We start from the raw sequence: 57,671 nt of genomic DNA, 5'->3' as shown, positions 1-57,671 counted from the left end.
TTATAAAAATCAAGATCAGTAAAGGAAAAAAATCTACTATCATAATCTTTTAAAAAAAGGTAAATTGCAAAACTTGCTAATATCCTAAAAAATATAAAAACATAGAAGGTATTTAAAAAGATTCTTAAACTACTTAATTTTTTATTTTTTTGCAAATACATAGTATTTCTGAGTATAGAAAGATAATAAAGTTAATAATGGAATTACTAATAAAGCAGAAATATTTTTACTTATTAAAAAGTTAATAGTCAATAAATTTATAAAGTAATTATTAATAAACCAACTAAAAATAGCTAAATGAAAATATCTTAAAAAAAATTTATTTTTATTTTTCTCAATAGAAAATACATATTTACTATAAAGATAATAACCAAGAACCAAATTTATAACTTGACTTACAAGAGTTGCAAACAATACTGATGATAAAAACAGTAAGATCTGAAGTACAAAATTTGTTATTAAAAAGTTTAAAAATCCTAGAATTAAAAATTTTTTCTTTAGGTTATTAATCATTAAAATATTACTGCTTATAGTAGTCTGATTCAAAATATTCTTTATACCAACTTGCAAAATTATGTATCCCTTTTTCAAAAGAAGTATTTGGCTTATAATCTACCCAATTTCGAAGCTTGTTGACATTAGCAAATGTAGACTTAACGTCACCCATCTGCATAGGTTTCATTCTTTTAAAAGCTTTAATACCAAATTCAAACTCAAGTCTCTCAATAAAATTTAACAGGTTTATTGGATTATTACTTCCTACATTAAAAATTCTATGAGGAGCAAAAGATGTTGAGGGGTCAGGCCTCTTGTCGTAGAAAGATTTATTCGAAAAAGTTTGTTTAAAGCAACATCTATAAATCGCATCAACTACATCATCTATATAAGTAAAATCTCTTGACATATCTCCATTATTAAATACATTAATTTTTTTGTTTCTTAAGATAGAATCAGCAAATATCATTGGAGCCATATCTGGTCTTCCAAAAGGGCCATAAACAGTAAAAAATCGTAGTCCTGTGCAGGGGATTTGAAAAAGATGACTATATGAATGAGCCAACATTTCATTGGACTTTTTAGTCGCTGCATACACACTTAGAGGATGATCTACATTATCGCTTTCACTAAATGGCAATAGCTTATTTCCACCATATACAGAACTACTTGATGCATATATCAAATGATTAACTTTATAATTACGACAAGCCTCAAGGATATTCACAAAGCCTAAAAGATTGCTTTCAATACAAGATATTGGATTATCTATAGAATATCTAACCCCTGCCTGTGCCGCTAGATTTACAACAACTTGAGGATTATATTTTTCAAAAATTTCATTTATCTTTTTCTTATCCTTTAAATCAACTTTTGCAAATTTCCATAAATTCCGTGTATCTTTATTTTCGATTTTTTCAATTCTTTTTTGTTTAAGTAATATATTATAGTAGTTATTTAAATTATCAATACCAATAACTCTTATTCCTTCAGACAAAAGTCTCTCAACAAAAGCTGCTCCTATAAATCCTGCTGCACCCGTAACAACTATATTTATATCTTTTATAGTCATATTCTTATGAAAATATTATGAATATTTCTTTTTAACTTTAACTTAAGTTAACTCAAAAAAGATTCATAGTAAATTTAAAAAATAATTTCGAGTAGTTTATCTACCATATTTATCATCAAATCTATGTATGTCATCTTCTCCAAGGTATGAACCACTCTGAACTTCAATAAGAGTCAAGCTCAACTTCCCAGGATTAGTAAGGCGGTGCTTACTGCCTAAAGGTATATAGACACTTTGATTCTCTGAATATAGTTCTTGCTTTTCATCAATTTCAACTAATGCTGTCCCAGATACAATGACCCAGTGTTCTGAACGATGATGATGCATTTGCAAGGATAAAGAGGCTTGAGGTTTAACCTCAATTTTTTTTACTTGCCATCTCTTATCATTTGATATTGATGTATAGTTGCCCCATGGTCTATATACCTTTTGATGAAATTTCCCTTCTTTAAATCCTTTTTTGTTCAAATCCTGAACTAAGTATTTTATTTTTTGAGCAGAAGATTTTTTTGATATTAAAACGGAATCATTATTTTCAACAATAATCAAATCTTCAACATCCAAGCACGCCACAATTCTACTTTCACTTCTTAAATAACAATCTTTTACATTATCAATCAGTACATTTCCTTTTATAAAGTTACCTTTGGCATCTTTTTTTTCATTGTCCCATAATGCTTGCCAATTTCCTATATCACTCCAGCCAATATCTAAAGGTATAACTTTTCCTAATTTTGTCTTTTCCATAATTGCAACATCTAAAGAAATGTCTTGACATTTAGAAAAATAATTATTGTCCAATCTAAGAAAATCTAGATCTATTTCTGAATTACTAAGTGATTTCTTGCAAAGTTCCAATATCTTTGGTTCATAATTTGAAAATTCTTTAATTATTTGACTTGCTTTGAACATGAACATTCCACTATTCCAACTAAATTTTTTATCCAAAATCAATTTCTCTGCCAATTGAATATTTGGCTTCTCAATAAACCTGACTATTTTATGAGGTTTTATTTCACTAGAAAATGGCTCAACTGATTCAATATATCCAAATCCAGTTTCTGGACTTTTAGGTACGACCCCAAATGTTACAAGATTATCTGAATAAGCTGTAGTATAACCAACTTCTAAAACTTCAATAAATTTTTCTTCATTCTTAATATTATGATCGGCGGCTAATACTAGTAAAATTGAATCATTATGATCAGATAATGCTCTTACAGCTCCAACTGCAACAGCAGGAGCTGTATTCCTTCCGCAAGTTTCAAGTATTATAGTTTTTGGCTTTATTCCTATTTCCCTCATTTGTTCCGCAACAATAAATCTATGATTTTCATTGCAAATTAAGATTGGACTTTCAATATTTTTTAAAGCTTTTAATCGCTGGAATGTATTCTGTAATAAAGAATTTTTACTTTCACCGATTAAATTTAAATATTGTTTTGGGAAACTTTCCCTTGATAATGGCCAAAGCCTTGAACCACTGCCTCCACACAAAACAATAGGTTGTATCGGTAAATTATTCATAAACAACTAATTAATTATTAATTTACACTTTTGAAGAAAATTAATTTTGGTCAAAAACCTTTATTTAATAATAGTTTATTTTTTATATATCTAAAACTATCAACACAAATATCTTCTAATGTTTTAACAGGTCTCCAATCCAGCAAATTCAAAGCATAATTATTATCAGCGACTAAAAAAGGTGTATCTCCTAATCTTCTGGAAACAAATTGGATTGGTATCCTGATCTTATTATATTTTGAGTAAGCTTCTACAATTTCTAGAACGCTCACACCTTTGCCGGTACCAATATTAACTGATACATTTTGTGGAGAATTACTTTTTAAAAAATTTAAAGCGGCAAAGTGAGCTTCAGCTAGATCCATAATGTGAATGTAGTCTCTTACGCACGTTCCATCTTTCGTGGGCCAGTCTTTACCATATATTGATAATTTATCTAATTTACCAGAGACAACTTTTTCTAAAATAGGAAATAGGTTTGAAACTGGACCTTGAGAATCCTCCCCAATTTTGCCTGAATTGTGCGCACCAACTGGATTAAAATATCTCAAGTTAATTATTTTCCATTTTTTTGAGTCACTCATGTACAAATCCTTCAAGATTTTCTCAATTGCAAGTTTTGTATTTCCATAAGGATTTATGGGATCTTTATAAGAGTTTTCAAAAAGTTTATCGCTCTCAACAGGTCTATAAATAGTAGCACTACTACTAAAGACTAATGTGTTGCATTGATATTTCTGCATTGAAGAAATCAAAGATAATGTGGTATTTATATTAAAATCCCAATATTTTAGTGGTTCTAGAACTGATTCCTTAACAGATTTCAATCCTGCAAAGTGTATTACTGAAGTTATAGGTTTTTTTAGAGAAATTTGTTTAGCAAAAAGACTATCAAGCCACTGGTGGTCCCTTAAATCACCCTCAGAAAAATAAATTTTTCCTAAATTTGAATTATTACTTAACTTTAAAACACTTTTAATATTCTCTAAATTTTTTATTGAACTATTTATCAAGGAATCAACTATAAGAACATCTAATCCTTTATCAATTAAATTTAAACAGGTATGACTCCCTATAAATCCAAGACCACCTGTAGTAAGAATTAATGACAATTAATTATTAATAATTTTTTGCATTATAAATGCTTAAATAAAAAATATAAATATGAAAATAAATTATTAATTTAGAATTCAACATTTATTTTTGGAAAATACTTTGAAATATTTATAGATAAAAAGATAGCCAATTTATTTTTAAGTAAAAAACATCTTATTATATAATTTAATAATTATTTAGGGAGAAATTTATGAATAGAGAGGAAGAAATATTATCAAAAAAGGTTGCATTAATAACAGGAATAACAGGACAAGATGGCAGTTATCTAGCAGAATTTCTATTGAAAAAAGGTTATGTTGTTCATGGAATTAAAAGAAGATCAAGTAGTCTTAATACAGAAAGAATAGATCACCTTTATCAAGATCCCCAAGTTTTTAATAGGAATTTTATTCTTCATTATGGTGACTTAACCGACAGTACAAATTTAATACGTATAATTCAAGAAGCTAAACCAGACGAAATTTATAATTTAGGTGCCCAAAGCCATGTAGCAGTTAGCTTTGAAACACCAGAATATACTGCTAATAGCGATGCACTAGGAACTCTAAGAATCCTTGAAGCAGTTAGATTATTAGGCCTTAAAGAAAAAACAAAGATTTATCAAGCTAGCACAAGTGAACTTTATGGGAAGATCTTAGAGTCTCCTCAAAACGAAAATACTCCCTTTTATCCAAGAAGTCCTTATGGGGTGGCGAAACTATATGCCTATTGGATTGCAGTGAACTATAGAGAGGCGTATGGATTATTTACTTGTAATGGAATTTTATTTAATCATGAAAGTCCAAGAAGAGGAGAAACTTTTGTGACTCGAAAAATAACAAGAGGTCTTGCAAGGATTAATGCGGGCCTAGAAAAATGTTTATATTTAGGTAACCTTGACGCCAAAAGAGATTGGGGTCATGCCAGAGATTATGTTGAAATGCAATGGCTTATGTTACAACAAAGTGAGCCTCAAGATTATGTCATCGCCTCTGGCAGAATGGAAACTGTACGTAGATTTATAGAAATTGCTTCTAAAAAAATTGGCTGGGGAAAAGGTAAAAATGAATCTGGAATATATTGGGAGGGTGAAGGTATTAATCAAATTGGCAGAAGATATGATAATAACGAAATAGTTATTAAAGTTGATCCAAAATATTTTAGGCCTACAGAAGTTGATGAATTATTAGGAGATCCATCAAAGGCTAGAGAAAAACTTGGTTGGTTTCCTAAAATATCGCTTGAAGAATTAATTGAGGAAATGATCTCTAATGATAAAAATGAGGCGAATAAGGAGTTGCTCCTTATGAAAAAAAATATTCATTAAATTCTGATTAAGCTTTAATTAATAAAAAAAATTAATAGTAATAAATTACTCAAATGTCAAAAAAAATCTCACTAAGTGAAAAAATCTTTTTAGCCGGTTCAACTGGAATGGCTGGCAGTGCTATTAAAAGAATTTTGAAAAAATATAATTATGGCGAGTCTATAAACGGTGGAGAAATTCTTAGCCCTTCAAGAAATGAACTTGATCTTTTAGATACATATGCAGTAAATAAATGGTTCAAAAGAAATAAACCAACAGTTGTAATAATTGCCGCAGCAAAGGTTGGGGGTATTGTTGCGAATATGAGTGAACCATCTTCATTTCTTCTTGAAAACCTAAAAATACAAACAAATTTAATAGAAGCGTCTTGGATTAATAATGTAAAAAGATTACTATTCCTTGGTAGCAGTTGTATTTATCCAAAATTTGCCTCTCAACCAATAAAAGAAGAATATTTATTGTCCGGAGATCTTGAAAAAACAAATGAATGGTATGCAATAGCTAAGATTTCGGGTATCAAACTATGTCAAGCATTGCGCAAACAGCATAATTTTGATGCCATAAGTCTATTACCTACAAACCTTTATGGCGAAAATGATAATTATCATCCCTTAAATAGTCATGTTATGGCAGCACTATTATCAAAATTTTATAATGCCAAAAAAAATTCTCTTGATGCAGTTACTTGCTGGGGTACAGGTCAACCCATGAGAGAATTTATGCATGTTGACGACTTAGGCGAAGCGGTAGTATTTGCTTTAGAAAATTGGGATCCCTCTGATAAAAATGCACCTTTAGATGAGAATGGAGAATCTTTGACCTATCTAAATGTTGGAACCGGCAAAGACCTGAGTATATTTGAATTATCAAAAAAAATTGCCTCAATTACAGGTTTTGAAGGGGAAATTATTTGGGACAAGTCTAAGCCTGATGGAACATTTAGAAAAGTTCTTAATGTTGATAGAATTCATGAATTAGGCTGGAAGCATAAAATCAGCCTAAATGATGGCATTAAAAAAACTCTCGATAACGAATTTCATAATAAATAAACATTTTTAAAGAAAAAAATACTTTAATTAATGATTATGAAATGATTTGAGAATTATTTTTTTTGGCAATATTAAGATATATAGTAATCTATAGCTCAAACAAATTTTGATTAACTAAAAATTTTTATTTAATATAAATGCAATATAAAGAGAATCTGATAAACAAATTCAAATCTAAAGATGCAGTAATTGGTATATTTGGTCTGGGTTATGTAGGCTTGCCTCTCTCTCTAAATTACGTAAGGGCGGGTTACAAAGTCATAGGATTTGATATTGATTTACATAAAATAAATACCTTATCAAAAGGTAAATCAACATTTAAATTAGTAGATAGTTCTTTTTATGATTACATAAAATCAAAAAAGTTTATCCCAACAATTAACTTTAAAGAAGCCTCCCTAGTAGATGCTCTAATAATTTGTGTCCCAACGCCATTAAATAAACATAATCAACCAAATTTAGACTACATATACAACGCCATAACTTTAGTCTCGCCTCACTTAAAAAAAGGTCAGGTAATGAGTTTAGAAAGTACCACTTATCCTGGGACAACTGAAGAAGAATTGAAACCAAGAATAGAATCAAAGGGATTTGAAGTTGGTGAAGACTTTTTCATAGTTTATTCTCCAGAAAGAGAGGATCCTGGAAATAAAGCTTTTAAAACCAAAGAGATTCCTAAAATAGTATCTGGAATAACTAAATCTTGTTTGGAGGTTGGTATTGAACTTTATAAAGAAACTATTTCTTCATTAGTTCCAGTAAGTGATACTAAAACTGCTGAAATGACAAAATTATTAGAGAATATACATCGATCAGTCAATATTGGATTAATGAATGAATTAAAACCTTTAACACAAAAAATGGGGATTGATATTTATGAAGTAATTAAGGCTGCGGCTACTAAACCTTTCGGATTTGTACCCTATTATCCTGGACCAGGCTTAGGCGGTCATTGTATCCCTATTGATCCATTTTACTTATCATGGAAGGCTAAAGAATATAATTGCAATATTAAATTTATTGAGCTTGCCGCTGAAATAAATACATCCATGCCTTCTTATGTTGTTGATCAAGTTGTAAACATTTTAAATACAAAAAAAATGCCCATTAACGGATCCAGAATCCTAATCCTGGGATTAGCTTATAAAAAAAATATAGATGATATACGAGAATCCCCCGCTTTGGAGATAATAAGTTTATTACAGAATAAAGGGGCCTCAATTACTTTTAATGATCCTTATATTGAGAAACTAGAAAATCAAAATTTAAAAAAATTAATAAAAATAGAACTTACTGAATCTGCAATTTCTTCCCAAGATGCAATAATTTTGGTAACTGACCATGACTTGTTTAACTATGACTTGATAAGTAAGATGGGCAAATTAATTATTGATACTAGAGGTAGATTTAAAAAGGCCAAAAACATTTTCAGTGCATAAAACTTAAAATTACTTAAGCTTAATTATTAGATTCCTTTTAAAGAAATAAACGTTCTTAAAAGAATTTTTAAATCTAAATATATTGACCATGATTCAACGTATTTCAAATCAGCTTTGATTCTATTTTCCATATCATCTAAATGTTTTATATCCCCTCTATATCCTTTTATCTGGGCCAAGCCAGTCATCCCTGGCTTTGTAGAATGTCTTTGCATATATCCTGGTAAAATTTTTCTATAGTATTCATTATGCTCTACTGCATGAGGTCTAGGCCCAACTAAACTCATTTCACCCTTGAGTACATTTAATAATTGTGGTAATTCATCAATACTCCATCTTCTTATAATTTTCCCAAAATCTGTGACTCTATCGTCATTTTCCGAAACATGCCTTAAACCCTTTAAATCGCCAGGATCTAAAACTTTTAGGGATCTGAATTTATACATCTTAAATTTTTCTCCATTTAAGCCATACCTATCTTGTAAGTAAAAAATGGGTCCTGATTTATCAAAAAGCAAAACTAAAGATACAAAAATGAAAACTGGACTAAGAAATATTAACAATAAAATTGAGAATACAATATCAAAAAGACGTTTAAATTTTAAATCTAAAAAAGATTTATTATCACCCCAAATCTCTAAAAGAGTCTTTGATCCTAAATTATATTTTTTATAATTTATGTAGAAATTGTCCCAAGGCGGTAAAAAACTTACCGGTGAAGATGTATTTCCAAAGATGTTTAAAAGCTCTTTTATAACTTGTGGATCTTCTTCTGAGAAAATAATATAGTCAATCTGATTTTGAGAAAGCCATTCTTTCAGTTCTCTAATACCTCCAAAAGGTCTTATCCCCAAAAATGTTTCATTAGGATCTAATTCATCTTTAGAAAACCAAACTTCAATTTTTAGTCCAATCCACTTATTTTGAGATAATTCATTAGTTAAATTTTCAAAATGAGAAGATGAACCCCAAAATAGAATATTTCTACTATTTCTTCCTTTTCTCCTAAAAAATCGCAGTAAAAATATAACACCCACATGATTTATCAAAAGGATCAATAAACAAATTAAAGACCAATTAAAAAGATTAACGACTAGATTAATTAAAAAGAATTTACTGAAAATAAATAATATTAAGGTAAAAAATATCCAAATTTTGAAAATAGTGAAAAATATTTGAAAAAGATTTTTGTTTCTATAGCTTTTATAGAGTTCACCAACACTCAACAAAGTATAAGTGAGAAAAAATATAAAAAAACTAAATAATATACTTTGATTTAGTGCATCAAATTGATTTCTATAGAAGTAATTAAAAGAAAAAGTAAATAATAGAGGATCAAGTAAAACTTGAATTTTGGAAATATCTTCACTATTTTCTTTAAAGAAACCATTAAACATCAAACAAACCTTACTAGAAAAAATAATGCTTTAAATTAGTATAAAAATATCATAGAGTAGTTGAAAAGTTTTGTTGTTTTGATCAAATTTCTTATTTATGGAATTAATTTTTACCCAGAATTGGTTGGGATAGGAAAATATAGCGGTGAGTTGGCATTTTGGTTAAGTTCTAAAGGATATGAAATAAGGGTCATAACAGCAACAAAGTATTTTCCTGACTGGAGAGTTAAAGAAAATAGTTATAAAAAAGAATTCATCAATAATGTTTTAATCAAAAGATGTCCATTATGGGTTCCTATGAATCCCTCAGGCTTAAAAAGGATAATGCATTTATTTAGCTTTTCCATAACAAGTTTTATTCCTTTTATAAAAGAATGCTTTTCAAAACCTAATGTAATTTTTGTTGTAGCGCCTTCTATTGCCTGCGCACCAATAGCTTTAATAAGTAAATTAATATCTCCTAAAAGTTTATTAATGCTTCACATACAAGATTTTGAAATTGATGCAGCATTTAGTTTAAAAATCCTTAAAGGAAATCAAATAAAAAAATTGCTGACTTACTTAGAGAAAATAATTTACCAAAATTTTGATTTAATAAGCACACTAAATTTAAAAATGCTTGAAAAGTGCATTTCTAAGGGAGTCCCAAAAGATAAATTATTTATTTTCCCCAACTGGATTGATACAAGAGTAGCCTTAACAAAAAAAGAAAAATTATTATCCAATAATAAAATCAGGAAAGATTTAAATATCAAACAAGATGACATAATTTTGATGTATTCAGGATCTATGAGTAAAAAACAAGGCCTTGAAGAACTTATTGAGGTTATAAAGAACTTTGAAGAGAAAAATAATATTAAATGGATATTATCAGGTCAAGGACCATTAAAAAATAAATTAATTAAAAAAACAAAAAACATGAGAAATGTTTTAGTTTTTAATCTGCGAAAAGCATCTGAAATAAAAAAATGGCTAAATATTGCCGATATTCATTTAATTCCACAAAAATCTGAGGTTAAAGACTTAGTAATGCCATCCAAACTACTTGGAATAATGGCTAGCGGTAAGCCCTTCATAACAAATGCAGATAGTAATAGTGAACTAGGAGAAATAGCTAATGCAGTTGGCATGAGAACAGAACCAAACAATAAAGAAAGTTTCAAAGAAGGTTTACTTGATCTAATATCTGATGAAGTTTTAAGAAAAAAACTTGGTCTTAAAGGTATAAAATTTGTTCAAAAGAACTATGAGAAAGATTATATATTGAAAAATTTTGAAAAAAAAATAAAATCTAATCTAAAAAATAACTAGTCAATTTTTTCGTTTTTGAACAAATAATCTGCTTGGATAAGCCTATCGGAATTATCAAAAACTTTGTTATATATTTTTTTTAAATAAAAGTTATTTGATACTAAAAAATCTATTATACTTTCAGCCTTGGGTTGATTATCATAAAGAATCTGAGAAGATAGTTCAACGATCAAATATCCAAATTTATTTAGAACAATATTTGCTCCACTCAAGACCTCTAACTCAAATCCTTGAACATCAATTTTTAAAAGCGAGTTTTTTTTATTAATATAAATTTTATAATCACTAACCCAGTCATTTAGTGTGATAGTTGGAACTTTATATTTTTGTTTAGATCGAATTGAAAAATATTTTTTATTTAATTGATTTGGAGACAAGAAGGAAGAGCTATCGTTTTTATTTGTTTCATAAATCGTTTTTTCTGCTTTGTAAGAAGATATTCCAAACTGAATGAGTTCAATTTTTTTATTATTTAAAAAAATATTTTTAAAAGTTAAAGCCGGTTGTTTTAAAGGTTCAAATGCAAAAATTTTAGCTTCAGGGAAAAAGTAATTTGCCATTAAAGAAAATTGACCTTTGTTAGCTCCTACATCAACGATAAAATTTATTTTTTTTTCCTTTAACGATTTTAATACTGAGTAATGCTCTAATGAAGAGTAGGTATTCATGAAAAAAGCTCTCCAATATCTTGGTCTTAGTAGAACGAAAATCAGTTTTTTTAATCTCAATCTTTTCAAATAATTCATATAAAATCCTGGATACTTATTTTTCGATATTAATAATTTAATCTACTAAAAAAGCTATTCACAATTGTGTCAATATCTTTTTTACAACTAAATCCAAATTTATTATCTATTTCTACATAATTTACCAGACTGTGTTTGATAATAAAGAATTTCTGAATATCTGAAAAATTATTTTTAATATTTACGATTAATAAAGGAGGCGAAAATTTATTTGAAAGCATAAGATGCGATACAAATGAATCTACAGTTAATATTAAACTGCATTTATTTAAAACTTCATAAATATTATTTAAAGCGACCTTCCCATAAAGTAATTTTACTCTATTTGATAAAGACATAGATTCTATCTTTTTGAATTTTAATGAATCTGCTTTAGAGCCAAATACCAGTATTTCAAAACCATAGGAATCTAGTAAACTCAATAAATTTTTTAATAAAATTGGATTTAAAGACTTAGATAAAGTTGATGCAAATGGAAATAATGCAATTGTTCTATTATTTGATTTTTCTACTTTTTGGCATGATATCAAATTAGAAAAATTTATTTTTTCTAATTTGGGAAAAATTTCTTTTAACTTTAATGATTGATACTCTAATAAATTAATCAAAGGCAAGCTATATTTTTCAAGAGACTTAGATTTATCATCTTTAAAATAATATTTTATATGATTATTTTCAAACTTTGATTGTAAAAAATATTTAGGGTATAAATCATAATAGCAATCAAAAGATATTCTATTGGTAGAACTAATAATTCTCATAGGAAAATCACACCAATTATATTTTGACCAAAAATTAAGATTTAAAAGTCTATATGTCCTCAATTTATTGAAATCCAATATACATCTTATAATGTAAAAGAAATTAAGGGAGGAAATTTTATCTACATCAAAAAAATAAAATTCAAAATTACTTTCGTAGCATTTAACGAAAGGTTTTAGTTTTTTCGATAAAATTATTAAATTAGTTTCATATTCTTCTCCAATATTCTTAATTAAGTTTAAAAAAATAGGTTGAAAATACATCCAATCACCAATCCCTTCAATTTTTATAAATATATTTTTGTAGTATTTTTTTTGTTTATTAATCTTTAAAAGCTTTAAGAAAGTTAGAACAAAATTTTCTAATATATAAAATAAAAAAAAATAAATAAACCTTAAAATTTTTCTAAATAAAATTTTTAATTTTTTCATATAAATTTTCTGAACTTATTGATAGCATACATTCTGGATAACCATTTAATTGTCTACAATCACATTTATTATAAAAATAACCTTTACATTTCAAACCCCTAACAACTGCTCTTTTATGGTTAATAGGTTTTATTAAATTCTTAACTTCAGATGTTGGACCAAATAAAGCAATGTTATTAATTTCTAGAAAATCAGCTATTTGTCTTATACCACTATCTCCTGCAATCAAGAATTTTGAGGATTTTAATATATCAATCAATTTAGATAAATTTGTTTTACTAATTAAATTAATTACTTTAATGTCAATTTCTTTAAATTTGACATATTCTAAAAATTTATCAGAAGTATCCTTATCCTGACTTTGGCCTAACAATAGAAAAATAAATTTATTTTTACAAGGTATTTTATTTAAAGCTTCTGCGAGATTATTTATAAAAGGCCTTTTATAGGTATTTCTGAAATCAGATCCTAAGTGTAATGCTATAATTTCTCTTTTAAAGTAAAGTTTAAAATCATTGAAATTATCTTCTAATTTATACTTTTCTAGGATTTCATTTGTGATTAATTTTTTTATGAATGATTCCTTATTAATTATAGGACGGTAAAAATCTTGTTCAGAAATATATAAAAATTTTTCTCCATTAAAAACGACAGAAGGGTATGAATAAAATTTTAATTTATATGAAATTTTACTTAAAATAAACTTCTTAAAATCAGATAGGTTAAGACCGAATATGATATATCTATTTTTAGAAAATATTGAAATTATTGAAAGAAGAATTAACCTTAGAAAAAGAAAAGAGAAAAATTTATAAGGTAATTTATCAATTTGATTATTAAGTAAAAATACCTTTAAGAATTTATCCTTTTCGTTGATATTTAGATTTTCTATTAAAGTATGTATAAATATTATTTTATTGCCTAACCCGGCTTCGAATATAACTTTATTTTTCATGGTAAGTTTTCAATAAGCTCTTGTGCGTATTTTCCAACAAAAACTTTTTTTTGAGTGATCCTATTTTCTTTATAATACAAATAGGCATTTTTAATGCTCTCAACAGCTTCATCAACATTATTCTTAGCAAAAGTAAAACATTTAACATCCTTGTAGGAGTCGAGGGGTTCTGGTCCATGATTACAAAAAGATGAATGAAAAACAGGGATTAATCCCAGCATTTGATATGAAGTAGCTGACAAGCCAGTATCTGAGGGATGAAATCCAATAGAACAATCCTTTGCAATTTCCAAAATAATTTTAGGATCTCTTATAGGTCCAAAACATTTCAAATTTTTTGAATTTAGAAGTTTTTTTTGTTCCAAATTAATATCTCCCACTAAATTAATTTTTAAAGGTATTTCATTTTTTTTTAAAGAGATCGATACTTCCTTTAGAAAATTAGCAAATAGACTATCTCTTACTCTTCCAAGAACTAATATATTCTTTTTATCTTTTAAACTAATTTTTTTTTCTTTACTTTTATTAATTAAAAATTCATCTAAATATTGTTCTAAATATGCATCTCTATTTCTAACAACTTTTATTTTATCTTGGAAAAAGTTGATTTTATATGGACCGTTCTTTAAAGATGAATAAATTATGACCCTATTAGCTAAAAGTATCCATATAAAATGCAATACATATTTCAGCTTTGCCGAAAATAAATTATGTTTTTTAATATTATGTAAGCCCTGACTATGCACAATGATTTTAGTGCCAGAAAATTTAAGAATTTGTAGAAAAATAAATTCTAAAGTTTTTTTTGTGTCAATTGATAACCAAAAGTAATCTATCCTATTAAAGAAAATTTCTAAAAGAATATTTTTATTCATAAAACCGGAACTATGTACTATTTTAGATTTTATGATTTTTAGTTTTTGTTCTTTTGTAAGAAATTTTAAATTTTTATTTTTTAAAAATAGTTTTAGATTAAATTTTTTTGAAAAGGAAAGCCAAATAGGCAGTCTATAACTATGTATCTCTGACTGATAAACTACAAATGTTTTTTTCATTGAGAATTTATCCATTTAAAGTTTTCATTCATTATTTTTGACCATGATAAGTCAGGAATATTTTCAGAATAAAAAATATTTTTTCTTTGATTCCAAAGATCTTTAAAATCATATTGGTTATTAAATGAATAGAAATTTCTCAGCAGGTCAGTAAAGGTTTTGAAGTCTTGGCAATAATCTGAGAATACAACACAACCAGATGATATAGCTTGTTGAACTCTCACAGAGAATCCATAATTATCTTGGCAAAGATTTAGAACATATTTATATTCGTTATAGAGAAAGTTCAAATCTTTTAGATATATTTGTGAATTTTCCCACCCTAATCCATAACAATCTATTGGTATTGATTGTTTCTTAAAAAAATTTATAAATTTTTTCCTTTTCGTAGTTATATTTGCAACAAAAACTATCTTATCTTTTCTTTTTTCCCAAGGTACTTTTATATTAAAAATATTTTTGTCAACTCCCTGAAGATAATGTCTATTATGATCAGAAAACATCAAATTTTTTGAGACCTTACCAAAAGTTGAGATTGAATACTTACAATATGAAGAATTTATATCGGTTCTTATTTTTTTAGCCATTTTTAGTGGATCCATAAAATAATAAATTAATTTATCTTTATATTTTTCTAAAGTTTTTATTTTTAACGTATCGCATTTACAAACAATAATTAAATCAGGCTCTTCTTTTTTTATAAGTTTTAAGACATTTCTAACAATTTTTTTTCTACCTAAAATTGAAGTATAAATATTAATAAATAAATGAGATATTAAGTCGAATCTGCGCCCGAAAGAAAAAAATTTATCCACTATAAAGTAAATGAAATTTGGTTTTTTTTGATCTTTTCTGTAATCAAATTTAATTACATCATGATTGAGACTTTGCAATGCTTTAAACATCTCATTATTTGTGCTCCAATCATCAAGAAATGAACCAATTAAAATGATCTTCATTATTCAAATAATAAAAATATTGTCATTAGATAATCCTGCATTTAATGCTGCAAGTTTATCAGTTTCCCTATCTCCAAACAAAATTGAATTATTTTTATCAACTCCATATTTACTTAAAATAAAATTTATCATGCCTGGATTTGGTTTCCTGAAGTAATTTGCATCATCAGGGCTCTCAAATAAATGTCTACCAGAAATGTGATAAGGCGCAAATAAGTAAGCATCAATATCAAAATACCCTTTTATATCTAAAATCACTTTTTTCATTATTTTATCTGCTACATCAATTGTAAAATATTCTCTAGCTATGCCTGATTGATTACTTACGATTACTTTAATAGAGTCTTCAATACCTTTCTCTTCAATAATATCCAATATTTTTTCTAGATTATTATGCAAGATCTCGATCCTTTTAGTTTAATCAATATAACTTGTATCCTTATTCAAGACTCCATCTCTATCAAAAAATATAATATTATTTCCTTTTTTTTCATTTATAAATCTTGTATAAACAGGCTTAATCTTCATTATTTATATTTTGAACTCTCTCTGTTGTGCTTTTAGTATTAAGCAAATTTGCCAAGAAAACATTACCTCCATTTTTTATTGTAAATTCAGCTCCCACAACATTCTTTATATCGTAATCTGCTCCCTTAACAAGAAGATCTGGTTTGATTTTTTTTATTAGATTTAAGGGATCATCTTCATTAAAAATTATTACTTGATCCACAAACTTAATATTTTCTAAAACCTTTTTTCTATCAAGTTCTGAATTGATTGGCCTTTTTTTTCCTTTTAATCTCTTCACTGATTCATCACTATTTAAACCAACAATTAAAAATTTGCATCTTTTCTTAGCCTGTTTTAAAAGAGAAATATGTCCTGGATGTAAAATATCAAAACATCCATTTGTAAATCCTATTTCAGCAATATCAACTTTATTTAAAACTTCATCAAGTGAGCTTTTACAAATAGGATTAGTACCCTCTTTTTTAATAGTTATTTCTGCAAAGTTATTTGCGATTTTTAATTTCTGGTACTTTGTATAAGTTTCATTATTTAAGTATGTAAAAACTAGTGCTGAGATAAAGGAATCACCTGCACCAACAATATCAATTACCGAAACTTTTGGAGACTTAAATGAGATAGTCTCATTTTCCCCAAACCATACCGAACCCATTTCAGAAAGTGTAATTATGCAATTCTCTATTGAATTTTCGCGCATTAGTTTGCGGGCAGGAAGTTCTAGTTCATCAATAAGTAACGAACGATTAGATGATGTATTACGAATTCCAGTTAATTGGTTAAATTCTTTCAAATTGGGTTTTAGTAAATAAATATTTTTTAAATTTTCAGATGAACTAATCTTGGTATCTACAAAAGTCCTAATTTTGGACTTTTTACTTTCTAAAAGCAAATATTGTAATTCTTTAGGGGTTAAGGCCCCTTTTTGATAATCACTTATCAATAAATCAGTGATTTTATTATTTTTCATATATTCAATACATTTATCAATATTTTCGAAGCAATCATTAAAGTTAATTGAGGGTGTCTCTTTATCCTCCCTGAAGAATTGTCTATTATCTACACAATGCCTTTTCTTAATGCTCAGATCAAAATCATTCCTAGTGTATGTAAAAATTTCATAATCAAATAACAAATCTTTATTTATTAAATTTTTTGGGGAACAAAACAAAAAATATACTTCTATCCCTAGAGAGAAACAAGAATTGGCAACATTGGCAGCTCCACCTGCTACTTTTCTACTTTTCTGGAAATTTACTACAGGGCATGGTGATTCAGGAGATAATCTCAAACTTTGATAGTAGATGAATTCATCAATCAGGAAATCACCTAAAACTGCTAATTTCATAAAAGTTTTGGAACAGCGTCTTCAATAGATGTAAATTCAAATCCATTTAACAATTTAATCAATCTTTTCATAGGAGCTTTTGTTCTCATTTGGTATTTACCATGGTACTGCTTAGGTAGATCAATAAATTCAATTAATGGTTTCCTGCCTAGTGAGTTAAATCCTACCTCAATTAGTTTGGAAAATTTTGAAGAAGTCCCAGTCCCAACATTATATATTGAAGACTTAAAATCCATTCCCATTAGTAATTCAAAGATCCTGCAAATATCATCAACAAAAATAAAATCCCTCTCCGCCTCGCAATATAAACCTTGATAGAAATGCTTAAAAAGATTAATTTTTTCGTTATTTTTAATTTTTGGAATCATTTTTGAAATAACACTCGCCATATGTTTTTTATGAAGTTCATTCTTGCCAAACACATTAAAAAATTTTAATCCAATAATATTTTCTGATTTAGGATTATTATCTAAATAATCAGAGAAAAATAAATCAGAATTATGTTTACTCCATCCATATAAATTAAGCGGCTTAAGTTTAATTAAATCATGAAATTTATCAGTATCATCAAATCCATTTGATCCATCACCATAAGTTGCGGCCGAACTCGCATAAATAAGCTTTATTTTTCTCTTAATAGAGTAATCAATTAGTTTATTTGTAAAATCGGTATTACTAAAGTAAGCTAAATCGGCATTATCAAGGTCAGTGTTAGACTTTGCTCCCAAATGCAAAATTATATCTGGATTGAAATCAAAAATCTTTTGGATTCCTCCTTCACGTGAAACTAAATTCAAAGGTATCTTTGAAAAATAGTCTATAATTTCATTTCTCGGATTATCGAAAACTAATATTTGAAATTTCTTATGAAAGTAATTAGCTGCAATACTTCCAATAAAACCTAATCCCCCAGTAATCAAAAGTTTTTTCATTTCTAAAATAAATTGTCTATGAAATTACACATTTCATGTAATAAGAACAAGTGATGTTCTTGAACTCTGGCAGTAACTGTAGAAGGAGATTGAATATGGGTTAAAGAGGGAGAAAATATATTTGAGGTTTTACCAGTCAATATTATTGAATTAAAATGTTCTTTCTCTTTAAGATAATTAATACAATCTAAAATGTTCTTACTTTTTCCACTTGTGGACATCAAAATAACCAAATCTTCTTTTTCAAGAAAACAGCCTAAGTCTCTTAAAAAAATATCTGAAAAGCTATAGTCATTTGCAATAGCTGTAGTACTAGATAAGTTTGAGCCCAAGACATACGATTTTATAGGTGGCCTATCTTTAATAAATCTTCCAGTTAGTTCTGCAGATATGTGGCATGATATAGCCATACTGCCACCATTACCAGCAAATAAAAACTTTCCATCAGTATTTATAACTTTTTTAGCTAGTTCGCTTATCTTTTGTATATCTTTATCAGAACAACCCTCTGAAACAGATTTATAAAAGGCCTTATACACCAAAAAAATTAAAACCCAAATTCCATTTTATCATTGACCATAATAATTACCATAGAAAAATTGTGACTTAAGTTACATTCTTTCTAAAAACGAAAATTTCACAACTAATCTTAATCACTTAGAGTTAAAAAAATCTTAAGTTCAAAGAGATTTAATTTAAAGAACTTTTCCCTAAATCTATAACTTTATTTGCCTTTTCAGATAAAAATAATTGATGCCCAACAACAATAAATACCCTATTTTTTATGGAATAATTAATTTTTGAAAAAATACTCAAAGCAATTTCATTATCTAATCCTGAAAAAGTTTCATCAAAACAAGATATATACGTTTCACGTAAGAGTAACCTAGCGATTCCTATTCTTTGCTGTTGTCCTTTCGAGACTACTAGAGAACCATCTAATTTAACAGGAGAATTTAAATCAAAATTGCTAAATCCTGAACGAAGGCAAGATATCTCTATGATTTCATCCAATTTTTTCTTACTTATTAATTTACCAAGAGTAATATTTTCTAAAATTGAACCTTCAATTAGAAATGGATCCGAGTCAGTATAAGAAATAATATTATCTTTTTTTGAATATCTACCAGAACTACAAAAAATTATAGAACCTTTTTCTAATTCATCGAATCCACAAATTAAATTAATTAAAGTTGACTTGCCACAACCACTAGGTCCGCATATGTAATTAATTCCATTATTAAACTCAAAATCCTGATAACTTATAATCTTATTTTTGGAATCGGAAATATCTTTAAATTTATAACTAGCTGATTTAATGATTAAAGAATTAGATTCACGAGATTTATCATTATCGAAAATGATATGTGAATTATTTATTTTCCTTTTTTTATATATAAGCCATTCATAAAGATTTTTTGCTTCAATAGAAATGGCTTTTATAGCAGTAAAATTAAAAAATAAAGCTTGGCAAAAGGGTAATAACTTATACGCTGAAAAAAGACCTGCGAATAACGAGCCAAAGACAACTTTTAAATCTAAGTTAGGATTATTAATTAATATAAAAAGAATAAAAAGGACAGAAAGATATCCTATAAGTTCAATAACAAACTTAATATAAATCATTAAAAAACCTTTATTTGTTACTGCATTTATAAGCTTTTTAAAAGATTTATTATAGCTATTTAAAAAATACTTGCCTAAAGATGCTCCCTGCATTTGTTTTGATTGAGAGGCTATTAAATTTGCAAAGTCTGAAGTAGTAGAAGTATATTTTTTAATGATATATGACTCCTTATTTAATTTTTTCTTTGTAAATTTACTAAATATAAAATAAATACATCCTATAAAAAATATCCCTAATAAAGAATAAGTATTACCTAGAAGAATGATCCCTAGAATAATACCAATGATGCCTGAAAGTGATGAACAAATATTAATTAAAGGTGTCATTAATCCTCCACTTAACTGAACCATCCAAAATATCAAAAGTGTTAATTTACTTGATTCGGCATATTTAAGTTGATCTTTTATTGATGCAAAAAGAATATTCCCAGCTGTTTTATTAGCGAGATCAGAAGTCATAGATGAAGAAAATATCTTTGCTAAATATGCAATTAATAATTTCAAACTTGAAGAAATACTTGAGAAAATTAAAACTGATATCAAAGGAGTAAGAGACTCTTTTGAGATCTGAGAATAAGAAAATATTCTTCCGCTTTGAAAAATCGCCGATGATTCTGACAGTCCAAGAAATATTGTACAAAGGATTAATAAAACGAATAATGCCTTTTGAAAAGCATTTAAAGTATTTAAAATTTCTTTGTAAAATTTAAATATCAATTTTTTTATTTAGTATTAGAAGCACTACCATTAACTAATAACATATCACTAGGTTTAAATAAATAAAAGACTATCATGTAAATAGACAAACCTTCTACTACGCCATCTCCAAGTGGTGCTATTAGGAATACAGCAAGAGGAAATAAAGGGAATAAAATATAATTAGAATTAATGTTATTAATATTCATCCGATGGAAATTATTTTTTGTATAGTTAATAATTAAAAATACAAAAGAAAAGGCGGCCAATGCCCCACAAGTTATCCATATCGATATTATTGCAGTATGAAGTGAGTTCATTTCTAATACGTTCATTTCGGTAATAGTTTCAAATCCAATATCTAAATCTTCAGATATTCCTAATCCAAACATCCCTGCTTCTCTTATTTTTTCTGTTACTGTTAATATCCCTAAAACCCTCGTATATAGAGAATTATTTAAAATGAATAATTCATATATTTTATTCGAGAAAATACCGATAGAAAGGAATGTGGCAAATGAAATTAAAATTTCTCTTAACTTAATTTTAAATTTGTAAAGTTTATTTATATTAATTCTAAAAGAATTAAAAATAACTAATAAAAAGAGAGCTAAACTTGTTCTCTGAGAATCCAAATAAGACCAAATCAAAAGTAAACTAAATAAAATATTTCTTGGTAATTGAAGTCTTCTAAAATTTAAACATAATGGCATCAAAATAATTATAAATGCCATACCTATTCCAGTTATTAAAATATTACCTAAACCAACCTTAGAAAATAAATTTCCGCTAAATAATTTATAATAGATGATATGCAATACAATAAATACTGAAAATATGTAAACATTATTTTTTAGATTATTAATAAAGTTTTTTTCTGAAATACTAAATTTATTTATAATTGGAAGGATAGGAATAGTTAAAAGTTTTAAATATATAAGTATTCCATAAAAACCATCATAATATAAATAATAAATAACATTGTATATTATCGGCAAATAATAAGTTAAGAGTATAATTTTGAATTGAGTTAAACCATTTATATCAATGTATTGGAAGACGTATTTTATTAAATATATTATTAAAGCGAAATATGATATATCTGATATTTTTATGCCTAATAATTCAATATCTAATAGATTTGTTGAGTATGCAATACATAGACATATATATATTATTGAAAGTATTTTAACAATTCCTAAATTTCTAGTATTTTGCATATTAAAGATTAGTTTTATTTAAAACTTTTTTTATATAGATTTTTAAGTCATGGGAATCATTTAAACATAAATTAGAAGGTTTTAATGAAAATGTTTTTCTGATTTTATAGTCAATCTTTTCCTTTAATGATATGTTTGTATTTATATTTGAGAATGAATTAGCTATCCACGCTACTGAAGCCCTTCTTAGAATATCAGGAACTTCGTATAAAAAAATAGTTGGTTTTAAAAGAGACATAGAATAAAATGCTGGAAAGCCCTCTGGAGTAATTACCAAGTCAACAAAATGAATTAAATGCATCCAATCTCTTACATCATTGAATTTATCTATAAGATTAATTACATTATGTTTAGAGCAAAAATTATTAATATCATCACTAAGATAATCACCTATACCAGTAAGAAGAAAACAAATATTTTTGGAATTAGGAAAAAATTTAGAAACAGAAGTCAAAGAAATTTCTTTGTAATTCCCCCCCCATTTGCCTGATTGCTTATGTATTAAAACAATCTTTTTTTTTAAATTGATATCTATTGGAAGAATTGGTTTAAAAGAAAATGGATAAATACCTTCAGGTAATTTACATCCATCACTCAAGAATTCATTTTCTAAATCAAATCCATTCATATATGGCGATATATATTTTAATTTAGTTTTCTCTAATATCTTTTTTATCTGAAAGCAGTTGGAAACTATTTCGGGATAAGTATTGAAATCACACCATTCCAGGGTATCCACCATTTCTTTTATAGATTTATCAAATGGTGAGGGGGTATTAAAATTTACCCTTGTAAGTGATATTTTTTCAATATTATTTTTACTAATATAAGCTTTTAATTTAGATAAAACTATAAACAAATCACCAAAATGTCCGCTATATAAAAATTTCTTATCCATTTATTTTCTTTTTCAGCTTTGCCAAGGCATATAGTCTATAACCTGAATCATAAGAAAAAGAAGGAGTAGGTTTTGATAGTTTTAAAAAAATTGCAAGGAAACGAAATATCCTTATTTTCTTAAATTTTTCAAAAACCTTTCTAAAGAAAATCGTTTTTTTTCTAGAAGTTTTTATTGAATAGTTTTCTGAATAATTAAATTGATCTTTAATTTCTTTTTCAAAAATTTTATTAGTTTTGGATAAAAAATTATCTATATTATTATTCCAACTTGGACCGATATTATCTTCAATAACTGGTGAAGATAATTCCAACTCTAACTTTTTAGTTAGGAATCTCAAAAGACTTTTATCAAATTTATATTTTCCCTCTAACTTATCAAATTGATTCAATACATATTGATCTAAAAGTGGATTATATATATTGGAAAATTTATTAAGTGTCGAAATATGACTAGAGATAAGATTTTCTTGTCTAAATATTCTATAAAAATAACCTGAATTGTAAACATTAAATTTTTTAAGATTTCTGCTAAAAGTATATATTTCAGAAGCATTAATATATAAAGACATTAAATCAGTTGATTTATCTTCTAAATAATTTTTCAAATAATCAAATACATATGAAATAGGAGTTATTTCTAATCTATGAAGCATATCATTCAAGTTAGCAGATCCATCTTTCCAACCAAAAAGACCGTCTCCGTCGCCTCTTAGTAAATAATCATAATTCTTAAGATATTCAAAAAACTCTTTAGGAAGTTTTGCTAACATCCATAAATTTGAATAGTTTGAAGCAGAAAGAAATTCATCATTTTTTTTTATATTATTTGAATCGATTCTGAAAGGAATTAAATTTAAATTAAAATGTGAAGCTAATAAAGATGAAACATAAAAATCGCTTTTGTTGACTGTAGATTGACCAAAGGTAATTAAATCAGGTTTTATTCCAGCTTTTAAGCACAATAATAATATCAACCTACTATCCAATCCTGCAGACTGCATTATTGCTATTTTTTTATTTTTTAATTTCGATAAATTATCTAATAATTTGTCTTCAATTAAGCGAGAAACATTTTTAAGATTAAATTTTTGCTGCTGATTATTCAGACAAAATTTTTCAAAATTTGTTTTTTTAAAAGAAGATCTAAAGCTTTTTAAACATAAATTCATTTTAATCCCAGAATCGATTTTATTGATTCCCGTAATATAAGTAGAATTAGTCTGATATATATATGAGGACTGTATAACCTGAGGAATTGCAGAGGGTGCGATATCAAGTTTGTATCCATTTGATGATGCTATTTCAATTATGAAATCTATAGAATCAGAAATAATAAATAAATTAGCAGTTTTAAAATAGAAAATCCATCTAGAAGAAAATTGGTCAGCTTGTACTACAAATTCATCATTATCAATAAAGATTTTTAAATTGCTTACCAATGGATCATCATATATTTCTAGATAGTTATCTAATTTTTTACAAAACAATCTCCCTTTTGAAAAAATACAATTCAGATTATTATTTTTTGATTTAAATTTAGTATATGTTAGATTTTTATCTAAATTAATATTTTTATTTCTTGATATTATAAAAAAAAGTTTTTTCATTTATTTCTTAGCCAAATTGCAATTGAAAAAATCTTCCAAGCTAAATTAATATCCTTTTTAATTATTAATTCAGCATTGCAATTTCTTATTTCATTGTTCAGTTCAATATTTAACTCTGATAAAAAATCTGATTTGAGCAAATAATTCATATATGAGATAAAAAAACTAGAATCTGTAAACCATTTTTCTAGTGGTAATGAAAATCCTATTTTATTTTGTAATACGATTTCTATAGGTAAATATTTTAAAGCAATATTTTTCAATATAAATTTCTTATATCCTCTTTTTAAATTATATTTAGTAGGAATAGATCTACATATATCAAAGAGTTTTTTATCGCAATAAGGAACTCTACCCTCTACATTTGCACACATTGTAAATCTATCATATCTACTTAGAAGCCAATATAGGCTAAAAAACATATCATCATTTTGAATCGTTTTCCCTAAATCAAAACTCTTTTCAATTTTTCTGAAATCATAATTAAATTGATTATTAAAAATATTTTGTTTTTCTCGCCTAGTACTTAGAAAAGCTTTAAGAGCGCTTTTCTGATTATTTAATAAAAAAAATAAAGATTTAAATTTACCAACTCTAGGTATTATATTATTTAAAAATAAAAGCTTACCAAATAAATTTAGTGTTTTTTCATGAATGGCATAAGTATACTTTGGATAACCCATAAAAAGTTCATCAGCACCTTCTCCAGAAATTAAGACTTTAAAATTCTCTCTTGCAATCTTAGCTAGCTTATAAATTGGAACTGAATTAGGATGAATCAGTGGAAAGTCATTAATGTAACTAAGATGTTCAATATCTTCTATAAAGTCTTTTTTTGTAAAAGGAATATCGACATGGTTACTATTTAAATATGATGATACTTTTTGTTGATTTTCAAATTCATTATATTTGCCCGCATCAGGCAAAGAGATAGAAAAAGTGTAGATATTTCTTGAAAAAATTTTTTTTTCCAAGGCACAAAGTAATGAGGAATCTAATCCTCCACTCAATTGAAATGCGTAATTAACATCCATTTTTGTATGTAAATCAACTGCATGAATCAAAGCATCCTCAACTGTAGGTATTATTACTTCTATTGGATCTTTTAATATCTTATAATTTGAATCAAAAAAGTTGGTTTGACAACTCTTGATTTCGCCAGATTTTTCAATCCAAAATTTTATTTTTTCTCCAGGCTTAACTGATTTAATATTTTCATATAAAGTCTCTTCTGTATCCAATCCATTGAATAAAATATAACTTACCAATTCATTATTAGAAATTTTATCCTTAAAAATTTCCAAAATAGCTTTAATTTCAGATGCATAAATCAAGTAATTACTTTGATTATCCACAAGGTAATATAGAGGCTTAATTCCTAAATGATCTCTAAATAAGGAAATTGTCTTCTTCTCAGTATCCCAAATTACGCCTGCGAACATTCCCTCCAAATCAGAAATATTGTTTTTAACTAGGTTTAAAGAAGCAATCTTGCAATCAGAAGAACCTTTTTCTACATAAACATTTTGTTTTTCTAAAGATAATCTAAGATCTTCATGATTATATATTTCACCGTTAATAGCTATATATTGATTATTAATTTTGAAAGGTTGGTTGCCATTCTCAGAAAGATCATTTATCGATAATCTAAAAAATTTAAGAGCACCATCATCGTTTTTAACAACACCTTCATCATCTTTTCCTCTATGTGATAGTACTTTACTATCCTCAATTATTTTATTAAATTTGGAATTCCCAAAAACTCCTAAAAAACCACACATTATTTTATTAAAGCAATAATTTTTTTTATTAAAGATCTTCTTTTTTCATAATCCATATTATCGAATAATTTACTAAAAGGAAAATTAATAAGCAGATCAAAATAGACAACTCTATTTCGGGTATCTTCTATTTTTAATAAAAACAAACATTTATTTATAAAAAAGTTAGTTTGTTTTTTTATCACTATTGATATTATAAATTTTTTATAATTTTTAGTTTTAACTACTAGATTAGAGAGAGTAATAAAAGGAATTAATGCTCTTAATGATATTCGGAGCCTATTCAAAATATATTTAAATCTAGATTCTGTATTTATATTTTTTTTATATTTATTCTTTACTTCTAGATCTGGAGGGGGAGTATAACCATCTTTTCTAACATTCTCTGTAAGATAGGCGATATCTACATCCTTTTTAATTGCAGCTGCAATATGCAACATGCATGAATCTACTAATTCTACATGATTTGATTTTTTCATTAAGTAGGCAGCAACACCGAGGGGCCATTTTTGATAGTTATAGTTTTTACCAATTTCTATAAAATTTTCTGGATTAACTTTTTTTCTAACATTTCTTCTCATATCTGAAGAAGTTAAATGCCTAAAGTACAATTTTTTTGAACTATTTATTTTGTAAATTGGCAGTAATTGAAGGGCAATTTTTTTTTCTTTATTAAGAATAGGGAAAAAAGGTTTAAGATCATTAGATGGATTAATATGAAAAATTTTAGATACATCTTTAATTGCATTTGAATTTATACTTTTATTTAATTTGATGTCAAAAACTTCATCAAAATATATTTCAAATTTTTTTATAATTCTTTGAATAGAATCTATTCTAGGCTTTATTAAGTAAGAAGAATAAGGATTTGTTAAAGGGATAATTCCCTTTATAAAAGTATATCTTTCCGGGAGTTTGGCAGAAATTACATAGTCAGTAAGAGCAAAATAAATATTTACTTTTTTTGTATTAAATAAATTTTTAAAAACTCCGCTTAAGTGTATAAAATCTCCTAATCCATGAGGAAAAATAATTAATATATCTTTTCTTTTTACTATATAACTCATCTAACAAAATTTATTTTCAGAATTCATATTAAATCAAATAAATTAATATGTAAATATATGCAAAATTTTATAAAAATCGATAAATACAATATTTAAATTTCTTTCCTGAAAGTTAAAATATTAATATGTAAAAAATAATTAAACTATATTTGCAAATAAGTCTAAAGAAATGGGTCTTCCGAAAAGAAAATTAATTATACATTTAGGACTCCATAAAACAGGAACTACATTTCTGCAAAATAGATTTTTCCCTAGAATGGGAAATATAACTTTTCTGGGAAAAAGTAATTCATCGCAATATGCAAGCATACTTAATTTTAATAATTATGTAATGTATTCAAATGATTTAGATTTTGAACCAGAAAAATCATTAAAATTATTAGAAGAAACTATAAAATTTCATAATTTTAAAAATAATAAAAAAAATAACATCTACCTTATCTCTGAAGAAGGATTTTCTTCAGGCACAGATTGGTTCGGGAGTACAGCTTTACAGGTACCAAAAAGACTTCACAATTCATTAAAAGATTACTTTGATTTATATTTTATTATCACTACAAGAAATAGATACGATCTATATGCTTCAATTTACACTGAATATATTAAAAGAGGTGGGATAGAAAATATTGATTTATTTATAAAAACAAAAAAGGGCATATCGCTCCTCTCTCGATTAAGATTCAATAAATATATCAAAGAAATTAAAAAATTTGAAAAAGTAATAAAAGTTGATTGCGAAAAATTTTTTAAAAATGAAAGTTTCTTCAAAAAGGAATTAGAAACTTTTATTGATACAAAATTAGAGCTTTTACCAATTGATAATTCATTAAATAAAATATATTTTGCAAAAAATATTAGCCCATCCTTAGTATCAATTGTATTTTTAAGAAAATTTAATATTTTTTGGAGAGGAAGTCTAAGTCCAATCAAAAGAAATAACTTTTTTGAAATATTTCTTTTGTTTATTTTTGAAAATTTTTTTCGCTTCAGAATATATAAATTAATAGGTTTAAATTATCCAAAAATTTTCTTGAAAAATTACAGAAAGTTTTCATTGGATGAGAAGAAATATTTTATATCAAATACAATAAGGGATAGAATAATTTATAACATATTTCAACCTTTGGACAGCTTACTAAGACTAAAAAAATTCTTCCCTTTGAAACTGACAAAGATAGTTAATGATAATATTAATCGTATTGAATTGGATGATAATTTTTTGTAAATAAAAAGTTAAATGTTAAAAACCAACAAAAAAATTTTTATTAATTTTAAAGTATGAAAAAATTTATTACTAACGCTGAAATATATATCTATTATTTATAAATTTTTGCTTTTTAGAATAAAAGTATTGAACTAAATAATTATTAGATTTAGCTAATTTTTTTAAAAAGATATTTATAACTTAAATGCTTATAAAAACTATTTATAAATTTATGAAATTTTCTAGAATATATTACTTATGAAAAAATCTTGAAGGGACTTAAATTCACTAAACTCTGCATCAACATAAGAAACTTCTTTTTTAAAGAAATGACTCCTCTCTTTTTTATGAATACTTACTATACCAAGTTTATTAGATCCAACCATATCCGAATTAAAAGAATCTCCAATCATCCAGCACTTATTTGCCTCAATATCTAATTTTTTGAGAACTAACTCAAACGAATTTTGAAAAGGTTTGTCTTTTCCAGATTCTTCTGAAGTGACTATGTAGTCAAAATAATCTTCTAAACCAAAATATATAATTTTTCTGAATTGAATTTGAGCAGTCAAATCAGTGACAATTGCAGTCTTAATATTTTGTTTTTTTAAGATTTTTAATAGTTCAATTACATTAGGAAATAATTCACTATTTTGCAAAAAAGTTCTCCAATAAGTTTGTTCTAAGTCTAATGAAAGCAATATCTGAGATTGGAGACCTAGAATTTCAATGGCTCTTTGAAAATACAATAATCGGCTATGCGAACTAGCAACTTCACCCAATCTATATTTAACTTCCTCCCTAGAAATTAAATAAGCTTTCTTAAATTCACTTTCTGAAATAGAAAGAATTTTTGATGCTTTATTAATTGCAGCCTTTAATGCTACTTTATGAGATGGCTTATATGGGTACAGTGTGTTGTCTGTATCAAAAATAATTGCCTTGGGTATTTCAATAAATGATTTTTTATTAATTATATTAAATGTCATTTTAAATAAACTTTATTCAAAGTATGGTCTATCTGCAAAAGAACTATAATTTGCATTATGCCAAATACGTCATCTTGCCACTTGGGTTTTAAATCTAAAAATTCTTCTAGATTAGGTATCAGATGCAAAGCTAACAACTCTATATCACCAGACCATACTTCCCCTTCTATTGTCATAATAGCTGATAGGTTATCATAATTAATCTGACTATCAAGTTTAACCCCGCATATTGAAATTAAAGCTTTAGATAATCTGTCAACAAATATTGCATCTGAAAAATAAACTTTTAATTTCAAAGGAATTTTTTCTAAAAGTTCTTTACCATTTAAATCTTCATTAACCGGCTTTATTGAAAAAATTATATCCGAAACTTTTTTTTGTTTTAAAAATATATTTTTAAACTTTTTTGAATCTTTAGAATAATCATCATTTACTTTATTCTTAGAATCTTCTGTCCAAAATTTCTTTAACTTTAATGCAGGATCCATAAATATTTTTATATCAAATTTGTCAGCTAAAGAATCTGCTGCAAAAATATGCATTCCAGTACAAATAATTATTGAATCCATTCTTTTTGACGGAAAATTTAATTTTCTTAGGAACTTATTATTATTTGATAATTCATTAAAATTATTAAATTTGCTTAATTGTAAAATCTGAGAAAGTTTTAACAGATCAAAATTCAAGGGGTCATTTATTGAAGAGGTTCTCCTCATTGGTGAATAATCTGACCACTTATGATATTTATTACTATCAATATGATTAACAGAGCTTTCTCCAAAAACATCTTTTAAATTATTACATAATTGTTTTTTACCACTTTGAGATGAACCTGAAATCCCAATACAAAGAGGTCTTCTACTTAAAATAAAATAATCATTTTTCTGTATACTTTCCCTATACCACCTAAGACATATAATTACGCCTAAGAATAAAATTATTGAATATATGAATGAATTATTAGAATTCTCATTATATATATTGAAAGATTTGAATATAATATTATTAGATCCTGAATGTAAAGGATATAGTAGGATTACTGAAAAAATTGAGAAAAGAGATATTAAAAATTTACCTTGAAGATCAGTTTTTATTTGATAAAAAATTAGAAATGGTAAAGACCATAAATACCAGCCAGGATTTGGAGGCATCATTAATATTGATATTAGAAATGAAATACCTGTAAAAGAGACCAAAAGATCATAATTAGTTTTTAACATTCTCCACATTAAATAAATTAAAATAGAGAAAACTATTGGCAAAATATAAATCGTAAATCCATCAAAAGATACTGAAAACCAAAATATATTATTTTTTAGGGGAGTTCCTAAAACCATTTTTCTATATCCTTCAAGAAAGGAAGGAATTAATGATAGAAAAGTTGTTGTTAAACAAAAATAAAAAATAAAAGGTCTAAAAGCCGCTCTCAACCGCATATTTTGCCAAAGATAAATTAAAGTAAAAGGAATTGCCAAGACCATACTTAACTTTGCTGCGCATGCAATACCAAAAACAAAACCTGAAAGACTAAACTTTCTCTTCATCAAGCAAAAAAAGCCGCATAACATTATCAAAGAGGGAAGTAAATCCAACTGCCCATGAAAATAAGTTACATAAATCAATAAAGGTGAAAGCCAGTAATATGAAATAATTTCATTAATATTTTTTGGAAATATCTTTGAAAAAATTAAAAGTCCACTATAGTCAATTAGTAAAAAAGAAAGGCCTAGTCCTAAAGAGGAAAAATAAATCGAATTATTAAATATCGATCCTATAATCAAACCAAAAAATGAAAGAGGAGACAAAAATGCAAGCATTATGTATCCATAAGGAAAACTAAGTGGATCTCCTCCGTTAGAAAGAAAACTATCCCAAGGGTCAATTGAAGGATTTTGAATAGAATGAATTATAAAGTTATTAAATAAATCTATATGTATTATTGGTACAAAAAAAATTATAAATATAACTCTTATAAATAAACCTAAATAAAAACTCTTACTAGAAAAAATAGAATTGATATTCATGACCAAAAATCCAATAATTTAGTGCAAATTGCATCAGGTTTAATTCTATTTATTTTTAAATAATCTTTGAGATCCTTTACAATCTCAAAACTTTTGCCCTGCAATTCAGGAGAAACAATACAAATCTTGTAACCATATTTTTTAAGAATTTTAAATTGAGTAAATTCCAAAGGAAATTTATTAAAAAAATCTACCCATACCCAATCAATTTTCCTAGCAAGTTTATAAGCATTCTCAATAGATTCAAATTCTGAAAATCTTATTGCAGTTCTACTTTCTCCTGAAAAAGATGTTTTGACCAAGAAAGGAAATGATTGATCTAAAAAGAAGAAATCTTTTATTGAAAATTTTTTCATTATTTTTAAAAGATCTTTTTCTAAACCTTCCTCTTTTACATTAAGAATCAAAATTTTATGCTCAAAATATTCTAACCATTTAATTAAGTTTTCTCCTTTTTGGAAAGGATCATGCGCCAAAATAAAATTATTATTTTCGGTTCTTATATCAATTTCTACTCCACAGCTCAAGGGGATTTGTTTTAAAAGCTTTACAGTATTTATTCTATGAGCTATTAGTTCCATTTATTTCTAAGAAAATGATAATTTTAAAATATAATTAAAATTTCTTTTTATAAAAATAAATTTGGATTTTAAGCCTTTATTCCAGCTTGATTCTCCAAATTTTCTATCATAAAAAAAAACTGGAAACCTAGCTATTTTTAATTTTTGTTTCCTTGCCATATATAACAAATATAAATCTAAGGAGAAATCATTTGGCAAACTATTAAGTTTATTGAAAAATTTTTTATGAAATAAATTTGGTTGTGCATTTATATCCCACAAAAAAGTTTTTAAAAAAATTGAAGCTATTAATGACATTCCTATTGAAAAAAAATTATCTAAAATTTTTCTTTTTTTTCTTACTCCTTTAACAAATAAGTTCTGAGGATTCTTAAGATTTCTAAATATTTCAAATCCTTTAAAAACATCAATAGGATCAGTTTGCATATCTGCATGTGTCCATCCAATTACTTCTCCTTTAGAGGATTTTAATCCTTTAATTATTCCATGACCATATCCAATATTTTTTTTAATTTCTACAATCCTTAAAAATTTATACTTAAGACTTATATCTTGTAATAAATTTTTTGTATCATCATTTGAACCATTATTAACAAGAATCAATTCAAAATTATGAAGTTTTTTATAATCATTTATTCTTTCTAATAATAAAGTTATATTTTTTGATTCATTAAAACAGGGTATCACAAGTGAATATAAAACCATTTATTTATATAGTTATTTAATTCTCTAGATTTATTTTAAATATACATTTTCAAAAGTCAAATTTACAAAAAATGTAGTTTATAAAAATCTTATTTTTAATTATTATTTTATTTTTAGTAACCTAAAAATTATCTTTTATAAGAATGATTTGCCCAAGATGAAAAGCAATTATCCCAATATTCATAGGTTTTTAAATCATTAGGAGTACCCCAGCAAAGATAAAAATCTACTGGGAAATATACAACTTTATATCCCATTTCAATAGCATGATTTATAGAGCTATCAACATAATATTCACCATTAACTTTTGAACCGTTTTGCATTAAATCATTTACTGAAGAAAGGAAAAAAGAACCTTTTTTAAATGTAAAAGTGCCAATAATTATTGGATCTAACTTAGGATCTTGATAAATTTTTTTTACATGAATCTTTTTAATTAAATTATTTTTCTCTTCGATCCATCCATACATTTCAGGATTCCTCTTTGCTCCTGGATAATTTTTACAACCCCATACTATTATGTCTATTGATTTATCTTTTAAAAGCTTCTTAAAATTATCAGGATTATATAGTATCCCATTATCACATGCACTTATAGTTAGAGGTAAATCATTATTTAAAGATTTAGCCCCATAAGTACAAGTTTCTGCCTGGCCATTTGTTTCTCTATCTAATAAATAAAAACTAGATTGTGGATAATATTTTTTAACTTCTTTCATAAGAGAATTAACCCCTTTCATTGAATTTCTAAAAACGATTTGAAGATTATTAGTTGAAGGCAAATAATTCAAAGCCTGAATCAACATAGGTTTTTTTGATACTTTTATAAGAGGTTTGGGTAAAAGATATCCTTCTCTTGAAAATCTTTTTCCTAATCCTGCGCATGGGATTAGAGTATTACCTTCTATTTTAAAATTTTTTGTATACGAAGGGTTATTTTTTACTTTAAATAATTCTGAAAACCATTTATATTCTTCAAGATCTTCAGGTGTTCCCCATTGCATAAATTTGTCTAGATTAAAAATATTAAGATTTAAATTATCATTAATCATCGGTTTATAACTCATTGAGACATAATATTCTCCTTTAGTATTTAAATCTTCATCTACAGTCTTTTTAAAGTACTTAGACATTATTTCTCCTGATTTAAAATAATAAGTCCCACTTGATGCATGCTCACTCATAGGGTTATTTGTAAAAGGCTTTTTCTCTTGTATATCTATAATTTTGTCTTTATAAAGTTTTACATATGCATAATTAGTATTACCAACCATATGCGGATGAAATCCAGTGTATGTGACAACACATCCATCACAATTTGTGTTTTTAACATGCTTAATAAATTTTTTATAATCCCATATACAATTAAAATCGCAATAATTAACTATAGTTGCTTCATCCAAATCTATATAACTTAGACACTTTAAAACAGCGTGAATAGGGCCTTTTTTATGCTGATCAATAGAAATAATTTTTGCATTTACATTTAATTTTAATAACTTTTCACGCATTTTAAAATTGGGATTTCTTAAATGATCCTTATTACAAATAAAAATTACCTTATTAACTCCTGGAAACATTTCTAAAATATGCTCAACAATTATTTTCCCTTCTACTTCAATTAAAGGTTTTGGAATCTTATAACCAGCTTTCTGGAATCTCTGGCCTAAACCAGACATTGGGATAATTAATTGCATCTAATTTAATGAATTTAATTTAAATCTATAAGTTTCTGCAGGCCAATTTATTAATTCATTTTCTTGAAACTTTGTAAGATAATTAATTTTGGAATTTTCAGGAATATTCGAAACAACTCTTGAAAGAGCAAGTACCATCTCTTCAGCTTCATAGCTAATATCTTTAGGGACCAAAACACCAAGATCTTTATAAATTATCACTGGTAATTTTTTTTTATTGTTAAAGAAATAATTTAAATCATTAAATTCTGAAATATTATTAATTGATAATGTACTTGGACCTAAAAAAACAACATGATCAGGATAAAGAGAGCCAGAACTGGCTATATTTATTGATCTTTTTGAGGCGGCCAATTGATGCGCCTCTAAAAAAGAAGTGGGGCGAAATAAAGAATTAATTGATAAATTTTCTAATGAATGATGATTTAATTTTTTATATTCTTTTTTATTATTTTTTAACTTATTTGATATGAAGTAAATCTTTTCAATAATTTTATCTAAATCTTCTCCTCCAACAACCAAACCATGATTGGAAAGAAATAAAACATCGGGTATTGAATTTGAAAACACTTTACTAATTTCTTTGGCTAAAGAAATACCAGGTTTTACATATTTAATAATTGCATAATTAAGATCTTCAAAAATATCTTTTAAATAAACTTCAAAACCTTCTTGAACTATTAATCCCAGAGTATTTAGACAATGAACATGAAAAACATATTTATGGGGTATTACAGCATGCATTGATGTTTCTATTGATGGTCTCAATTTAATCTTCTCGTATTCAAAAGATTGTTCCAGATCATTATCATTTTTTGATAATTGCTTTATAATCTTATTTCTATTTAAATTAACAAATATCTTTTCTTGTCTTGCTTTTTTTAATTTACATCCTGAGGCTTTTACTATTAATGATTCCCCCTCTTTGTATGAGGTATTTCCTCCTGCTCCCTGAATAAGATTAATATCTTTGCCGATAGTTTCAGAAGCTAAATAGAATTTTTCAGCATCTATATTATTCACTTAAATAGCTTAAATATGAATAATCTTATATTAAAATGATTTATAATGCTACAACATTATTATCAATCTACATAAGTTATAAAGATATAAACTAATTAAGATTGAAAAAAGCACTAATGAACTTTATAGAGAAAATAAAAACAAAAACATTTGGAACAAAATACTTAAGCACAGATAGTATTGTTGCAATAATTGGAATTTGGTGTTTAGGTATTTCAAGAATGCCCTCTTATATAATTTCTAACAAATTAAATATTCCAGAAGCTTTTGTATTTTTTTTAATTGCTACTTTTATAAGTTTTATAGCTTTAAAATTTAAGAATTTTCGAATTATAGTTAGATATGAACTATATGGTTTATTTACTAGCCTAACAATATTTTCTTTAGCACTTATATCACTTCGAGAATTTCTAAATCTACCACTTGCAAATGACGAGTTGGTTCATTACCAAAAAAGTTTATTAGGCTATAGAACGTTAAATATTATTATAGAAAACTCAAGTTTATTTAATTTTTCATCTACTCCTAGTATTTGGCTAATAGCAATTTTCAATATAATTATTCTTTCTACAATTCTTGGAGCAATTTTTTTAATAAGAAAAAAATATAATACTAGAATTTTGCAATTTAGTTATTTAAGTCTATATATTTTTGTGATTTTGATTTTATATAATTTAATGGGTATTCAGATCTTAGATAGCTTTCCTATTCTTAGTAGATTTCCTATCTGGCTTAGCCAGGTTTTTTTAGGAATAAGTAGTACAAGCGCAAGACTACCTGGTTTAGTTTTTTACAGCTTTTCAGTAGGTTTATTAGCAAATTCAATTTATATTGATAGAAATATTTCAAATCAAAATAATTACACAAAAATTATCTTTTTTATTTCATTAATAGCAAGCGCATACATACCTTTAAATATCTTAACTGCATCATTAGTTGAACAATCCACCTGGTCAACAAGTGCTTGGCTTATTGCAGCAGCATATTTTATTAATTATAAAAACACAAATCAAAAAGAATATATAAAATCTGGTTATTTTTTAATAACGATCTTATCTTTAATTAGGTTTACTTCAATATTAGTATTGCCAATTTATTGGGCTACTTTTTTATTTGAAAAAAATAAAAAATATTTGAAAGATTTTTTATTTTTTTCACTTCTTTCTTTAACTACCTTGCTTCAAACAATTACCACTTTAATAGTTGGTAACTCCTCATTAAGAGAGATGACTAATAATGAAAAATCAATAAATTTATTATCCTTTAAGAAATATATTTACTATCTATTATCCTCTATTGGAGAAAATGGGTTTGTTATGATATTTATCTATTGCATATTATTTTTAAGTTTAATTTTGGTTAAAAAAAATATTAATTTCTCAAATTTCTTTACTAAAGATTATCTTATATTAATTGCTTTGATTTGGTCTCCAATTATCTTTCTGCTAACTAATGAAAATAATTATGCTGTTCCAAGATATTTTGCAGAGTATTTAGGAGGAGGAATAGTAATATTTGGCATGCTTATATCTGCGGATATTATTTCTAATATTAAAATTCAAAATCTTTATTTTTCTTTTATACCTCTATCCATTATCGCCTTAAATTCAAACTATATTAATTATTCAGGTAATGATCTTAATTATCTCCAAAAGAGTAGTCATTTTTATAAAAAAAGATTTGATTATCCTCCAGCATTTCCAATAAAAAAAGCTATACAATACATGCTCAATTCAAGAGCAAACCAAGATTTTGCAATTATTTCTCAACAAAAAATTGTAAATTCAATGATTTATATTCATGCCGGAGCATCAAATACAGAAATTAAAAAAATATCTAATAACCAAAAATTACTTGATGATTTAATAAAAAATGGAAAAGGCAGTGAAGAAATTTTAGACACTCTAAATAAAAATAAAATAAGTTATCTTCTAGTAACTAGAGGTAATTTTATAAAAAGTAATGCAAATATTCATCTTTTAAAATTAGTTGAAAAATTGGAAGAAAAGGGTAAATTTATAAATACATTTAATAATATAAATGGTGCTTCACTTAGTATTTATAATATTAGTGAGAAATAAATAACTAAAAAGACAATAAAATTAAATCATAATTTTTTCTAAAATATTCATTTTTCACAACATATAAAAACTTTACCACCCATTCCATAAGAGACTATTTCTCTAAATTTAAATTTAGTTTGATTTTTAAAATTCTCAAAGGCTTTAGCTACTCCTTTATTAAGTGATCCTTTGTAAGAAAAAAAGTCATCTAATATTAATATTGTGCCTTCCTGGAATAAATTTTGACAGAAAAATAAAGCTTCTAAACTTGGTTCATATAAATCCAAGTCAATAAAAATAATTCTAGCCTTTTTAATATTATATTTTTGCGGACCATTTTTCAGTGTTTCATTAAGAAAACCTTTTATGAGATGTGCTTCTATTGAGTTTTTATTACTAACTGTTTTTATTTTTCTTTCAACGAATTCATAAGAAGTTTTAAATTGCTCGTCGATATAGAAAGGATGCTTATCATCTTCAGTTAGTTGTCCAAAACCTTCAAAGGAATCAAATCCAAAAAATCTAATTATTTTTTTTTCTTTTAAAGGCATATATATTTTCTTACTTAAGTAACATCTCATAGCATGCGAGAATGATGATCCTTCAAACACACCAAATTCTAAATAGTCTCCCTCAATATCCTCTATACAAGATAAATAAAATGCTTTTTTAATAGCATAATATTTTTCTAAATTATGAGTAACTGCAGGGTTCAAATAAGATATTAATCTTGAAGCAATTACTTGCAAAAATTCAATTTTAGATATCCCACCCCACCTTTTATCTTTTATTTGTTTATTATTTTCAAAAACCCATAATCTTAATAAGCTATAGTTAACAGCAATGATTGGTAGGGTAGAAATTAACCACTTTAGGGAAGAATTTATTATATATTTATCAACAAAATTACTTATTATGCTTAGAAGAAAACATCCTATGGCATAACTTATAAGAAATTTTAGAAGTTGAGTAAATTTAAAACTATTTCTTACTCCAAAAATCCATGTTCTTCCAAAATGGAAAGAAATTAAACAACCAGTTAAATATCCCATTATTAATGCTGGAGTTACACCAAAACCTAAAACATGCAGAAAAAAAATAAAAATAAGGTAATTAGTAAGTGTAGAAATTATTCCTATAGAGCTATATCTGGTAAAGCTTAAAACTTCGATAAAGGAAAATTTCATAAGTTTTAGAGAAATATGCAATTACTTTTAAGTAATCTTTAATCTTTATTTTAAAATTATAGTTTATTGAAAGCTCTAAATAATTATTCTGAAATTATAAGAAAAAATACAAGTTCAATTAATTTTTTATTATATTTATGTAAATCAAATAATTAAATTTATTTAATATATTTTATGGAGACAAATAATTCTTCAAAATCATTATTTTTAAATAAACCATCAATATATTTTTGGATTGCAGCCATCTATTGTTTTATGATCTTAAACTTTGTTGGAATGCCCTCATGGAGACACATTGATGATTATGGACCTCTTTTAAAACTTTATAATGCAGAATCTATTAATGAATTCATCAAACTTTTCTCATGGTGGGGGTGGGGTTCATATCCTCCAATATGGCAATATTTTACTTTTTCTTCATATATATTTAAGCCTTTTGGATTAGATACAGTTAGATATATTTGTTTTTTTTATGGATCTATATCCTTAGTTTTTTCTTCCTTTCTTACCTTCTCAATTTGTACATGTATTAAAAATATTAATTTACAAAATAATTATAAGCTCCAAAATAATTACACTTTAGAAATTCTAAGTATTTTATTTAACTTCCTAAATCCTGAAATAATTTTACATTCGAATTCTAATATGCCCTACAATTTAGGTACTATTACTTTGCAGTTAGCTGTATTATTTTTATTTTCAATAAGAGAAGATAAATTTTTAAGTAATAATATTCGTTTGAAAGAGAGTAATTATTTTTTAATTAAGAGAGAAATATTAATTATCGCTTTAATTTTTTCCTTTCTCCTTACTTTTCAATCGATTATTTTAATCTTAGCATTAGCTATTACAATAGTATTTTTTTCTAATAAAAATAAATTTAAATTTAATTTAAAATTTATAAAAATAAAATTTATTATTATTTATTTTTATTCTTTATTAAAAGATTCTAATAAAAACAAATTAAAACTTTATTTAATTATTTGTCTATCTTTTTTTATTTCAACTTATATTTTCAAATTATCTTTAATGATATTTTATTTTAAATTTGAACCAGGTAGTTGGGCTAAAGGAATAAATAATATTTATGATCTCTCTTTATTTGATAATGGTTTATTGAAAAATGGATTAATTTTTTTTAGAAACACAATATCAATTATTGGGCAATCTATAAACCCATCAAGAAATTTTCAAACAATAATTTCGATTGTTTTATCTTTAATATTTGTAAAATCTATTTTTTTTATTAGAAAAGAATATAATTTTGGGAAAGTTTTTCAAATATTCTCATTTTTTATTATTCTTTTAACAATATTTTTTACTTTGACAGGAAGTTTTATTTATTCTCCTACTAGGCATACAATATTTATATATCCATTAATTTGGATACCTATTATTTTATTAATTGACAAAATATTCATAAATTTAGGAAATAAAAAAATAAATAAATTCTTTATTTTATTCATAGTTCTTATCTTTTCCTTAAGCGCTTATAATTCAGTCAAAGAGATTTCATATACAAAGCCAGATAAAGAGAAGCTTATAAGTTTGATCAAAGATGCAGACTGTTATTTACCAAATTCATATGAACCATTTTCAAATCTTTCAATGCAAGGAAGTAAAGAATATAAACTTCTTTCAGAAAGAAAATGCAGTTTTGATAATATAAAGTCAATCAATAATAAAAAATTTTTTATTTATAGTCATAGAGAACCATTAACCTTAACCGAAAAGCAAGTTTATTACATAAACAACAAAAATAAAATCTACTTATCTGGAAATTTAGATATCAATGTAATTAAAAAATTTGAAAAAATCAATCAAATAGATCTTGAAATGAATAATAAAATAAGAAATGGCGGATCAAATATATTTGCTTATTTGATAGAAATAAATATCAACTAAACATATTATTTCAAAAGAAGAACAATAATACTTATGGAGCCAAGTGGACTCGAACCGCTGTCCCCCTCCATGTCATGCAGATGACCAACTAAGCAATAACTAGGTTTTGCAGGTGTTTTTAGCATTTTGCTCGCAGGGCTACTCGCACAGATAACAATATTTAAATATTAATAAATTAATAAATTAATAAATTTATAAATTAATAAATTACTGAATTAATATTTAATTTTTGATGTAAAAGTATTAATTCTTTAAGTAAAGAAAATCAGCTTTGCCATCTGTTTTTATTAATTGATAATTATTGTTTATCAATATTTGATTAATTTCTGTAACCCTTTCAAAACCCTTTCTCGACGGAACATTAAGTTCATCAAATTCGACTAAAATTTGTCTTGGTCTAAAACCTTTACTAAAGCAATCAATTAAAAACTCTATTTCAGCTCCTTCTATGTCAAGTTTAATGAGGGGTATATCATCTTTATTCAAATTAAATTGATCCAACAATTTATCAATAGTAATAGCATCAACTTCAATAAAGTTTGTATTTTCCTTATATTGATTTTGATAATTTATTATTGAATGTGAGACATGTTCTGGGTTAGGAGGAGAGAAAAATCTTAGTTTCTCATTTTTATTCCATAAGGCCTTTTTTAAAAGGATAAGATTTTCTTTTTTTAAATTTATGAGGTTATATGAATTTATTGGTTGTTTTCCACCTTCCAAATATTCAGTTTTTGATGAATTTCCAAGTGAATTAATTATTTCATCGTAGTGTTTTATAGCTCGAGGAGTTGGATCAACAATAATTATTCTTGCATCATATTTTGAAGCAAATTCTATATCAAATGAAGCATCCTCTCCAAGACCAGCACTTATTATTGTACAATTCTTTAAGTTATCCTCGTCAACAAAACTCCAACCACCATATTCAGTTCCTAGAGTGATAATATTGTCTAACTTAGCATTTTTAAAATTTTGTAATGGATGCTTTTTTGTAAAAAAAAGTCTCTTTATTTTTTTGGCAAAAGGTAAAAGTTTTATCCTTTTTAAGAAATTTTTAAGAGAGTTCTTTAACATATAATTTATCGTAGGTTATTGAAGGATTAAGAGAATTTTTAAATTTAATTAAAGTAATCATATCCTAAAATTAATCATATCTTTTTTATGTAGTTTTTTCTCAATATCTTTTTACTTAGCCCCTTATACCCCTTCTAACTATTTGCAAGGGATGTGGCTCGCAGAGTTGCTCGCAGAGAACACATATTAATACACATTGATACACTAAAATAAATGGTTTGTTCCTGTATATATTCGTTCAAACTAATTGGTATTACTTGCGAAAATCCTGATGGAGCCAAGCGGACTCGAACCGCTGACCCCCTGCATGCCATGCAGGTGCTCTACCAACTGAGCTATGGCCCCTAACTAAGTAATAAATATTAGCAAATAAAGTATGTTTTTAAAAATTATTCAATTTTCAAGTTATTACAGATTCATTTTATTTTCCTTTATTGAAATGCTCCCTGCGAATATAGTAAGGATGAGGATTAGAAAAATGCCTTTTAACTTCTATAAAGCATCGAAAATTTTTGTTGAGAATAAAAAAAACCCAATTTTTTTAGATTTGGGAGCAAATATGGGTTTGTTTACATTTTTTATATCCAGACTAGGATTCGAATGTCATTCTTTTGAACCGCACCCTTATTATTTTTCAATTTTGGAAAAAAGAAAAAAATTAATTAGTATAGAAAAAAATCTTAAGCCTAATATTAAAATTCCCACAATTAACAAACTAGGAGTAAGTAATTTTCATGGAAAAGCTGAATTATTCTTCTCTAATAAAATAGGCTCACATTCTTTTTCTAAATCATTATGTATAGATGATTCAGGTACTTCTACAATTTCAAAGATAACTACACTAGATAATTATTGCAAAGGAATTTTTAATCACAATTCCAATATTTTTATAAAAATAGATATAGAGGGTGATGAAGTAAAATCACTTGAAGGTGCAAAAGAATTGATAAAAGATTTCAGTCCAGATATATTTATAGAGGTAAGACGCGGAAAATTTAACACTTTAGATATAACTAAAGATTTTCTAGAATCTTGTGGATACAATATTTTTATGTCTAAAAATTCGTTTACTAAACAAAATCAAATACATGATGATATTTACTGTACTAAAGATGAAAAGATAGATCTTGAAAGAATAGATAAAGATTATAAATTATTCTCAAGAAAACAAAAAATTTGCAGACTATTAAATAATATAGTTCATTTTAGAATAGCTGATATTGAACAAAAAGTTATGAGAATGCCATGGGGTCCAGATTATAAATCAGACCTCAAGACTATAAACAAAAAAACATAATTTTTAAAAATGCAACCATTTAAAATAATTGAGAATCTTAATTTCTTTAAAAATAATAGAGGAGAGTTAAGGAAAACAAAAATTTATCCATTATGGAAATTTTTAAAAGGTATAGGATTAATATTTGACTGGAGACTTTATAATCTTTATTCAAGAGAGATTTTCAGAAATAATCTGGACTATAAAGAAGGTAAAATCAATGTATATTCTCATTGGATTAGATCATTTTTTAGAAATTCAGAAAGAGGATGGGAATCAATATATGATTCTGATCCTCTGCCTTGGATGTATATAAAAGCTATACACTTTATAGAATGGCATCTTTTGCAAACAACTTCTCCGAAAGTTTTTGAATGGGGTGGAGGGACTTCAACTCTATGGTTTTCTGAAAGAAGTGATAAAGTTATTACTGTAGAAAATAATCCTCAATGGGTAAATACTCTTAAAAATAGAATAGCTGAATTAGATATAACAAATATAGAACTATTAGTTAAAGAACCAATTAATTTGAAAACGAGTAATACTTTTGAAACAGCTTGGAAAGAATTCAAAGGTTATTCATTTGAAAATTACGTAAATGCAATAGACGATTATGACTGTTTATTCGATTTAATATTGGTTGATGGATATTGTAGAAACGAATGTGCCGAAAAAGGACTTAAAAAACTCAATAAAAATGGAATTTTGGTTTTTGATAATTCATCTAGAGATCGCTATAAAAAATTCTTCGAGAGCATTTCGAAAACCCATAGGATAATTAAATTAGAGGGACCAACTACATATTGTCAGGGTTACTCAGAAACAACAATAGTTACACAAAAATAATATTTGATAAAGGTATTAAAACATTAAATAAACTTTGATTATGAAAGGTTAATTTTTTCCGAACAATCAAGGTAAAACCACCCTACTATTTTTCTTTGATTTAGTTTGTAGTATTGATTCAATAAAAATAAATCTTTTCTTTTTACTTCATGGGAGCTAATAAAAATGACAATATTATCAAAATTATTAATTTTATCGATTTCGCTAAATTCTATAGATACTAATTTATCATTATTTTTCAAAACATAATTTAAAAATTCATTTTCAATAGCTGAAGAACGATTTGAAATCATTAAAATACAATTTCCATTTTTAACATTTTGAAATTCTTCATTATTTTTAAAAAAGTTCTGGAGGAGTTGATTACTTAAAGATTTATTTCTTATAAAAAGATTATCTAAGAATTTTGGATCAATTAAACGCTTAATTTCATTGAATCCTGTAATTAAACCTCTAGCCTTATCCCTTAAATATGCAAGTGATATCCCTAAAAATAAACCTGAAAAGCCAAATAAAGCTACAATACTTTTCCTTTTGGGATAGATTCGTAAGTCTGCAATTGTTGGTTCTGAAATTAATTCCCAGGGATCTTGCTTATTGGCTTGCTCCAACTTATAAGATACTAATTGATCCTCAATTTGATTGAGGAGAGCCTCATCTCGCCTAGATATTGATGTTAATTCTCTATATTTAATTAAAATTTCATTTGGTCTTTTTAATGAAGATCTAAGATTATCTATTTTAGCTTTTAAGTCTTTCATCAATCCTGATTCTGGTTTTAACTTAGAAGAATAATCAGTGTATTGTGATTCATATTGCTCTAATAATGAGAATTGAGAAGTAAAACGTTGTCCTGCTCCTGTTCCACCGCCGCCTGTTCTTAAATTAAGATTTGGGATTGCTCCACCTCCCGCTCTTAGATTAAGGTTTGAGATACCCTCTAATTCTGATAGTTTATTTAATATAGAATTATTAAATTTTTCAACTCCAAACCCATTGATATTATTCCCCAACGCAACAAATCCATCTATATCTCCCAAGCCATTTTCAATAGAAAATTCATTCAAATTTTTTAAAGATTGAATTGAATTGCTTTTCAAAATTTTTTGTTGGCTTTCAAGATAAGATATTCCTTTTGTTAATAATTTTATTCTGTCCTTCCTAGAGTAGTCTTTATACTTAGAGGAAATTTTATTTAGTACTTCTAAAATTAAATCTTTATCATTGTCTAAAAACGTTATATTTAATACTGTAGTTTTTTTCTCAAATTCGATATTTAAGAATTTTTTTCTCCATGATTTAAAACTTAGGTTTTCACTATTCTCTCCTCTTTCATTGTATTTTTGTTTTGAAAATTGATAAACAGGCATTAGCACGGAAGGACTTTTTAATATGAATTCTTGCGTTTTTATTTCTGTACTTGAAACTCCAGGTAATTCAAAAGCTCCTCCAGTTAAATTTCCAAATGCCCCAGCTGCTTGACTTAAAATACTTTCTGATTTTTGTCCAGCAACGACTATTTGAAACTCACCTTTATAAATAGGTTTTTGTATTAAAGAGAAAACAACTCCAAAAGCTGTCACAAAAAATGTTACTCCTGAAACTAGAAATCTTCTCTTAAATAAGTAATTAACAATTTCTTGTATATTTATTTCATCTTCGCCTTCATTGAAATTAGAATTCATATTTTTAGAAGCATTAAAATTCATTTTTAGTTAAAAATATTGTAGAGACCATAACCACTTAAAACTGGGGAAGAAATCTCACCTAAAATTTCTGTTGCAGCACCAATTGGTGTTCTTCTCACATTGATAATATCACCATCCATTAATATAGGGTTTCTTTTGGAAGCAATTGGAGCATTTGAATCATATCTGAAGAGGGATTTATCTGTCTCTCCGTCATACTTGAATCTTATAAATTCTATATTACCTGTAAGAATTTTTTTACCACCAGTAGAAGCTATTGCATGGTTTAAACTTGCACCTTTTTTTAAAGATATTTCACCGCCTTTTCTTACATTACCAGTAATGAATACTGATATAAATTCTGGGCTAAGATTACTCCGCTGTATTTCTAAAATTTGGTCTTTCAACAAATTTTCTGACTTTGGAACCACAATAGTATCACCATCAAAAATTCTTATATTTACTGATTGATCTCCTTCTAAAAGCAGAGATAAAAGATTTATTTTGGCAGATATTTTCCCTCCACCTTGTGAAATAGTATTGTTTCTTATTATTTTTATCTCAGATAAATCAGCACTTTTAGTAAATCCTTTAGCTTGAGTTAGTACATCAAAAAGTGTTGGCGGCAATTGATAGCTTTTTAGATTGTCATTGCTTAATGGACTATTTAAAGAAAATGGACTATTTGATGAAAATGAATTATTTGAAGTAAAATCATTTGTTGAGTTGAAAGTTGTATTTGATTTTTTCACAATTTCATACTCTACTCGGTACAGTCCTGGACTCCTTACTTCACCTCTTAAATATACATTTACTGGCCTATAGCTTTGGATTTGAAGTGTAATTTCAGGTTCAAAAATAAAATCTCTATATGAATTTAATAATTCCTTTCTTAATTCATTTAATGTCTTACCCTCTACATTGTAAATACCTATATCAGGTAAAAATAAATTGCCATCTGGATCTACATAATATTGGCCACTATAAGCTTTAATACCTGCAAAATCTATATTGATGAGATCCCCACCTGAGAGAATATATTCGTTTCCATTTAAATTTGGTTTCTCTGGATAGAAAATTTTAGATTTATTTGAAGCATTTTCATTATCGACTACAAATTCATCAGAAAGGATAACATTTTGAAAATTAAAAAAACATAAGACAGTTAAGTATCTAAAAAGCCTGATTAATCTAATAGAACTTATTTGTTTATTCATTTAATATTTATAGATTTAAATCCTTGAAATTTTCTAATAATTAATACAAAAATATTAGCATAATTAGTACTTTAATTTTAAATACCAGTTATTTGAAAAATATAAATACCAATCACTTTTAAATATTTCTCTAAATTTTTCTCCAAACGGCTAATAGTTTTCCTTGAAAAATTACTGCATCATCATTTAGCTCAATTGGATCATAAGCAGGATTTGCTGCCTCAAGAAATATTTTCCCTTTTCTTTTAAAAAAATATTTCAAAGTAGTTCCCAAGCCTGGAACCATTGCACTAACAATTGTTCCATTCTTTAGAGAATAAGAATCACTAATAGGCTCCATTAGAACCATATCTCCATCAGCAATGCAAGCATCTATCATTGAATCTCCGTTAACCGTTAGGGCAAATACATTTTTCTTTCTTAAAACATCAGAAATATCTAAGTTTTCTTGCACATCAGAATAAGTTTCAATTAAACCTCCTGCTGCAACAGAACCCATAATAGGCACACCCTCAATTATTTCATCAACTATTTGCATAGTTCTAGCTTTGCCTTCTTGCCATGAAATGTATCCTTTTTCTTGCAAATGTCTCAATCGACTTTGAATTGGAGCGGGAGATTTTAAACCCATAGCTTTCATCATCTGTCGAATTGATGGACTATGTTGAAAAGTTTTCATATAATTCTTTATCCAACCATAAAGCTCATTTTGAGCATCAGTAAGATTATTTTCTTCAGAAAATACCATAAAGCAAATTTATACTAATACATTTGTACCTATTAATTGTAAAATTCGCAAGCTATCTTATGTAAGAAGACAAGAAAGAAGTGCTTGTTGTACATGCATTCTATTTTCCGCTTGATCAAAAATTCTACTGTTTTTACATTCAAATACTTCATCACTTATCTCTTTAGATCTATACGCAGGAAGACAATGAAGAACAATTGCCTCTTTATCTGCTTTGCATAATAAATTACTATTTACAGTAAAACCTTTAAAGTCTTTATCTTTTTCTTCCTTTTGATTTTCTTCTCCCATTGAAGACCAAACATCAGTATAAATAACATTTGCACCTGAGATAGCGGAATTAATATCATTTGTTATTCGCAACATGTTCTTATTCTTATATAGCTCGAGTGCTTTACTAATTAATAAAGAATTTGGTTCGTACCCTTTTGGACATGCAATTCTAACTTCAACATCTAATAATGCCCCGCATAAGATAAGAGAATTTGCCACATTATTCCCATCCCCAATAAATGTCAAAACTGTATTCTCAAGGTCAGTAAATTCCTCTTTAATTGTCATAAAATCGGCCAAAGCCTGGCAGGGATGTTCTAGGTCGGTTAATGCATTAATTACTGGTTTGGATGACCACTTAGCATACTCCTCTAAATCAGATTGTTTAAAAGTTCGAATTGCAAGCACATCGCAATATCTACTTAGAACCCTTGCTGTATCTTTGATTGGCTCACCTCTACCGATTTGCGAGGTAGTAGGATTTAAATCAATTGTTGTGCCTCCAAGTCTTGACATCGCTACTTGAAAACTTACTCTCGTACGAGTAGATGACTTGTCAAAAATTAAACCAAGAACTTTGTCATTGAATTCTAAATTTAGATTTTTACTCTTTAAATTAAAAGCAATATTTAGTATGTGTATGACTTCTTCAGAAGATAAATCCAAGCTTGATAAAAAATTATTATTAAAAAGCTTTTTTGGTTTAAGCATGAATTTATTTATAAAATCATAATTCTACTATGCAGGCATTTTACTTTCAGCAAGTAAAGATTTTAAATCTTCACCCTCTATGACTTCTTCTTTAAGGATTTTTTGAGATATTGATTCAAGCAAAGATAAATTATTTCTTAAGATATTTAATGCTGTTTCATGAGCATCATCAACTAAATCTCTTACTTCTTTATCAATAGCTTGAGCTGTTGCATCGCTAACTGATCTTCTAGGATTATTACCACCTCCTAGAAATTGGCCTCCACCTTGCTTATCGTAAGCAAGAGGACCAAGAATATCACTCATACCAAAAGTACCCACCATTTGCTCAGCTATGTCAGTAGCTCTTTGTAGATCGTTTGAGGCACCCGTAGTAATTTTCCCAAATACCACTTCTTCAGCGGATCTACCCCCAAGAAGAGTAGCTATTTGTCCTTTCAGTTCTTCCTTGGAATTTAAAAATCTTTCTTCGGTGGGTAGTTGAAGGGTATATCCTAAAGCACTCATTCCACGTGGAACTATTGATATCTTAGCGACCTTTGATCCTCCAGGCATAAGATGGCCAACAATAGCATGGCCAACTTCATGGTAAGCAACGACTTTTTTCTCATCATCCTGAAGAACTCTACTTTTCTTTTCTAGACCTGCAACTACCCTTTCAATCGCCTCACTAAGATCTTGCTGCTCAACACTTTTACGTTTTGCTCTAGCTGCCAATAAAGCTGCTTCATTAACCATATTGGCTAAATCAGCCCCTGCAAATCCACTAGTAGCTTGAGCAATAGAATCTAAATCTATGGATTCAGCTAATTTTACTTTTTTAGTATATATCTCTAATATTGTCTTTCTTCCTGACAAATCAGGTCTGTCAACTAAAACTTGCCTATCAAATCTTCCTGGCCTTAATAAAGCGGCATCAAGAACTTCTGGTTGATTAGTTGCAGCGAGAACAATTACAGGTTTATCAGTAGAGGCAAAACCATCCATTTCTGTAAGTAACTGATTTAAAGTTTGTTCTCTTTCATCATTACCACCAACAACTCCCATTGAGCCTGAACGGCTTTTACCAATAGCATCTAATTCGTCTATAAAAATTATGCAAGGGGCCTTCTTCTTCGCCTGTTCGAATAAGTCTCTTACTCTAGCTGCACCAGCACCTACAAAAAGTTCAACAAATTCAGAACCTGAAATAATGAAGAAAGGGACTTCTGCTTCCCCTGCAACAGCCTTTGAAAGAAGAGTTTTTCCTGTCCCTGGAGGTCCTACAAGAAGTACTCCTTTAGGTATTCGAGCTCCAATATCGGTATATCTTTCTGGTCTTTTTAAGAAATCAACTATTTCCGTTAGTTCATCCTTAGCTTCATCAACTCCTGCAACATCCTCAAATGTTACTTTTGATTCATCATCGGGTACATATACTTTAGCTTTACTTTTGGTAAAACTTAGAGCTCCTTGAGCTCCTCCGCCTCCCATACTTCTTCTAGCAAAAAATTGTAAAACTAGAATAAAAATTAGAGGGGGAACTACCCAACTCAAGATGGTTGAGAAGAAATTAGGTTTCTTTGGGGGAGCAGCAGCGAATTCGACGCCTTTACTTTCCAACCTTTGTGGAAGGTCCATATCAAAAATTGGAGTTGTCGCTAAAATTGAAGGCGCTCCTTCTTCAGCCCCATTCAACTCATATCTAATTTGTTCTTGAGTGATATAAGCACGCTTAACTTCCCCATCATTAACCTGATCTATAAATAAGGAATATGGAACCCTAGGGATTTGCATATTTTGATTAGGGAAAAGGCTACTAAATAAGAGTAGTGCGCCTACACCTATTAAAATGATATTTACAATTCCAAATCTTCTATTAGGTTGATTATCATCTTGTCTAATTGGCATGGTTATGGTCAATTTTGAATCCATTATAAACTAAACCAAGAGGTTCCGTATCTGTCTTATTTTTTTTGGGTGAGAACCGTACGGTACTTTAACCCATTTGATTTAGTACTTAAATTTAATTTTTTAATTTATTCTTCACGCATATATCATTACCAACCAAACTTACCTGGGATTCACTAAATTTAATAACCTCATGCATTTCTCTAAATTCAAAATCACCAAGTGGAGTCTTATTATTTATTCCTCCTAAAATTTTTGGAGCAATAAAAGTTATAATTTCTTGAATACAGTTAGCTTGTATAGCAGCGGTAGCCAATTTAGGGCCACATTCCCATAAAACTTTATTACACCCTCTTTTAGCTAATAACTCGGCAATTAACTCTGGATTATCTGATGATACCTTTTCCACCTCCACGCATTTCGGAATCCTTGTAAGATAATTTTCATTTGCTGTAGAAGAATCATAAATGATTAAAGTTTTTGCCTTAATACAATCCCAAAGATTAGATCTTGAAGGCAGATCTAAACTTTTTGTGAAAACAACTCGCAAAGGCTCAGGGCTTATTAAACCTCTAGTCGTCAAAAGTGGGTTATCTCTTCTTAAGGTGTTTCCACCTATGATTATTGCATCAAATTCTGCTCTAAAAGAGTGAACTAATGACCTTGATTCTTCATTACTAATCCATTTACTTTTGCCATTTTTTAAAGCTATTCTTCCATCAATACTCATTGCCCATTTAAGAACACCAAATGCCTTTTTAGTAATGTTCCTATGAATGAAAGCCTTATTTAAATCTAAGGATTCTTTTTTGCACAATCCTAAGTGAACTAGTATTCCAGCTTCTTTAAGCATCTTTATACCTCTACCAGAGACTCTTTTATCAGGGTCTTCAATTGAAATATATATCTCTTTTATCCCAGAGGATATAACCGTTTCTACACATGGAGGTGTTTTACCATGGTGGCAGCAGGGTTCAAGATTTACATACATTGATCCTCCTTTAGCATCTTTTTTTAAATTTTTAAAAGCCATTGCCTCAGCATGTGGCATGCCAGCCTTGTAATGAAATCCTTCTGAAATAAGATTTCCATTCTTATCAAGTATCACTGCTCCCACATTAGGGTTAGGACTCGTTGTATTCTTGCCCAAAGAAGCCAAAAAAATTGCTCTTTTCATCCATTTTGTATGGCTTATATTTTTTTTAGACATCTCCAAAAAATTAAATTTAGTTTATTGCTCTCCACTCTTTAACAACAAAGGGTGGAACAGGTAACTCAGAAAAAACTCCCGATAAAGATAATCTTAATGGTCTATTTTTATCTAAATTTTTAATCAATTTATCAAGATCAAATTCTGCAGCAGCTTGTCTTCCATCATTTGCTAATTCCACATTAAGTAATGTTTTATCATCTAAAAGCCACTGCTTTCTCCCTGATTCAACCTTCAAATCAGTGGGATGATCAATTCTAAGATTTCCTGGATATCCAATTACTCTCAAGATCAATTTATCTGAATAGAGGGGTGATTTGTAAGCTACTAATTGCCAAGTTTCAAAGTCCAAATCTCTTAAAAACTCACTACTAGCATTTATTAATTCACCATTTATTTCTGTTTCTGCAACTTCTGCAGATACTTTTAATGGATTGAAGATAAAGGATAGTAGTAAAAGTAAAGGGAATATTCTTTTTAAAAAAATTTTTTTATTTAATTTTGTAGTTTTCTTCATTTTCAGAATCCATCAGGGCGTCTAAAGTTACAGCTGTTCTAACAATAGCTTGATATCTTTTAATTATTTTACGATTTTTTTCTATCACTCGGGATAAATTTAAAGTGTCTTTTTGAGAATAGCCAGATGTTAAGTCACTAGAATCTTCTTCAATAAGCTCAAATTCATCATCTTTATTAATTAGAGTTAACAATAAATCATGTAATCTCTTTCTCCTTTCAGACAATTAATTTACAATGATAACTCAGATCATAATAAGATAATTTAATAAAACATTCAAACAATTTAGTTCCTTTTCATTGAATATTGATGGCCGAAGTTAATAGAAAAATTCATGTAGTAGGAATTAATTCATATTTATTTGGAGATTTGCCTCCCAAATTAAAAGATCTATTTTTAAAGACAAAAAATATTGCAGTTCCCAATTCATATTTTAAAGAAATTAAATCATGGAGCGAAAATGATTTAAAAAAGAAATCATTTTTTTTAAGCAATAGTAATAACGCACTAATTAACTGGCTTAAATCTCAAAAAACTGATGTTATTTTAATTTCGAGAGGAGATCCACTTTGGTTTGGGATCGGGAGAATACTACTAGAAAATTTTTCAAAAGATGAATTAAGTTTCTACCCCTCAAATACTTGCATTCAATTAGCATTTAGTAAGTTAAAGATACCGTGGCAAGATACATTTAATGTAAGTATTCACGGCAGAGATTCGACTAAGTTAATTGAGGCTCTTAAAGAAAGGCCTACAAATATAGCTATACTTACAGACTCTAATCAGCAAAGTTTAGAAATAATCAAAAAAAACTTATCAGAATTAAATCTGATTGACTTCTATGATTTTTGGCTCTGTGAAGAAATAGGCTTCGACAATGAAAATATAAGAAAAATAAATCTTAAAGAACCATTACCCTCTGACATATTAAATTTGAACATTGTTGTTCTTACAAAAACAAAGAAAAATTACTCAAATAATAATCTCCCTCTTTTCGGAGTGAGTGACCATATTTTTAAAACTTTTGATGATAGACCAAATTTATTTACTAAAAGGGAGGTAAGAATTCAAATTTTAGCTGAGCTAGAGCTCCCTAAAAAAGGTGTCATCTGGGATATAGGAGCAGGTTGTGGGTCAATTGGTTTAGAAACATTAAAATTAAGACCTAATTTAGATTTGTTTTGTATCGATAAAAGGATTGGCTCAAAAGCATTAATACTTGAAAACTCAAAAAGGCTTGGGGTTCAACCAAGATTTATTCTTGAAGAAGATATAAATAATACCTTGAATAGGAGAAGTTTAGGTTCTTTTGAAAAACCTAATAGATTAATAATTGGTGGATGTGATAAAAAGACTAAACTTCTAATTATTAATAAACTAGCTCAGGCTATGAGTATTGGAGATATTATCGTTATCCCGATAATTGACATTCAAATAATTAAAGAATTGAAAGAGGCATTAGAATATAAAGATTTCAAAACGAATTTAAATTTAATTCAGACATATAAAAGCTTAAGTATTGCTGAGGGAATAAGATTAGAACCAAATAATCCTGTTTTTTTATTAAAAGGGAAAAAATAAATTTAATTATTTTTTATTTATCAGGTTTAGCCACATGGGGCAAACCCCAACCTAGTTTATTTCTTAAAACTTGGAAAAATTCATGATCTTCAAGTCTAATAAACTTTACTGAGTGCTTACTTTTTCTTATTAAAACTCTATCTTCAGGCCAAACATAACATCCAGCATTTCCATCAACAACCATTACTAACCTTTCAGGAGTTGCTGGAAAAACAGTTACTGGCTCGGAATCATTAAAAACCAATGCCCTAGATGCTAATGAATGTGGAGCAATTGGAGTTAATTGTACGACTGGGCAATCAGGAGTAATAACTGGCCCTCCAGCACTTAAAGAATATGCAGTAGAACCAGTTGGAGTAGATAAAATTACTCCATCAGCCGAGATATCCACAGGTGCATGTCGCCCTATAGAAACCTCAAAATGACACATACTTGTCAAAGGTTCTCTATGAAGAGCCATCTCATTAAGACAGAGAGACTCCCATCTCCTCTGATCATTCCTCATTACACTAATAATAAAGCAAGTTCTTTCTTCAATACCCCAATTTCCAGCAATGATTTTATCTATCGCTTCATCAAGATTTGATAAATAAGCTTCTGCAAGAAAACCTAAATGACCAGTATTTATAGTAAGGATTGGAATTTTAGCGGGTGCTGTTTGCCTTGCTGCTGAAAGCACGGTTCCATCTCCACCTAAAACGATTGCAAATTCCATTGACGAGTCAAAACCCTCAGGAACACAATTCGTATATCCCAAAGGACGAACATGTTGATCAGGATTGGCGAATCCAACCATTCCACCAGAGCTGCTAACTCTGACAACCTCAAAATTAGATTTTTCCAATTTTTTCTCAACAGAACTTGCAGTTTGAACAGCAAGTTCTTTCCCATCATTAACGATTAGTCCTGCTTTACGTACCAATCAAAAAACTAAAACTATGACTATCTTAAACTAATTTGCTGGACAATCCTAATTTAAAATTTTAATTTTACTAGAACTGTTCTAAGAATCTAAGATCATTTGTATAAAATTTTCTGATGTCGTCAATCTGATGTCTTACCATACAAAATCTTTCAACTCCTAATCCAGCTGCGAATCCAGTCCATTTCTCAGAGTCTATGCCTAATTTTTCTAAGACCTTCGGATCTACCATTCCGCATCCCATTACTTCTAGCCATTTCCCTTTCCATTGAACATCTACTTCTGCTGAAGGTTCAGTAAATGGGAAATAACTAGCTCTAAATCTTACAGGAATATCACCAAAAAAGGTCTTTAAAAAAGAAAGGACAGTTCCTCTTAAATGACTAAAATTAATATCTTGATCGATACATAAAACCTCAACCTGATTAAATACAGGGGAATGAGTAGCATCTACAGCATCTCTTCTATATACCCTGCCTGGTGCAATAATTCTTACTGGAGGAGGATTTTTTTCTAAGTACCTTATCTGTACAGGAGAAGTATGGGTCCTCAAAAGTCGATTTTCGTCTAAGTAGAAAGTATCCTGCATATCTCTTGCAGGATGATTTTTCGGTATATTCAGAGACTCAAAATTATAAAAATCAGTTTCTATTTCTGGGCCACTTTCAACTGAATATCCTAAACCACAAAAAATATCTATTATTTCATCTTGAGTTGAAATTAAAGGATGTTTATTTCCCGGGGGCGTTCCAATTGAAGGAATAGTTACATCAATTTTTTCTGTTTTAATCTTTTTATCTAAAGCTTCACTATTTAGTTGACTTTTCCTTACAGTTATTAATTCTTGCAAATTTATCTTAACTAGATTTGCCTTCTGGCCAACAATCGGTCTATCAGTAGCAGATAATTGACCCATTGTTTTCAAGATAATTGACAATTCACCTTTTTTGCCTAGCAATGATACTCTCAATTGATCCAGTTCTTCATGAGTATTAGCATTATTTATATTATTTTTTGCTGTTAGAGAAAGATTATTTAGTTTTTCCTCAATTTGACTTAATGATTCAATCTGACTCACTGATATAGTAAAAATAAGTATTGCTTTATCTTACTTAAATATCGTCCATAAATAAAATTTGTTGATATATGAAACCGTTAAATATATTAATTAGCAATGATGATGGCGTTTTTGCCGCGGGAATAAGAGCTTTAGCAAAATCAGCGCAAAAAAGAGGACATAAGGTGAAAGTAGTCTGTCCTGACCAAGAAAGATCAGCTACTGGTCATGGTCTTACTTTGCAATCTCCATTAAGAGTCGAAAGAGCGGACAAATTATTTGAGGAAGGCATTGAAGCTTGGGGATGTTCTGGCACCCCTGCTGATTGCGTAAAATTAGCACTTTCTGAGCTCTTAGATAATAAACCTGATCTAGTTCTATCTGGAATAAATCATGGTCCCAATTTAGGAACCGATATTTTTTGTTCAGGCACAGTCGCTGCAGCCATGGAAGGCACTTTAGAAAATGTTCCCTCCATGGCAATAAGTGTAGCTAGTTTTAAATGGAAGAATTTTGAATTCGCTGGAGAAATTGCAATGAATATTGCTGAACAAGCAATTAAAGATGGTTGGCCAGCTTCACTTCTTTTAAATTTAAATATACCCCCTTGCGAGAAAAATAAAATCAAAGAATTATCCTGGACAAGATTATCAGTAAGAAAATATAAAAATCAATTTTCCAAAAGAGAAGATCCGAGGGGGGATGATTATTATTGGTTAGCAGGTGAGGTAGTTTTAGATCTTAAATCAAAAGGTTATGGTCCTAAGAGTTGGCCTAGTGATGTATCTCAAATACAAGATAATAAAATATCTCTTACTCCTGTAGAACCAGATTTATTTTGGAGAGGGAATCTAGAGGACTTACCTAAAATTAATAATTCATTTGTAAATCCTTCTTAAAAGCCATAAAGAAAAGCAAAGTCCAAAAAAATGAGCAGCAATAACTTGTGTATTACTGAGAACTGATAATATTTCAAGTCCAGTAATTGGAATATCAGATGCCGCTGTTATCAATTGTCCAGTAGTCTGAGAGGATGCTTGTATAAATAGGGCACCCATAAGAGCTTGATATCCAATTAATCCAAACAAAATTCCTAATAAATCAACTACTAGTCCTCTTTTTATTAATTTACTGGTTTGTCCTCTTGATGGCCTTGCGTTGCTAGCGATTGCTCTTCCAGTTCTAACAATTAACCAACCTTGCCAAAGACTAAAAAGTAGTAAAATCAAGGATATCGTCGTAAGTGATAGACCAGGCGCTAAGCCAAGCTGTCCTTCACTATTATTTACAACATTTGAAAAAAGCAAAACAGCTGCGACAACAACACCTAAAATGGATTGAACCCAAAAGCGTATCCACCCAATTCGCCGCATTCCAAATGAAAGGGACTGAAAATCAATTTTGTCAGACATTCATTTGATTGAATAAACTATAATCTATTCAAATTTGCCATCAAAATCATAAAATTGCACGTAATCTTTTGATCTCTTTAATATCGCCATCTGAAGTTAAGAACCCTACTTCAATAGCTATTGGAAGTTTTGATGGTCTTCATGCTGGCCACAGAAAATTAATAAAAAGTGTAGTTGAAGAGAATCAATATACCCCAACAATTGCAAGCTTCTGGCCTCATCCCAGAGAAGTTCTACACAAAGAAGTGCGTCTTAGACTTGATCTTCCTCATGAAAAACTACCTATTCTTGAAGATCTCGGGATTGAACAATTAGTTCTGATTCCTTTTGACAAGGAACTATCTAAATTAAGTGCAGAAATATTTGTGAAAGATATTTTAATAAATCAATTACAAGCAAAAAACATTTCTGTGGGTGCTAATTTTAAATTTGGGTTTAGAAGAAGTGGAGACATAAATACAATAAAAAATACAATTAAAGATACAGATATAAAACTGAAAATTATTCCAATTTTAGAAGACAAAGAAGGAAGAATCTGCAGCAGTA

The 57,671-nt window shown here is 27.5% G+C and carries 51 protein-coding genes, 1 tRNA gene and 1 pseudogene (1 of these 53 running past the window's edge); 12 read left to right on the top strand and 41 right to left on the bottom strand.

All coding sequences use genetic code 11. The features are described 5' to 3' along the window. The 5 genes from EV01_RS07975 to galE form a co-directional block, all read right to left on the bottom strand. On the bottom strand, nucleotides 1–161 hold the beginning of the coding sequence (locus tag EV01_RS07975) for a hypothetical protein (RefSeq protein WP_032518313.1). Its footprint begins 964 nt before the window's first position; 161 of the gene's 1,125 nt are visible here — the first part of the coding sequence; it begins with the start codon at nucleotides 159–161; the stop codon falls past the left edge of the window. Next, nucleotides 142–513, bottom strand: coding sequence for a GtrA family protein (locus EV01_RS10075; protein ID WP_032518312.1), 372 nt, complete (start codon nucleotides 511–513; stop codon nucleotides 142–144). Before EV01_RS10075 ends, EV01_RS07975 begins: the two co-directional genes overlap by 20 nt. 7 nt (nucleotides 514–520) lie before the next feature. Beyond that, nucleotides 521–1,567, bottom strand: coding sequence for an SDR family NAD(P)-dependent oxidoreductase (locus EV01_RS07985; protein WP_032518311.1), 1,047 nt, complete (start codon nucleotides 1,565–1,567; stop codon nucleotides 521–523). Nucleotides 1,568–1,663: 96 nt separating this feature from the next. After that, a complete protein-coding gene (locus EV01_RS07990; protein WP_032518310.1) occupies nucleotides 1,664–3,094 on the bottom strand; it encodes a mannose-1-phosphate guanylyltransferase/mannose-6-phosphate isomerase in 1,431 nt (476 codons plus the stop codon). 50 nt (nucleotides 3,095–3,144) lie between these two features. Beyond that, nucleotides 3,145–4,206 carry a UDP-glucose 4-epimerase GalE gene (galE, locus tag EV01_RS07995; protein WP_032518309.1) on the bottom strand — a complete coding sequence of 354 codons (1,062 nt, stop codon included), beginning with the start codon at nucleotides 4,204–4,206 and terminating at the stop codon, nucleotides 3,145–3,147. Nucleotides 4,207–4,400: 194 nt separating this feature from the next. Here galE and gmd point away from each other — a divergent pair, with 194 nt between their 5' ends. The 3 genes from gmd (at nucleotide 4,401) to EV01_RS08010 (ending at nucleotide 8,004) form a co-directional block, all read left to right on the top strand. Continuing rightward, complete coding sequence (gene gmd, locus EV01_RS08000; protein WP_032518308.1) at nucleotides 4,401–5,516, top strand: GDP-mannose 4,6-dehydratase; 1,116 nt, start codon at nucleotides 4,401–4,403, stop codon at nucleotides 5,514–5,516. 53 nt (nucleotides 5,517–5,569) lie between these two features. Further along, nucleotides 5,570–6,565 carry a GDP-L-fucose synthase family protein gene (locus EV01_RS08005; RefSeq protein ID WP_032518307.1) on the top strand — a complete coding sequence of 332 codons (996 nt, stop codon included), beginning with the start codon at nucleotides 5,570–5,572 and terminating at the stop codon, nucleotides 6,563–6,565. 137 nt (nucleotides 6,566–6,702) lie between these two features. Beyond that, nucleotides 6,703–8,004 carry a nucleotide sugar dehydrogenase gene (locus EV01_RS08010; RefSeq protein ID WP_032518306.1) on the top strand — a complete coding sequence of 434 codons (1,302 nt, stop codon included), beginning with the start codon at nucleotides 6,703–6,705 and terminating at the stop codon, nucleotides 8,002–8,004. Nucleotides 8,005–8,030: 26 nt separating this feature from the next. Here EV01_RS08010 and EV01_RS08015 read toward each other — a convergent pair whose 3' ends face one another. Next, nucleotides 8,031–9,401, bottom strand: coding sequence for an exopolysaccharide biosynthesis polyprenyl glycosylphosphotransferase (locus EV01_RS08015; RefSeq protein WP_032518305.1), 1,371 nt, complete (start codon nucleotides 9,399–9,401; stop codon nucleotides 8,031–8,033). Nucleotides 9,402–9,479: 78 nt separating this feature from the next. Here EV01_RS08015 and EV01_RS08020 point away from each other — a divergent pair, with 78 nt between their 5' ends. Beyond that, the gene (locus EV01_RS08020; protein ID WP_193741429.1) at nucleotides 9,480–10,712 is read left to right on the top strand and encodes a WcaI family glycosyltransferase; all 1,233 of its coding nucleotides are present in this window, start codon (nucleotides 9,480–9,482) and stop codon (nucleotides 10,710–10,712) included. Here the strand turns inward: EV01_RS08020 and EV01_RS08025 are convergent. The 15 genes from EV01_RS08025 to EV01_RS08085 all read right to left on the bottom strand — a co-directional run bounded on the left by EV01_RS08025 (nucleotide 10,709) and on the right by EV01_RS08085 (nucleotide 27,322). Beyond that, entirely contained in the window at nucleotides 10,709–11,380 is a 672-nt protein-coding gene (locus EV01_RS08025; RefSeq protein ID WP_193742572.1) for an FkbM family methyltransferase, read from the bottom strand. The two genes, EV01_RS08020 and EV01_RS08025, sit on opposite strands and share 4 nt — an antisense overlap. Before the next feature lie 107 nt (nucleotides 11,381–11,487). Continuing rightward, complete coding sequence (locus tag EV01_RS08030; RefSeq protein WP_193741427.1) at nucleotides 11,488–12,483, bottom strand: glycosyltransferase family 9 protein; 996 nt, start codon at nucleotides 12,481–12,483, stop codon at nucleotides 11,488–11,490. A 142-nt stretch (nucleotides 12,484–12,625) separates the two neighbouring features. Further along, entirely contained in the window at nucleotides 12,626–13,606 is a 981-nt protein-coding gene (locus EV01_RS08035) for a glycosyltransferase family 9 protein (protein ID WP_032518302.1), read from the bottom strand. Next, entirely contained in the window at nucleotides 13,603–14,661 is a 1,059-nt protein-coding gene (locus EV01_RS08040; protein WP_152556874.1) for a hypothetical protein, read from the bottom strand. Before EV01_RS08040 ends, EV01_RS08035 begins: the two co-directional genes overlap by 4 nt. Next, on the bottom strand, nucleotides 14,658–15,620 hold the full coding sequence (locus EV01_RS08045) for a glycosyltransferase family protein (protein ID WP_032518558.1): 963 nt from the start codon (nucleotides 15,618–15,620) through the stop codon (nucleotides 14,658–14,660). Before EV01_RS08045 ends, EV01_RS08040 begins: the two co-directional genes overlap by 4 nt. Before the next feature lie 3 nt (nucleotides 15,621–15,623). Next, nucleotides 15,624–16,019, bottom strand: a complete 396-nt coding sequence (locus EV01_RS08050) for an HAD hydrolase-like protein (protein WP_032523262.1) — start codon at nucleotides 16,017–16,019, stop codon at nucleotides 15,624–15,626. 118 nt (nucleotides 16,020–16,137) lie between these two features. Beyond that, nucleotides 16,138–17,493 carry a PfkB family carbohydrate kinase gene (locus EV01_RS09270; protein ID WP_050496396.1) on the bottom strand — a complete coding sequence of 452 codons (1,356 nt, stop codon included), beginning with the start codon at nucleotides 17,491–17,493 and terminating at the stop codon, nucleotides 16,138–16,140. After that, entirely contained in the window at nucleotides 17,490–18,425 is a 936-nt protein-coding gene (locus EV01_RS0108730; RefSeq protein WP_050496395.1) for an NAD-dependent epimerase/dehydratase family protein, read from the bottom strand. The genes EV01_RS09270 and EV01_RS0108730 overlap by 4 nt, the downstream gene beginning before the upstream one ends. Before the next feature lie 2 nt (nucleotides 18,426–18,427). Continuing rightward, nucleotides 18,428–18,964, bottom strand: a complete 537-nt coding sequence (locus EV01_RS08055) for a D-sedoheptulose-7-phosphate isomerase (protein WP_050496394.1) — start codon at nucleotides 18,962–18,964, stop codon at nucleotides 18,428–18,430. 151 nt (nucleotides 18,965–19,115) lie between these two features. Then, the gene (locus EV01_RS08060; RefSeq protein ID WP_032518298.1) at nucleotides 19,116–20,768 is read right to left on the bottom strand and encodes an ABC transporter ATP-binding protein; all 1,653 of its coding nucleotides are present in this window, start codon (nucleotides 20,766–20,768) and stop codon (nucleotides 19,116–19,118) included. A gap of 5 nt (nucleotides 20,769–20,773) precedes the next feature. Beyond that, entirely contained in the window at nucleotides 20,774–21,967 is a 1,194-nt protein-coding gene (locus tag EV01_RS08065; RefSeq protein WP_032518297.1) for a hypothetical protein, read from the bottom strand. 1 nt (nucleotide 21,968) lies between these two features. Continuing rightward, nucleotides 21,969–22,865 (bottom strand): hypothetical protein, encoded by an 897-nt coding sequence (locus EV01_RS08070; protein WP_032518296.1) that lies wholly within the window; start codon nucleotides 22,863–22,865, stop codon nucleotides 21,969–21,971. Further along, the gene (locus EV01_RS08075) at nucleotides 22,858–24,474 is read right to left on the bottom strand and encodes a hypothetical protein (protein ID WP_032518295.1); all 1,617 of its coding nucleotides are present in this window, start codon (nucleotides 24,472–24,474) and stop codon (nucleotides 22,858–22,860) included. The genes EV01_RS08070 and EV01_RS08075 overlap by 8 nt, the downstream gene beginning before the upstream one ends. After that, nucleotides 24,471–26,255, bottom strand: a complete 1,785-nt coding sequence (asnB, locus tag EV01_RS08080) for an asparagine synthase (glutamine-hydrolyzing) (RefSeq protein WP_032518294.1) — start codon at nucleotides 26,253–26,255, stop codon at nucleotides 24,471–24,473. The genes EV01_RS08075 and asnB overlap by 4 nt, the downstream gene beginning before the upstream one ends. After that, the gene (locus EV01_RS08085) at nucleotides 26,255–27,322 is read right to left on the bottom strand and encodes a hypothetical protein (RefSeq protein WP_032518293.1); all 1,068 of its coding nucleotides are present in this window, start codon (nucleotides 27,320–27,322) and stop codon (nucleotides 26,255–26,257) included. The genes asnB and EV01_RS08085 overlap by 1 nt, the downstream gene beginning before the upstream one ends. A 169-nt stretch (nucleotides 27,323–27,491) precedes the next feature. Here EV01_RS08085 and EV01_RS08090 point away from each other — a divergent pair, with 169 nt between their 5' ends. Beyond that, nucleotides 27,492–28,547, top strand: a complete 1,056-nt coding sequence (locus tag EV01_RS08090) for a hypothetical protein (protein ID WP_032518292.1) — start codon at nucleotides 27,492–27,494, stop codon at nucleotides 28,545–28,547. A 221-nt stretch (nucleotides 28,548–28,768) separates the two neighbouring features. Here the strand turns inward: EV01_RS08090 and EV01_RS08095 are convergent, their stop codons facing one another. The 6 genes from EV01_RS08095 to EV01_RS08120 form a co-directional block, all read right to left on the bottom strand. After that, nucleotides 28,769–29,515 carry an HAD family hydrolase gene (locus tag EV01_RS08095; protein WP_050496393.1) on the bottom strand — a complete coding sequence of 249 codons (747 nt, stop codon included), beginning with the start codon at nucleotides 29,513–29,515 and terminating at the stop codon, nucleotides 28,769–28,771. Then, nucleotides 29,512–31,539 (bottom strand): DUF2029 domain-containing protein, encoded by a 2,028-nt coding sequence (locus tag EV01_RS08100; protein ID WP_032518291.1) that lies wholly within the window; start codon nucleotides 31,537–31,539, stop codon nucleotides 29,512–29,514. Before EV01_RS08100 ends, EV01_RS08095 begins: the two co-directional genes overlap by 4 nt. Continuing rightward, nucleotides 31,536–32,120, bottom strand: a complete 585-nt coding sequence (locus tag EV01_RS08105; protein ID WP_032518290.1) for a hypothetical protein — start codon at nucleotides 32,118–32,120, stop codon at nucleotides 31,536–31,538. The genes EV01_RS08100 and EV01_RS08105 overlap by 4 nt, the downstream gene beginning before the upstream one ends. Before the next feature lie 6 nt (nucleotides 32,121–32,126). Further along, entirely contained in the window at nucleotides 32,127–32,825 is a 699-nt protein-coding gene (locus EV01_RS08110; protein ID WP_032518289.1) for a glycosyltransferase family 2 protein, read from the bottom strand. A 128-nt stretch (nucleotides 32,826–32,953) separates the two neighbouring features. Next, entirely contained in the window at nucleotides 32,954–34,522 is a 1,569-nt protein-coding gene (locus tag EV01_RS08115) for an NTP transferase domain-containing protein (RefSeq protein ID WP_032518288.1), read from the bottom strand. Further along, nucleotides 34,523–35,545: a class II aldolase/adducin family protein gene (locus tag EV01_RS08120; RefSeq protein WP_032518287.1), complete on the bottom strand. Its 1,023-nt coding sequence runs from the start codon at nucleotides 35,543–35,545 to the stop codon at nucleotides 34,523–34,525. Between the two features lie 116 nt (nucleotides 35,546–35,661). Here EV01_RS08120 and EV01_RS08125 point away from each other — a divergent pair, with 116 nt between their 5' ends. After that, nucleotides 35,662–37,626 (top strand): hypothetical protein, encoded by a 1,965-nt coding sequence (locus EV01_RS08125; protein WP_032518286.1) that lies wholly within the window; start codon nucleotides 35,662–35,664, stop codon nucleotides 37,624–37,626. A gap of 47 nt (nucleotides 37,627–37,673) precedes the next feature. Here the strand turns inward: EV01_RS08125 and EV01_RS08130 are convergent, their stop codons facing one another. After that, complete coding sequence (locus EV01_RS08130) at nucleotides 37,674–38,795, bottom strand: GtrA family protein (RefSeq protein WP_032518285.1); 1,122 nt, start codon at nucleotides 38,793–38,795, stop codon at nucleotides 37,674–37,676. 174 nt (nucleotides 38,796–38,969) lie between these two features. Here EV01_RS08130 and EV01_RS08135 point away from each other — a divergent pair, with 174 nt between their 5' ends. Then, on the top strand, nucleotides 38,970–40,700 hold the full coding sequence (locus tag EV01_RS08135; protein WP_032518284.1) for a hypothetical protein: 1,731 nt from the start codon (nucleotides 38,970–38,972) through the stop codon (nucleotides 40,698–40,700). Between the two features lie 243 nt (nucleotides 40,701–40,943). On the opposite strand, the gene EV01_RS08140 is transcribed toward EV01_RS08135, so the two are convergent. Both EV01_RS08140 and EV01_RS08145 read right to left on the bottom strand, forming a co-directional pair. Next, nucleotides 40,944–41,777, bottom strand: a complete 834-nt coding sequence (locus EV01_RS08140; RefSeq protein ID WP_032518283.1) for an FkbM family methyltransferase — start codon at nucleotides 41,775–41,777, stop codon at nucleotides 40,944–40,946. Between the two features lie 272 nt (nucleotides 41,778–42,049). Then, a tRNA-Ala gene (locus EV01_RS08145) sits at nucleotides 42,050–42,122 on the bottom strand. A gap of 133 nt (nucleotides 42,123–42,255) precedes the next feature. Here EV01_RS08145 and EV01_RS08150 point away from each other — a divergent pair. Together EV01_RS08150 and EV01_RS08155 are read left to right on the top strand one after the other, a co-directional pair. Beyond that, the gene (locus EV01_RS08150) at nucleotides 42,256–43,074 is read left to right on the top strand and encodes an FkbM family methyltransferase (RefSeq protein WP_193741426.1); all 819 of its coding nucleotides are present in this window, start codon (nucleotides 42,256–42,258) and stop codon (nucleotides 43,072–43,074) included. Between the two features lie 9 nt (nucleotides 43,075–43,083). Continuing rightward, a complete protein-coding gene (locus tag EV01_RS08155; RefSeq protein WP_032518276.1) occupies nucleotides 43,084–43,899 on the top strand; it encodes a hypothetical protein in 816 nt (271 codons plus the stop codon). Between the two features lie 38 nt (nucleotides 43,900–43,937). On the opposite strand, the gene EV01_RS08160 is transcribed toward EV01_RS08155, so the two are convergent. The 8 genes from EV01_RS08160 to EV01_RS08195 all read right to left on the bottom strand — a co-directional run bounded on the left by EV01_RS08160 (nucleotide 43,938) and on the right by EV01_RS08195 (nucleotide 52,379). Then, complete coding sequence (locus EV01_RS08160) at nucleotides 43,938–45,584, bottom strand: GumC family protein (RefSeq protein ID WP_193741425.1); 1,647 nt, start codon at nucleotides 45,582–45,584, stop codon at nucleotides 43,938–43,940. Nucleotides 45,585–45,610: 26 nt separating this feature from the next. Then, nucleotides 45,611–46,804, bottom strand: coding sequence for a polysaccharide biosynthesis/export family protein (locus tag EV01_RS08165; protein ID WP_032518274.1), 1,194 nt, complete (start codon nucleotides 46,802–46,804; stop codon nucleotides 45,611–45,613). A 130-nt stretch (nucleotides 46,805–46,934) separates the two neighbouring features. Further along, nucleotides 46,935–47,552, bottom strand: a complete 618-nt coding sequence (gene lexA, locus EV01_RS08170) for a transcriptional repressor LexA (protein WP_032518273.1) — start codon at nucleotides 47,550–47,552, stop codon at nucleotides 46,935–46,937. 57 nt (nucleotides 47,553–47,609) lie between these two features. After that, nucleotides 47,610–48,536, bottom strand: coding sequence for an ornithine carbamoyltransferase (gene argF / locus EV01_RS08175; RefSeq protein WP_032518272.1), 927 nt, complete (start codon nucleotides 48,534–48,536; stop codon nucleotides 47,610–47,612). A gap of 27 nt (nucleotides 48,537–48,563) precedes the next feature. Beyond that, nucleotides 48,564–50,426, bottom strand: coding sequence for an ATP-dependent zinc metalloprotease FtsH (gene ftsH / locus EV01_RS08180; RefSeq protein ID WP_032518271.1), 1,863 nt, complete (start codon nucleotides 50,424–50,426; stop codon nucleotides 48,564–48,566). 115 nt (nucleotides 50,427–50,541) lie between these two features. Next, nucleotides 50,542–51,636, bottom strand: coding sequence for a bifunctional diaminohydroxyphosphoribosylaminopyrimidine deaminase/5-amino-6-(5-phosphoribosylamino)uracil reductase RibD (gene ribD / locus EV01_RS08185; RefSeq protein ID WP_032518270.1), 1,095 nt, complete (start codon nucleotides 51,634–51,636; stop codon nucleotides 50,542–50,544). A 16-nt stretch (nucleotides 51,637–51,652) separates the two neighbouring features. Further along, nucleotides 51,653–52,153 carry a DUF3122 domain-containing protein gene (locus EV01_RS08190; protein ID WP_032518269.1) on the bottom strand — a complete coding sequence of 167 codons (501 nt, stop codon included), beginning with the start codon at nucleotides 52,151–52,153 and terminating at the stop codon, nucleotides 51,653–51,655. After that, nucleotides 52,128–52,379, bottom strand: a complete 252-nt coding sequence (locus tag EV01_RS08195) for a hypothetical protein (RefSeq protein WP_032518268.1) — start codon at nucleotides 52,377–52,379, stop codon at nucleotides 52,128–52,130. Before EV01_RS08195 ends, EV01_RS08190 begins: the two co-directional genes overlap by 26 nt. An 83-nt stretch (nucleotides 52,380–52,462) precedes the next feature. Here EV01_RS08195 and EV01_RS08200 point away from each other — a divergent pair, with 83 nt between their 5' ends. Next, entirely contained in the window at nucleotides 52,463–53,734 is a 1,272-nt protein-coding gene (locus EV01_RS08200) for a bifunctional cobalt-precorrin-7 (C(5))-methyltransferase/cobalt-precorrin-6B (C(15))-methyltransferase (protein ID WP_032518267.1), read from the top strand. Nucleotides 53,735–53,747: 13 nt separating this feature from the next. Here EV01_RS08200 and EV01_RS08205 read toward each other — a convergent pair whose 3' ends face one another. Both EV01_RS08205 and pheS read right to left on the bottom strand, forming a co-directional pair. Beyond that, nucleotides 53,748–54,656: an NAD(+) kinase gene (locus EV01_RS08205; protein WP_032518266.1), complete on the bottom strand. Its 909-nt coding sequence runs from the start codon at nucleotides 54,654–54,656 to the stop codon at nucleotides 53,748–53,750. 70 nt (nucleotides 54,657–54,726) lie between these two features. Further along, nucleotides 54,727–55,734, bottom strand: a complete 1,008-nt coding sequence (gene pheS, locus EV01_RS08210; RefSeq protein WP_032518265.1) for a phenylalanine--tRNA ligase subunit alpha — start codon at nucleotides 55,732–55,734, stop codon at nucleotides 54,727–54,729. A gap of 68 nt (nucleotides 55,735–55,802) precedes the next feature. Between pheS and surE the strand changes: the two genes are divergently transcribed. Then, nucleotides 55,803–56,612, top strand: a complete 810-nt coding sequence (gene surE / locus EV01_RS08215) for a 5'/3'-nucleotidase SurE (RefSeq protein WP_032518264.1) — start codon at nucleotides 55,803–55,805, stop codon at nucleotides 56,610–56,612. Here surE and EV01_RS08220 read toward each other — a convergent pair. Then, nucleotides 56,592–57,125 carry a DUF3611 family protein gene (locus tag EV01_RS08220; RefSeq protein WP_032518263.1) on the bottom strand — a complete coding sequence of 178 codons (534 nt, stop codon included), beginning with the start codon at nucleotides 57,123–57,125 and terminating at the stop codon, nucleotides 56,592–56,594. The genes surE and EV01_RS08220 overlap by 21 nt on opposite strands. Before the next feature lie 68 nt (nucleotides 57,126–57,193). Here EV01_RS08220 and EV01_RS0108725 point away from each other — a divergent pair. After that, nucleotides 57,194–57,671: pseudogene (locus EV01_RS0108725) on the top strand (bifunctional riboflavin kinase/FMN adenylyltransferase); the annotation flags it as partial.

Source organism: Prochlorococcus marinus str. MIT 9401, from assembly GCF_000760095.1.
GTDB lineage: Bacteria > Cyanobacteriota > Cyanobacteriia > PCC-6307 > Cyanobiaceae > Prochlorococcus_A > Prochlorococcus_A marinus_I.
The sequence above is the reverse complement of the archived record's forward strand: the minus strand, read 5'-3'. Positions and strand labels throughout refer to the sequence as shown.

What these genes read in the sequence shown, in the direction of transcription:
- EV01_RS10075 (WP_032518312.1), bottom strand. Translation starts at nt 513, where the DNA reads ATGATTAATAACCTAAAGAAAAAATTTTTAATTCTAGGATTTTTAAAC.
- EV01_RS07985 (WP_032518311.1), bottom strand. Translation starts at nt 1,567, where the DNA reads ATGACTATAAAAGATATAAATATAGTTGTTACGGGTGCAGCAGGATTT.
- EV01_RS07990 (WP_032518310.1), bottom strand. Translation starts at nt 3,094, where the DNA reads ATGAATAATTTACCGATACAACCTATTGTTTTGTGTGGAGGCAGTGGT.
- gmd (WP_032518308.1), top strand. Translation starts at nt 4,401, where the DNA reads ATGAATAGAGAGGAAGAAATATTATCAAAAAAGGTTGCATTAATAACA.
- EV01_RS08005 (WP_032518307.1), top strand. Translation starts at nt 5,570, where the DNA reads ATGTCAAAAAAAATCTCACTAAGTGAAAAAATCTTTTTAGCCGGTTCA.
- EV01_RS08010 (WP_032518306.1), top strand. Translation starts at nt 6,703, where the DNA reads ATGCAATATAAAGAGAATCTGATAAACAAATTCAAATCTAAAGATGCA.
- EV01_RS08015 (WP_032518305.1), bottom strand. Translation starts at nt 9,401, where the DNA reads ATGTTTAATGGTTTCTTTAAAGAAAATAGTGAAGATATTTCCAAAATT.
- EV01_RS08025 (WP_193742572.1), bottom strand. Translation starts at nt 11,380, where the DNA reads ATGAATACCTACTCTTCATTAGAGCATTACTCAGTATTAAAATCGTTA.
- EV01_RS08030 (WP_193741427.1), bottom strand. Translation starts at nt 12,483, where the DNA reads ATGTATTTTCAACCTATTTTTTTAAACTTAATTAAGAATATTGGAGAA.
- EV01_RS08035 (WP_032518302.1), bottom strand. Translation starts at nt 13,606, where the DNA reads ATGAAAAATAAAGTTATATTCGAAGCCGGGTTAGGCAATAAAATAATA.
- EV01_RS08040 (WP_152556874.1), bottom strand. Translation starts at nt 14,661, where the DNA reads ATGAAAAAAACATTTGTAGTTTATCAGTCAGAGATACATAGTTATAGA.
- EV01_RS08045 (WP_032518558.1), bottom strand. Translation starts at nt 15,620, where the DNA reads ATGAAGATCATTTTAATTGGTTCATTTCTTGATGATTGGAGCACAAAT.
- EV01_RS09270 (WP_050496396.1), bottom strand. Translation starts at nt 17,493, where the DNA reads ATGAAATTAGCAGTTTTAGGTGATTTCCTGATTGATGAATTCATCTAC.
- EV01_RS0108730 (WP_050496395.1), bottom strand. Translation starts at nt 18,425, where the DNA reads ATGAAAAAACTTTTGATTACTGGGGGATTAGGTTTTATTGGAAGTATT.
- EV01_RS08065 (WP_032518297.1), bottom strand. Translation starts at nt 21,967, where the DNA reads ATGCAAAATACTAGAAATTTAGGAATTGTTAAAATACTTTCAATAATA.
- EV01_RS08070 (WP_032518296.1), bottom strand. Translation starts at nt 22,865, where the DNA reads ATGGATAAGAAATTTTTATATAGCGGACATTTTGGTGATTTGTTTATA.
- EV01_RS08075 (WP_032518295.1), bottom strand. Translation starts at nt 24,474, where the DNA reads ATGAAAAAACTTTTTTTTATAATATCAAGAAATAAAAATATTAATTTA.
- asnB (WP_032518294.1), bottom strand. Translation starts at nt 26,255, where the DNA reads ATGTGTGGTTTTTTAGGAGTTTTTGGGAATTCCAAATTTAATAAAATA.
- EV01_RS08085 (WP_032518293.1), bottom strand. Translation starts at nt 27,322, where the DNA reads ATGAGTTATATAGTAAAAAGAAAAGATATATTAATTATTTTTCCTCAT.
- EV01_RS08090 (WP_032518292.1), top strand. Translation starts at nt 27,492, where the DNA reads ATGGGTCTTCCGAAAAGAAAATTAATTATACATTTAGGACTCCATAAA.
- EV01_RS08095 (WP_050496393.1), bottom strand. Translation starts at nt 29,515, where the DNA reads ATGACATTTAATATAATTAATAAAAAATCATTTATTGAAATACCCAAG.
- EV01_RS08100 (WP_032518291.1), bottom strand. Translation starts at nt 31,539, where the DNA reads ATGAATATCAATTCTATTTTTTCTAGTAAGAGTTTTTATTTAGGTTTA.
- EV01_RS08105 (WP_032518290.1), bottom strand. Translation starts at nt 32,120, where the DNA reads ATGGAACTAATAGCTCATAGAATAAATACTGTAAAGCTTTTAAAACAA.
- EV01_RS08110 (WP_032518289.1), bottom strand. Translation starts at nt 32,825, where the DNA reads ATGGTTTTATATTCACTTGTGATACCCTGTTTTAATGAATCAAAAAAT.
- EV01_RS08115 (WP_032518288.1), bottom strand. Translation starts at nt 34,522, where the DNA reads ATGCAATTAATTATCCCAATGTCTGGTTTAGGCCAGAGATTCCAGAAA.
- EV01_RS08125 (WP_032518286.1), top strand. Translation starts at nt 35,662, where the DNA reads ATGAACTTTATAGAGAAAATAAAAACAAAAACATTTGGAACAAAATAC.
- EV01_RS08130 (WP_032518285.1), bottom strand. Translation starts at nt 38,795, where the DNA reads ATGAAATTTTCCTTTATCGAAGTTTTAAGCTTTACCAGATATAGCTCT.
- EV01_RS08135 (WP_032518284.1), top strand. Translation starts at nt 38,970, where the DNA reads ATGGAGACAAATAATTCTTCAAAATCATTATTTTTAAATAAACCATCA.
- EV01_RS08140 (WP_032518283.1), bottom strand. Translation starts at nt 41,777, where the DNA reads ATGTTAAAGAACTCTCTTAAAAATTTCTTAAAAAGGATAAAACTTTTA.
- EV01_RS08150 (WP_193741426.1), top strand. Translation starts at nt 42,256, where the DNA reads ATGCCTTTTAACTTCTATAAAGCATCGAAAATTTTTGTTGAGAATAAA.
- EV01_RS08155 (WP_032518276.1), top strand. Translation starts at nt 43,084, where the DNA reads ATGCAACCATTTAAAATAATTGAGAATCTTAATTTCTTTAAAAATAAT.
- EV01_RS08160 (WP_193741425.1), bottom strand. Translation starts at nt 45,584, where the DNA reads ATGAATTCTAATTTCAATGAAGGCGAAGATGAAATAAATATACAAGAA.
- EV01_RS08165 (WP_032518274.1), bottom strand. Translation starts at nt 46,804, where the DNA reads ATGAATAAACAAATAAGTTCTATTAGATTAATCAGGCTTTTTAGATAC.
- lexA (WP_032518273.1), bottom strand. Translation starts at nt 47,552, where the DNA reads ATGGTATTTTCTGAAGAAAATAATCTTACTGATGCTCAAAATGAGCTT.
- argF (WP_032518272.1), bottom strand. Translation starts at nt 48,536, where the DNA reads ATGCTTAAACCAAAAAAGCTTTTTAATAATAATTTTTTATCAAGCTTG.
- ftsH (WP_032518271.1), bottom strand. Translation starts at nt 50,426, where the DNA reads ATGCCAATTAGACAAGATGATAATCAACCTAATAGAAGATTTGGAATT.
- ribD (WP_032518270.1), bottom strand. Translation starts at nt 51,636, where the DNA reads ATGTCTAAAAAAAATATAAGCCATACAAAATGGATGAAAAGAGCAATT.
- EV01_RS08190 (WP_032518269.1), bottom strand. Translation starts at nt 52,153, where the DNA reads ATGAAGAAAACTACAAAATTAAATAAAAAAATTTTTTTAAAAAGAATA.
- EV01_RS08200 (WP_032518267.1), top strand. Translation starts at nt 52,463, where the DNA reads ATGGCCGAAGTTAATAGAAAAATTCATGTAGTAGGAATTAATTCATAT.
- surE (WP_032518264.1), top strand. Translation starts at nt 55,803, where the DNA reads ATGAAACCGTTAAATATATTAATTAGCAATGATGATGGCGTTTTTGCC.
- EV01_RS08220 (WP_032518263.1), bottom strand. Translation starts at nt 57,125, where the DNA reads ATGTCTGACAAAATTGATTTTCAGTCCCTTTCATTTGGAATGCGGCGA.